This window comes from Dietzia sp. NPDC055343 (assembly GCF_053645265.1).
The window spans coordinates 56,028-111,570 of sequence record NZ_JBSHMJ010000006.1; the positions used below are offsets into that span (position 1 = coordinate 56,028).

General features: G+C 71.0%; 51 protein-coding genes and 2 pseudogenes (1 of these 53 running past the window's edge). 27 read left to right on the forward strand and 26 right to left on the reverse strand.

All coding sequences use genetic code 11. The features are described from left to right. Positions 1-126: 126 nt before the first annotated feature. The 5 genes from ACWIE7_RS04685 (at position 127) to rlmB (ending at position 4,378) form a co-directional block, all read left to right on the forward strand. Positions 127-627 carry a CarD family transcriptional regulator gene (locus ACWIE7_RS04685; protein ID WP_452099653.1) on the forward strand — a complete coding sequence of 167 codons (501 nt, stop codon included), beginning with the start codon at positions 127-129 and terminating at the stop codon, positions 625-627. Positions 628-643: 16 nt separating this feature from the next. Next, on the forward strand, positions 644-1,405 hold the full coding sequence (ispD, locus tag ACWIE7_RS04690; protein ID WP_454068676.1) for a 2-C-methyl-D-erythritol 4-phosphate cytidylyltransferase: 762 nt from the start codon (positions 644-646) through the stop codon (positions 1,403-1,405). 8 nt (positions 1,406-1,413) lie between these two features. Then, positions 1,414-1,896, forward strand: a complete 483-nt coding sequence (gene ispF, locus ACWIE7_RS04695) for a 2-C-methyl-D-erythritol 2,4-cyclodiphosphate synthase (protein WP_454056990.1) — start codon at positions 1,414-1,416, stop codon at positions 1,894-1,896. Positions 1,897-1,959: 63 nt separating this feature from the next. Beyond that, a complete protein-coding gene (cysS, locus tag ACWIE7_RS04700) occupies positions 1,960-3,408 on the forward strand; it encodes a cysteine--tRNA ligase (RefSeq protein ID WP_454068677.1) in 1,449 nt (482 codons plus the stop codon). 1 nt (position 3,409) lies between these two features. After that, positions 3,410-4,378 (forward strand): 23S rRNA (guanosine(2251)-2'-O)-methyltransferase RlmB, encoded by a 969-nt coding sequence (gene rlmB / locus ACWIE7_RS04705; protein WP_452099649.1) that lies wholly within the window; start codon positions 3,410-3,412, stop codon positions 4,376-4,378. 128 nt (positions 4,379-4,506) lie between these two features. On the opposite strand, the gene ACWIE7_RS04710 is transcribed toward rlmB, so the two are convergent. The 5 genes and pseudogenes from ACWIE7_RS04710 to otsB all read right to left on the reverse strand — a co-directional run bounded on the left by ACWIE7_RS04710 (position 4,507) and on the right by otsB (position 9,520). Further along, the gene (locus ACWIE7_RS04710; protein ID WP_454068678.1) at positions 4,507-5,544 is read right to left on the reverse strand and encodes an aminoglycoside phosphotransferase family protein; all 1,038 of its coding nucleotides are present in this window, start codon (positions 5,542-5,544) and stop codon (positions 4,507-4,509) included. A gap of 196 nt (positions 5,545-5,740) precedes the next feature. Beyond that, positions 5,741-6,589, reverse strand: coding sequence for a metal ABC transporter permease (locus tag ACWIE7_RS04715; protein ID WP_454068679.1), 849 nt, complete (start codon positions 6,587-6,589; stop codon positions 5,741-5,743). Beyond that, positions 6,589-7,359, reverse strand: a pseudogene (locus ACWIE7_RS04720) (metal ABC transporter ATP-binding protein); the annotation flags it as partial. The gene ACWIE7_RS04715 and the pseudogene ACWIE7_RS04720, both read right to left, overlap by 1 nt. A gap of 94 nt (positions 7,360-7,453) precedes the next feature. Continuing rightward, positions 7,454-8,497, reverse strand: coding sequence for a metal ABC transporter solute-binding protein, Zn/Mn family (locus ACWIE7_RS04725; RefSeq protein ID WP_454068680.1), 1,044 nt, complete (start codon positions 8,495-8,497; stop codon positions 7,454-7,456). Positions 8,498-8,719: 222 nt separating this feature from the next. Then, a complete protein-coding gene (gene otsB, locus ACWIE7_RS04730; protein ID WP_454068681.1) occupies positions 8,720-9,520 on the reverse strand; it encodes a trehalose-phosphatase in 801 nt (266 codons plus the stop codon). Positions 9,521-9,598: 78 nt separating this feature from the next. Between otsB and ACWIE7_RS04735 the strand changes: the two genes are divergently transcribed. From ACWIE7_RS04735 to ehuA, 6 genes are all read left to right on the forward strand, one after another. Next, positions 9,599-11,080, forward strand: coding sequence for an amidase (locus tag ACWIE7_RS04735; RefSeq protein ID WP_454068682.1), 1,482 nt, complete (start codon positions 9,599-9,601; stop codon positions 11,078-11,080). Continuing rightward, positions 11,077-11,760 carry a GntR family transcriptional regulator gene (locus ACWIE7_RS04740; RefSeq protein WP_452099644.1) on the forward strand — a complete coding sequence of 228 codons (684 nt, stop codon included), beginning with the start codon at positions 11,077-11,079 and terminating at the stop codon, positions 11,758-11,760. Before ACWIE7_RS04735 ends, ACWIE7_RS04740 begins: the two co-directional genes overlap by 4 nt. A gap of 244 nt (positions 11,761-12,004) precedes the next feature. Further along, on the forward strand, positions 12,005-12,856 hold the full coding sequence (ehuB, locus tag ACWIE7_RS04745; protein WP_295651607.1) for an ectoine/hydroxyectoine ABC transporter substrate-binding protein EhuB: 852 nt from the start codon (positions 12,005-12,007) through the stop codon (positions 12,854-12,856). A gap of 30 nt (positions 12,857-12,886) precedes the next feature. Beyond that, positions 12,887-13,618 (forward strand): ectoine/hydroxyectoine ABC transporter permease subunit EhuC, encoded by a 732-nt coding sequence (gene ehuC, locus ACWIE7_RS04750; protein ID WP_344988764.1) that lies wholly within the window; start codon positions 12,887-12,889, stop codon positions 13,616-13,618. Next, entirely contained in the window at positions 13,615-14,259 is a 645-nt protein-coding gene (gene ehuD / locus ACWIE7_RS04755) for an ectoine/hydroxyectoine ABC transporter permease subunit EhuD (protein WP_454068683.1), read from the forward strand. Before ehuC ends, ehuD begins: the two co-directional genes overlap by 4 nt. A gap of 67 nt (positions 14,260-14,326) precedes the next feature. Continuing rightward, positions 14,327-15,088 carry an ectoine/hydroxyectoine ABC transporter ATP-binding protein EhuA gene (gene ehuA, locus ACWIE7_RS04760; protein ID WP_230931369.1) on the forward strand — a complete coding sequence of 254 codons (762 nt, stop codon included), beginning with the start codon at positions 14,327-14,329 and terminating at the stop codon, positions 15,086-15,088. Between the two features lie 9 nt (positions 15,089-15,097). On the opposite strand, the gene ACWIE7_RS04765 is transcribed toward ehuA, so the two are convergent. Genes ACWIE7_RS04765 through ACWIE7_RS04780 form a run of 4 tightly spaced genes read right to left on the reverse strand, consistent with a single transcriptional unit; the run spans position 15,098 to position 19,789 of the window. Beyond that, complete coding sequence (locus ACWIE7_RS04765) at positions 15,098-16,294, reverse strand: CaiB/BaiF CoA transferase family protein (protein ID WP_452099642.1); 1,197 nt, start codon at positions 16,292-16,294, stop codon at positions 15,098-15,100. Then, complete coding sequence (locus tag ACWIE7_RS04770; protein WP_454068684.1) at positions 16,291-17,544, reverse strand: MFS transporter; 1,254 nt, start codon at positions 17,542-17,544, stop codon at positions 16,291-16,293. The genes ACWIE7_RS04765 and ACWIE7_RS04770 overlap by 4 nt, the downstream gene beginning before the upstream one ends. An 8-nt stretch (positions 17,545-17,552) precedes the next feature. Next, the gene (locus ACWIE7_RS04775) at positions 17,553-18,638 is read right to left on the reverse strand and encodes an acyl-CoA dehydrogenase family protein (protein ID WP_454068685.1); all 1,086 of its coding nucleotides are present in this window, start codon (positions 18,636-18,638) and stop codon (positions 17,553-17,555) included. Continuing rightward, positions 18,638-19,789: an acyl-CoA dehydrogenase family protein gene (locus tag ACWIE7_RS04780; protein WP_454068686.1), complete on the reverse strand. Its 1,152-nt coding sequence runs from the start codon at positions 19,787-19,789 to the stop codon at positions 18,638-18,640. The genes ACWIE7_RS04775 and ACWIE7_RS04780 overlap by 1 nt, the downstream gene beginning before the upstream one ends. 129 nt (positions 19,790-19,918) lie before the next feature. Here ACWIE7_RS04780 and ACWIE7_RS04785 point away from each other — a divergent pair, with 129 nt between their 5' ends. Beyond that, a complete protein-coding gene (locus ACWIE7_RS04785; protein ID WP_230931374.1) occupies positions 19,919-20,671 on the forward strand; it encodes an IclR family transcriptional regulator in 753 nt (250 codons plus the stop codon). Positions 20,672-20,681: 10 nt separating this feature from the next. Here the strand turns inward: ACWIE7_RS04785 and ACWIE7_RS04790 are convergent, their stop codons facing one another. The 5 genes from ACWIE7_RS04790 to ACWIE7_RS04810 all read right to left on the reverse strand — a co-directional run bounded on the left by ACWIE7_RS04790 (position 20,682) and on the right by ACWIE7_RS04810 (position 25,437). Next, positions 20,682-21,497, reverse strand: a complete 816-nt coding sequence (locus ACWIE7_RS04790) for a crotonase/enoyl-CoA hydratase family protein (RefSeq protein ID WP_230931375.1) — start codon at positions 21,495-21,497, stop codon at positions 20,682-20,684. A gap of 64 nt (positions 21,498-21,561) precedes the next feature. Beyond that, complete coding sequence (locus ACWIE7_RS04795; protein ID WP_454056998.1) at positions 21,562-22,845, reverse strand: TRAP transporter large permease; 1,284 nt, start codon at positions 22,843-22,845, stop codon at positions 21,562-21,564. 1 nt (position 22,846) lies between these two features. Next, complete coding sequence (locus ACWIE7_RS04800) at positions 22,847-23,479, reverse strand: TRAP transporter small permease (protein ID WP_454056999.1); 633 nt, start codon at positions 23,477-23,479, stop codon at positions 22,847-22,849. Next, positions 23,476-24,594: a TRAP transporter substrate-binding protein DctP gene (gene dctP, locus ACWIE7_RS04805; RefSeq protein WP_452099636.1), complete on the reverse strand. Its 1,119-nt coding sequence runs from the start codon at positions 24,592-24,594 to the stop codon at positions 23,476-23,478. Before dctP ends, ACWIE7_RS04800 begins: the two co-directional genes overlap by 4 nt. A gap of 225 nt (positions 24,595-24,819) precedes the next feature. Then, complete coding sequence (locus ACWIE7_RS04810) at positions 24,820-25,437, reverse strand: LuxR C-terminal-related transcriptional regulator (RefSeq protein ID WP_454068687.1); 618 nt, start codon at positions 25,435-25,437, stop codon at positions 24,820-24,822. A gap of 145 nt (positions 25,438-25,582) precedes the next feature. Here ACWIE7_RS04810 and ACWIE7_RS04815 point away from each other — a divergent pair, with 145 nt between their 5' ends. Further along, a complete protein-coding gene (locus ACWIE7_RS04815) occupies positions 25,583-25,861 on the forward strand; it encodes a WhiB family transcriptional regulator (protein ID WP_454068688.1) in 279 nt (92 codons plus the stop codon). A gap of 34 nt (positions 25,862-25,895) precedes the next feature. Here ACWIE7_RS04815 and ACWIE7_RS04820 read toward each other — a convergent pair whose 3' ends face one another. From ACWIE7_RS04820 to ACWIE7_RS04830, 3 genes are read right to left on the reverse strand one after another with little or no spacing between them, the layout of a single operon-like run. After that, a complete protein-coding gene (locus tag ACWIE7_RS04820; RefSeq protein ID WP_454068689.1) occupies positions 25,896-27,359 on the reverse strand; it encodes an NAD-dependent succinate-semialdehyde dehydrogenase in 1,464 nt (487 codons plus the stop codon). Continuing rightward, entirely contained in the window at positions 27,356-30,382 is a 3,027-nt protein-coding gene (locus tag ACWIE7_RS04825; protein WP_454068690.1) for an FAD-binding and (Fe-S)-binding domain-containing protein, read from the reverse strand. The genes ACWIE7_RS04820 and ACWIE7_RS04825 overlap by 4 nt, the downstream gene beginning before the upstream one ends. Continuing rightward, positions 30,379-31,665, reverse strand: coding sequence for an aspartate aminotransferase family protein (locus tag ACWIE7_RS04830; RefSeq protein ID WP_454068691.1), 1,287 nt, complete (start codon positions 31,663-31,665; stop codon positions 30,379-30,381). The genes ACWIE7_RS04825 and ACWIE7_RS04830 overlap by 4 nt, the downstream gene beginning before the upstream one ends. A 76-nt stretch (positions 31,666-31,741) precedes the next feature. Here ACWIE7_RS04830 and ACWIE7_RS04835 point away from each other — a divergent pair, with 76 nt between their 5' ends. Together ACWIE7_RS04835 and thpD are read left to right on the forward strand one after the other, a co-directional pair. Beyond that, positions 31,742-32,713 carry a D-2-hydroxyacid dehydrogenase gene (locus ACWIE7_RS04835; protein WP_452099630.1) on the forward strand — a complete coding sequence of 324 codons (972 nt, stop codon included), beginning with the start codon at positions 31,742-31,744 and terminating at the stop codon, positions 32,711-32,713. 83 nt (positions 32,714-32,796) lie between these two features. Then, on the forward strand, positions 32,797-33,660 hold the full coding sequence (gene thpD, locus ACWIE7_RS04840) for an ectoine hydroxylase (protein WP_454057007.1): 864 nt from the start codon (positions 32,797-32,799) through the stop codon (positions 33,658-33,660). Positions 33,661-33,676: 16 nt separating this feature from the next. On the opposite strand, the gene ACWIE7_RS04845 is transcribed toward thpD, so the two are convergent. Beyond that, a complete protein-coding gene (locus ACWIE7_RS04845; protein ID WP_452099627.1) occupies positions 33,677-34,588 on the reverse strand; it encodes a LysR substrate-binding domain-containing protein in 912 nt (303 codons plus the stop codon). A gap of 175 nt (positions 34,589-34,763) precedes the next feature. Here ACWIE7_RS04845 and ACWIE7_RS04850 point away from each other — a divergent pair, with 175 nt between their 5' ends. Beyond that, the gene (locus tag ACWIE7_RS04850; protein WP_454068692.1) at positions 34,764-36,011 is read left to right on the forward strand and encodes a Glu/Leu/Phe/Val dehydrogenase dimerization domain-containing protein; all 1,248 of its coding nucleotides are present in this window, start codon (positions 34,764-34,766) and stop codon (positions 36,009-36,011) included. A 19-nt stretch (positions 36,012-36,030) separates the two neighbouring features. Here the strand turns inward: ACWIE7_RS04850 and ACWIE7_RS04855 are convergent, their stop codons facing one another. The 4 genes from ACWIE7_RS04855 to kstR all read right to left on the reverse strand — a co-directional run bounded on the left by ACWIE7_RS04855 (position 36,031) and on the right by kstR (position 39,031). After that, a complete protein-coding gene (locus ACWIE7_RS04855) occupies positions 36,031-36,984 on the reverse strand; it encodes a hypothetical protein (RefSeq protein ID WP_454068693.1) in 954 nt (317 codons plus the stop codon). Further along, complete coding sequence (locus ACWIE7_RS04860) at positions 36,981-37,919, reverse strand: hypothetical protein (protein ID WP_454057011.1); 939 nt, start codon at positions 37,917-37,919, stop codon at positions 36,981-36,983. The genes ACWIE7_RS04855 and ACWIE7_RS04860 overlap by 4 nt, the downstream gene beginning before the upstream one ends. Then, positions 37,916-38,221: a hypothetical protein gene (locus ACWIE7_RS04865; RefSeq protein WP_454057012.1), complete on the reverse strand. Its 306-nt coding sequence runs from the start codon at positions 38,219-38,221 to the stop codon at positions 37,916-37,918. The genes ACWIE7_RS04860 and ACWIE7_RS04865 overlap by 4 nt, the downstream gene beginning before the upstream one ends. An 87-nt stretch (positions 38,222-38,308) precedes the next feature. After that, positions 38,309-39,031: a cholesterol catabolism transcriptional regulator KstR gene (gene kstR, locus ACWIE7_RS04870; RefSeq protein ID WP_454068694.1), complete on the reverse strand. Its 723-nt coding sequence runs from the start codon at positions 39,029-39,031 to the stop codon at positions 38,309-38,311. Positions 39,032-39,196: 165 nt separating this feature from the next. Here kstR and ACWIE7_RS04875 point away from each other — a divergent pair, with 165 nt between their 5' ends. The 6 genes and pseudogenes from ACWIE7_RS04875 (at position 39,197) to ACWIE7_RS04900 (ending at position 46,499) form a co-directional block, all read left to right on the forward strand. Beyond that, positions 39,197-41,368 (forward strand): acyl-CoA dehydrogenase family protein, encoded by a 2,172-nt coding sequence (locus tag ACWIE7_RS04875; RefSeq protein WP_454068695.1) that lies wholly within the window; start codon positions 39,197-39,199, stop codon positions 41,366-41,368. 150 nt (positions 41,369-41,518) lie between these two features. After that, a pseudogene (locus ACWIE7_RS04880) lies at positions 41,519-42,433 on the forward strand (acyl-CoA dehydrogenase family protein); the annotation flags it as partial. A gap of 108 nt (positions 42,434-42,541) precedes the next feature. After that, a complete protein-coding gene (locus ACWIE7_RS04885) occupies positions 42,542-43,759 on the forward strand; it encodes an acyl-CoA dehydrogenase family protein (RefSeq protein ID WP_454068718.1) in 1,218 nt (405 codons plus the stop codon). 24 nt (positions 43,760-43,783) lie between these two features. Beyond that, entirely contained in the window at positions 43,784-44,869 is a 1,086-nt protein-coding gene (locus ACWIE7_RS04890) for a bifunctional MaoC family dehydratase N-terminal/OB-fold nucleic acid binding domain-containing protein (RefSeq protein WP_454057015.1), read from the forward strand. Beyond that, a complete protein-coding gene (locus tag ACWIE7_RS04895) occupies positions 44,866-45,315 on the forward strand; it encodes a MaoC family dehydratase (RefSeq protein WP_452099619.1) in 450 nt (149 codons plus the stop codon). The genes ACWIE7_RS04890 and ACWIE7_RS04895 overlap by 4 nt, the downstream gene beginning before the upstream one ends. After that, positions 45,312-46,499: a lipid-transfer protein gene (locus ACWIE7_RS04900; RefSeq protein WP_452099618.1), complete on the forward strand. Its 1,188-nt coding sequence runs from the start codon at positions 45,312-45,314 to the stop codon at positions 46,497-46,499. The genes ACWIE7_RS04895 and ACWIE7_RS04900 overlap by 4 nt, the downstream gene beginning before the upstream one ends. 177 nt (positions 46,500-46,676) lie before the next feature. Here the strand turns inward: ACWIE7_RS04900 and ACWIE7_RS04905 are convergent, their stop codons facing one another. Next, positions 46,677-47,756, reverse strand: a complete 1,080-nt coding sequence (locus ACWIE7_RS04905; protein WP_454068696.1) for an alpha/beta hydrolase — start codon at positions 47,754-47,756, stop codon at positions 46,677-46,679. Between the two features lie 191 nt (positions 47,757-47,947). Between ACWIE7_RS04905 and ACWIE7_RS04910 the strand changes: the two genes are divergently transcribed. The 4 genes from ACWIE7_RS04910 (at position 47,948) to ACWIE7_RS04925 (ending at position 51,428) form a co-directional block, all read left to right on the forward strand. Next, positions 47,948-49,594 (forward strand): AMP-binding protein, encoded by a 1,647-nt coding sequence (locus ACWIE7_RS04910; RefSeq protein WP_452099616.1) that lies wholly within the window; start codon positions 47,948-47,950, stop codon positions 49,592-49,594. A gap of 91 nt (positions 49,595-49,685) precedes the next feature. After that, complete coding sequence (locus ACWIE7_RS04915) at positions 49,686-49,976, forward strand: hypothetical protein (RefSeq protein WP_452099615.1); 291 nt, start codon at positions 49,686-49,688, stop codon at positions 49,974-49,976. Next, positions 49,973-50,374, forward strand: coding sequence for a hypothetical protein (locus tag ACWIE7_RS04920; RefSeq protein WP_452099614.1), 402 nt, complete (start codon positions 49,973-49,975; stop codon positions 50,372-50,374). The genes ACWIE7_RS04915 and ACWIE7_RS04920 overlap by 4 nt, the downstream gene beginning before the upstream one ends. A gap of 10 nt (positions 50,375-50,384) precedes the next feature. Continuing rightward, on the forward strand, positions 50,385-51,428 hold the full coding sequence (locus ACWIE7_RS04925; RefSeq protein WP_454068697.1) for an LLM class F420-dependent oxidoreductase: 1,044 nt from the start codon (positions 50,385-50,387) through the stop codon (positions 51,426-51,428). 124 nt (positions 51,429-51,552) lie between these two features. Here the strand turns inward: ACWIE7_RS04925 and ACWIE7_RS04930 are convergent, their stop codons facing one another. Both ACWIE7_RS04930 and kstD read right to left on the reverse strand, forming a co-directional pair. Further along, positions 51,553-52,413, reverse strand: a complete 861-nt coding sequence (locus ACWIE7_RS04930; protein ID WP_452099612.1) for a MaoC/PaaZ C-terminal domain-containing protein — start codon at positions 52,411-52,413, stop codon at positions 51,553-51,555. A gap of 3 nt (positions 52,414-52,416) precedes the next feature. After that, positions 52,417-54,138, reverse strand: coding sequence for a 3-oxosteroid 1-dehydrogenase (kstD, locus tag ACWIE7_RS04935; RefSeq protein WP_452099611.1), 1,722 nt, complete (start codon positions 54,136-54,138; stop codon positions 52,417-52,419). A gap of 60 nt (positions 54,139-54,198) precedes the next feature. Here kstD and ACWIE7_RS04940 point away from each other — a divergent pair, with 60 nt between their 5' ends. Beyond that, positions 54,199-54,984: a 2-keto-4-pentenoate hydratase gene (locus tag ACWIE7_RS04940; RefSeq protein ID WP_452099610.1), complete on the forward strand. Its 786-nt coding sequence runs from the start codon at positions 54,199-54,201 to the stop codon at positions 54,982-54,984. On the opposite strand, the gene ACWIE7_RS04945 is transcribed toward ACWIE7_RS04940, so the two are convergent. Next, positions 54,981-55,543, reverse strand: partial view of an IclR family transcriptional regulator gene (locus ACWIE7_RS04945; RefSeq protein ID WP_452099609.1) — the 3' portion only. It continues 217 nt past the right edge of the window; only the last 563 of its 780 coding nucleotides appear in the window; its start codon lies off the right edge, out of view — the gene reads right to left on this strand; its stop codon occupies positions 54,981-54,983. The two genes, ACWIE7_RS04940 and ACWIE7_RS04945, sit on opposite strands and share 4 nt — an antisense overlap.

Genomic DNA, 55,543 nt, shown 5'->3' on the forward strand with positions numbered 1-55,543 from the left:
CGGAGTGGCCCCCTCGGGGGCGCCGGAATGCCTGGACAGGTCCAGCACGGTGCTGACCTGCGCAAACGGAAAACGCCGAGGCTGAGGGCGTGCTAAGATAGGTCAGTCGAAAGGGGAAAGCCACTCATGGAGTTCAAGGTCGGCGACACCGTCGTCTACCCGCATCACGGCGCCGCGACCATTCAGGCGATCGAGATGCGGACGGTCAAGGGCACCGAGAAGGAATACCTCGTCCTCAAGGTTTCGCAGGGCGATCTCACGGTCAAGGTCCCGGCCGAGAACGCCGAGTACGTCGGAGTGCGCGACGTGGTGGACCAGGCGGGCCTCGACAAGGTCTTCGAGGTCCTGCGCACCGAGCACGCGGAGGAGCCCACCAACTGGTCCCGCCGCTACAAGGCGAACGGCGAGAAGCTCGCCTCGGGCGATGTGAACAAGGTCGCCGAGGTCGTACGTGACCTCTGGCGCCGCGATCTCGACCGTGGACTGTCCGCGGGCGAGAAGCGCATGCTGGCCAAGGCCCGCCAGGTGCTCGTCGGTGAGCTCGCGCTCGCCGAGCGCGCGGACGAGGATCGCGCGGACGCGCTCCTCGAAGAGGTGCTGGGCTCAGCAGCGCCCGCGTCCGCGTAATGCGGCGCACCACCAGGTGACGCACCACGGATCGACCGGCCACCCCGCCCCTTCGGGCAGGGTGGCCGCGGTCGTCCCCGCCGCCGGGGTCGGCAGCCGCCTCGGCGCCGGTATACCGAAGGCGTTCGTCGAGCTCGAGGGCCGGACCATGCTCGAACGGTCCGTGGAAGGGCTGCTCGACTCGGGCGTCGTGGACGATGTGGTGGCCGTGGTGCCGGACGATCGCGTGGAGGAGGCGGAGTCACTGCTGGCTCCGCTGCGGGTGGGCCGCCACGTCGTCGTCGTCACCACGGGCGGAGCCGAGCGCACCGACTCGGTGCGTAACGGCCTCGCGGCCCTGACCACCGCCCACGACGCGGCGACCGGCGCGGCGGTCTACGACGTCCTGCTCGTCCACGACGCGGCGCGGTGCCTCACCCCCGCCGGGTCGATCCGGCGCGTGGTCGAGGCGGTGCGCGCAGGCGAGGCCGCGGTGGTGCCCGTCCTCCCGGTCGTCGACACCGTCAAACAGGTCGACGCCGCGGGCCACGTCGTGGGCACCCCCGACCGCTCCGCGCTGCGCGCCGTCCAGACCCCGCAGGGCTTCGCGCCCGACGTGCTCCTCGCCGCCTACGACGCGGCCGGGGACGTGGCCACCGACGACGCGGGGTTGGTCGAGCGGCTCGGCCGGCGCGTCGCCACCGTCCGGGGTGCGGCGCTCGCGTTCAAGATCACCACCGCGGACGACCGCGCGCTCGCCGAATTCCACCTGCGGTCCGGGTCGACCGCACGGCCCTAGGAGGACCCGTGACCGGACCCGTCATCCCCCGCGTGGGGATCGGCACCGACGCCCACCGCGTCGAGCCGGGCAAGCCCTGCATGATGGCCTGCCTGCACTTTCCCGACGACCACGGGTGCGAGGGTCACTCCGACGGCGACGTCGTGGCGCACTCGCTCGTCGACGCGCTGCTGTCCGCGGCGGGGCTCGGAGACCTCGGCACCCTGGTCGGGACCGGGCGGCCCGAGTACGACGACGTCTCCGGGGAACAGCTCCTGCGCGAGGCCGTCCGGGAACTCGGCAGGCACGGCTGGACGATCGGCAACGGGGCCGTGCAGATGGTCGGCAACCGGCCCAAGATGGGGCCGCGGCGGGTCGAGGCCGAGGAGCGGCTGTCGGAGATCATCGGCGCGCCGGTGTCCGTCTCGGCCACCACGACCGACGGCATGGGATACACCGGCCGCGGTGAGGGCGTCTCCGCCGTGGCCACCGCGCTGGTCTACCGGGCCTGAACTACCCCACACCCCGCGCGACGAGGCGGGCGCACGGCGCGGCCACCGGTAGACTCGGCCACCGTGACACTCCATCTGTATGACACCGCCACCCGCTCCCTCCGGGAGTTCGCCCCCGTCCGGGAAGGGCACGCGTCTGTCTACCTCTGTGGAGCCACCCCGCAGTCCGCCCCACACATCGGGCACGTGCGCTCCGGCGTCGCGTTCGACATCCTCCGGCGCTGGCTGCTGGCCGCCGGCTATGACGTGGCGTTCGTGCGCAACGTCACCGACATCGACGACAAGATCCTGACCAAGGCGGCCGAGAACGGTCGCCCCTGGTGGGAATGGGCCGCCACGCACGAGCGCGAGTTCACCCGCGCCTACGACGCGCTGGGCGTGCTGCCGCCGTCGACCGAGCCGCGGGCGACCGGGCACATGACCCAGATGATCGAGTACATGGAGCGGCTCATCGAGCGCGGCTACGCGTACCCGGCCGAGGGGTCGGTCTACTTCGACGTGGCCGCCTGGTCGGCCGCGCCGGAGGGCGACTACGGGCACCTGTCCGGACACAAGCTCGACGAGGTGGACCAGGGGGAGTCCGCGGACCTGCGCGGTAAGCGCGACCCGCGCGATTTCGCCCTGTGGAAGGCGGCCAAGGACGGCGAGCCCAGCTGGCCCACCCCGTGGGGCGACGGCCGGCCCGGCTGGCACCTCGAGTGCTCGGCCATGGCCACCTGGTACCTCGGCGGCACCTTCGACATCCACGGCGGAGGCCTGGACCTGCAGTTCCCGCACCACGAGAACGAGGCCGCCCAGTCCCACGCCGCCGGCGACGGCTTCGCTCGGTACTGGCTGCACAACGGCTGGGTCACCATGGCCGGCGAGAAGATGAGCAAGTCGCTGGGCAACGTGCTCAGCGTGCCCAACATCCTCACCACGGTCCGGCCGGTCGAGCTGCGCTACTACCTGGGCAGCGCCCACTACCGCTCGATGCTCGAGTACTCGCCCGAGGCCCTGCAGGAGGCGGCGGCCGGCTACCGGCGCATCGAGGCGTTCGTAGGGCGGGTGAACGAGGCTGTCAGGGCAGACGCAGGGCCGTCCGTCGCTCCCGAGACCGCGGTGCCCGTCGGGACGTGGGCCGAGGGGTTCGCCGCCGCGATGAACGACGACCTGGGGGTGCCGGCCGCGCTGGCCGAGATCCACGGGCAGGTCCGGGCGGGCAACACCGCGCTGGCGGCCGGCGACATGGAGGCGGCGTTGGCCGCCGCCTCGTCCGTGCGGGCGATGGCAGGTGTGCTGGGCGTGGATCCACTCGACGCCCGGTGGGTTGCCGCCGGTGGGGGCGACGACGACACGGCCGTCGCGCTGGATCTTCTCGTACAGGCCGAGTTGGCCGCACGGCAGCAGGCTCGGGCGGACAAGGACTTCGCCACCTCGGACGCCATTCGTGACCGGCTGGTCGCGGCGGGCATCGACGTGGCCGACACTGCGGACGGCCAGAAGTGGTCGCTCGCCAACCGGAAGGACTGATATGGCGGGCAACTCGAGCCGGCGCGGAGCGATCCGCAAGAGCGGCACGAAGAAGGGGCAGGTCGTCGGTTCCGGCGGCCAGCGTCGTCGTGGCCTGGAGGCGCGTGGCGCCACCCCCAAGGCGGAGGACCGGACCTATCACGCGGCCCACCGCCGGGCGAAGTCTGCGGACCGCAAGGCGCAGGGCGCGCAGCAGCGTCGCCAGTACGCCCAGAAGAAGGCCGACGGGCCCGAGCTCGTGGTGGGCCGCAACCCGGTCGTGGAGTGCCTGCGGGCCGGGGTCCCGGCGACCGCGCTGTTCGTGGCCGTGGGCGCGGACAACGACGAGCGGCTCACCGAGGCCGTGCGTTTCGCCGCCGACAACGGGATCTCGATCCTGGAGGTGCCGCGCGTCGATCTGGACCGCATGACGTCCAACGGCATGCATCAGGGGATCGGGCTGCAGGTTCCGCCGTACGAGTACGCGGACCCGAACGACCTCATCCAGAGCGCCATGCACTCGTCGCAGCCGGCGCTGCTGGTGGCGCTCGACAACATCACGGACACGCGGAACCTCGGCGCCGTCATCCGCTCGGTCGCGGCGTTCGGCGGCCACGGCGTCCTGATCCCCGAGCGTCGCAGTGCCTCCATCACCGCGGTGGCGTGGCGGACCTCGGCCGGCGCGGCGGCACGCCTGCCCGTCGCCCGCGCCACCAACCTCAACCGCACGCTGCTGGACTGGGCCAAGTCCGGCGCCCAGCTCGTCGGGCTCGACGCCGGTGGCGACGTGTCGTTGGACGACTACGACGGCACCGGCCCCACGGTCATTGTGGTGGGATCCGAGGGCAAGGGCCTGTCCCGGCTGGTACGCGAGAACTGCGACTCCATCCTGTCGATCCCGATCGCCTCGAAGGTGGAGAGCCTCAACGCCTCGGTCGCGGCGGGCGTGGTGCTGTCGGAGTTCGCGCGTCAGCGGCGCGTCAAGGGCTGACGAGGGTTTCCGGCCCGCTCCACGCGTCGAGTGGTCGCAGAGCCGGGTTTTTGCTCGTGCGGTCTTGGGAGTTCGTGAGGCGGTGTGACCTATCGGCGAAGGTGGGGCGGCCGCGGTAGAGGGGTCGGTCAGGCGCGGGGTCGGCGGGGTGACCGGCAGCGATCAAAGGTCGCTCGTGCGTACTCCCACGTCTCCTCGCCGTAGTACAGGTGGCCGGCGAGCATATAGAGACCGGCCAGCCGCTGGTAGGTCCACGCCCGATCGAGGAACTCAGGATCCACGCGACCGACGTAGCGCGCCAGGACGTCCTCCACGAAGCGCGGGCCGTATTCGTACAGCTCCGCGAAGTCGATGGCCGGGTCTCCGATGCACATATCGGTGAAGTCGATCAGGCCGAGCTGGCCTGGTGAGCCGGCCTCGGCCTCGGTTCCGCCAGCACGGCCGCGCTGCCAGTACAGGTGGCGGGCGTAGATGTCGTAGTGCAAAAACACCCGGGGCAGCAGGGTGGACTGCAGCGAGGCCACCTCGTCGCAGATCTCGCGGGCCGTGCGCATCTCGTCCGGTGTGAGCACGTCGGGCATGTTGTTCTCCACGATCCCGCGCACGAAGTCCAGGTTCTCGGGCTGGTACGACGGCGCGACCAGATCCAGCGGCGGCGCCGAGGTGTCCTGGATGTGCAGCGCAGACAGCAGAGAACCCAGCTGCATGGCGATGATCGTCTGCTCGGTGAAGGGCAGGCTGTTCAATAGGTCCGAGGTGAGGCGTTCCCCGTGGACCATCGGGTAGCCGGCGAACGGGATGAGGCCCTCGTCCGGCCGCGCGCTCGCAGGCACATGCGTGTAGCGGGGGAGCGCGGCCTCAACGCGGGGCGCCAGGTGCTCGAGCACCGCGATCTCGGTGGGCAGCTGCGCGAGCGCCTGCTCGTCGGAGGGGAAGCGGAACACCAGATCGGCGTACCCGAGGGCGTCGTCGCCGGAGCAGCCGCGGCAGAGGATCACCACGTTGTCCCAGCCCTCGTCGGTGCGGCTGACCGACTCCCAGCGCAGCGATGGGTAGGCCGTGCGGATCGCGTGGAGTTCTGCCCCGGCTTCAACCCCGGCCTCGGCGTCGTCGGCGTCGGGTCCGGCGCCAGCGTCGGGCTCGGGCTCGGAGGCGGAGTCCATCATTCCCCAGACGTTAGTAGCGATAAGCGCGGACGCCGTGCTTCCTCTCGGCATGGCGGGCTGACCTGGCCCGACCCGGCGTCGCGAAGAGGGTTTCGCACAGTGCCTCTCGGGCGATGTGGGCGAAAGGCTCTTCGCGACGAAAGGCGGCGGCGCTGTGGAGTGCTGTGAGGCGGGCGCGGCACGGGGCCGGCCCGGCTCACCGCCTGCGCGCACCCACGACCCGACAGGCCAGGTAGATCACGAACGAGATCGTGGTGACGAACACCGACACCGGCACGCCGGGTGCCAGCGAGAGCAGCATCCCGCCCACGGCCGCGACCTCGGCGAACAGAATCGTCAGCCCGATCGCGCGCGCCGGGCTCGAGGTCACGGCGGCCGCGGCGGCGGCCGGGGTGATGAGCAGCGACAGCACCAGCAGCGCGCCCACGACCTGCACGGCCTGCGCGGCGGCGAGCCCCACGAGCACGGCGAAGACCATGTTGATAGCCCGCACCGGCACGCCGCGGGCCTCGGCGACCTCGGGGTCGGCGGAGGAGAACACGAGCGGCCGGTACAGGGCGATGAGCGCGGCGCAGATGATCGCGGCCACCACCGCCATCTGCACCACCCCGTGCTCGGATACCCCCACGATCTGGCCGGTGAGCAGGGCGAAGGCGGTGCCGGAACGACCAGGGTACAGGTGGATGAACAGCACGGCCAGGCCGAGGCCGAACGCCAGCACCACGCCGATCGACGAGTCGCGCTGGGAGGCCCGCGAGCCCATGATCCCGAACATCAGGGCCGCGATCACCGACCCGACGATCGCGCCGAACCCCAGGTTGAGGCCGAACAGCAACGCGGCGGCGGCGCCGGTCAACGCCAACTCGCTGGCACCGTGCACGGAGAACGACATCTGCCGCATCACGACGAACGGCCCGATCGCCCCGGCGAGCAACCCGAGCAGCGCGATGGCGGCGAGGCCGAGCAGGACGAAATCCTGCTGCAGCAGGTAGGCGGTGACCTCGGTGTCGGCGATGGACCCGAAGATCTCGAGCAAGCGGTCCATCAGTGCGCTCCGTGTCCGTGGTCGTCGTCGTCATGATGGTGGTGCCCGGTCGACCAGGGCTCGGCCACCAGGTGCTGCGTGTCGCCCACCACGACGATCTGCCCGCGCACCCGCAGCACCTCGACGGGCGAGGAGTACAGGTCGGACATGACCTCGGAGGTGAACACCTCGTCGGGCGTGCCGATGCGGTGCCGGCCGTCGACGATGTAGAGCACGCGGTCGACCATCGGCAGCACCGGGTTGATCTCGTGGGTGACGAAGACGATCGCGGTGTCGTCGTCGCGGCGCCGGTGGTCGAGCACGGAGGCGACGGTGCGTTGGCCGGTGAGGTCGAGGCTGAGCAGTGGCTCGTCGCACAGCATGACGCACGGGTCGCACGCGATCGCCTGGGCCACGCGCACGCGCTGCTGCTCACCGCCGGACATCCGGCCGAGCGGCTTGTCGGCGAGCTTTCCGGCCTCGAGCCGGGCCAGCGAGTCCTCGACGATCCGCTTTTTCACCCCGCGTCGTCCGGGCCATCCGGGGCCCCAGCGGGTGCCGTCGATCCCCAGACTGACCAGGTCGCGGCCGCGCAGGGTGATGCCGGGGTCGAACGCGCGCTGCTGCGGCACGTAGCCGAGGTGGGTGCCGCGGTCGCCGGGCGCCCGGCCGTCCACGACGACACGGCCGGCGTCGGGGGCGAGCTCGCCGAGCAGCACCTTGAGCAGGGTGGACTTGCCGGCGCCGTTGGGTCCGAGGACGGCCACGAACTCGCCGGGCTGGATCTGCAGGTCGAGGTCGCGGATGAGGGTCCGGCCGCCGCGCGAGATGGTCACGCCGTCGAGCGAGACCACCGGGCCGGGCCCGGGGATGCCGCGCTCGTGGTCAGTGCCCACCGTCGCCCTCCGGCGTGGCGTCGGAGAGTGCGCGGGTCAGGTCGTCGACGATGTCGCGCATCCAGGTGAGATAGTCCGCGCCGTCGGGGAGGGTCTCGGTGAGATCGACGACGACGACACCGGCCTCCACCGCGGCGTCACGCACCCGGGCCGTGACGGCCGTCTCGGTCTGCGAGTTGAACGCCAGGAACGCGACCTCCCGCTTGTGGAGCAGGTCGATCAGGCCGGCGAGGTCGGCGGCCGCCGGGTCCGTGTCGTCCTCGACGGAGGAGAGGAACCCGGCCGGCGTCAGGTCCACCATGTGTGCGTAGTCGAACAGATGCGCGCCGATGCGCTCGGTCTGGGCGTAGGTGAAGTGCCCGCGGTCGTGGATCTCGTCGAGCTGCGCACGGAGCGGGCTCAGCTCCCCGCCGAAGTCCCGGGCGTTGGCCCGGTACTCCTCGGCGTGCTCGGGGTCGAGTTCGGAGAGCTGCTCGGCTACCCGCTCGGCCACGGCGGCCGTGGTGGGCAGGCTGAACCAGACGTGCTCGTTGGTCTCCGAATCGTGCGAGTGGCCGTGGTCGTGACCGGCGTGACCCGCGTCGTCGCCGTGATCGTGGGAGTGCTCCGGCGCGGCCTCGCCGGTGACCCGGGAGTACTCGTCGACGGCCCGCACCACCGGGACATCCCCGGCGTTGGCCAGGGCGAGGTCCACGAACGAGTCGTAGCCGCCGCCGTTGTAGACCACGAGGTCGGCCGTGGCGACCCGGGCGGCGTCGGCGGGGCCGGCCTCGTAGGAGTGGGGGTCGGCGGCGGGGTCGGAGATCACGGACTCGACCTCCGCGTTGCCGCCGGCGACCTGCCGGGCGATGTCCGCGTAGACGGTCGTCGACGCCACCACGGACGGACCGTCGCCGTCGGCGGGCCCCGTGCCCGAGGCGCCGCCGCAGGCGGTCAGCGCGCCGGCGCCGACCAGAGCGGTGGCGAGCACGGCCAGGGTCCGGGACAGGCCGGCGCGGCGGGGCTGGCGGGAGGCCGGGCGGGAGGTCGACACGGGCACCACTCCTCGGGGTGAAGGCGAACGGTAATGGGAACCGTTGTCGGTAAGTGTACGACCGCGCCTGCGCAGGGCGACAACCCCGGGGGTGCTCCCGCCGCATGTGCCGCGCCCGCCCGCCTCCGGGTGTCCGGAATCGCCGCCCATTGGATGTCTCGCCACCCACGGGATTCGGCAGGTGGCGCGACATCCGATGGGTGGCGCTGCGGACCGGCGGGGTCAGCCGCGGAGGTCGGCCAGGGTTTCCAGCAGGCGCACGACGGCGGGGATGTCCTCCACTCGGTGGCCGGCCGCGGTCTCGCCCGGACCGACCTTGATCCCCACGTCCTGCGGGCGCAGTCGCGCGAAGCCGCGCTCGTCGGTGACGTCGTCGCCGATGAAGATCGTCACGTCGGCGCCGGCCTGCTCGGTGAGCCGCTCGAGTGCCGCCCCCTTGCTCGCCTCGCGGACCGCGATCTCCACGACGTTCTTGCCCTCGGTCACGAACACCCCGCCGGCAGCGGCGGGCCCGGCCAGCGCCCGGGCCGTCGCCTGCTCGCGTGCGGCCGGATCCTCGACCGGCCGGACATGCAGCACGGCGGCGGTCGGCTTGGATTCGACGTGCGCCCCGGGGGCTTCGGAGGCGATCTCCGTGAGTTCGGCGTGGATGCGGGCCAGGAGGGCGTTGTCGTCGTCGAGTGGGGCGTCGAACCCGCCCTCCCACTCCGAACCGTGGCTGCCCACCAGCACCACCGGGGCGCCCGCGCCGCTCACCTCGGCCAGCGCGGCGCGGTTGCGGCCCGACAGGAGGGCGACCGTCGTGCCGGGCAGTTCCGCGAGTCGCGCGAGGACGTCGAGCGCGCCGGGGGCGGCGAAGGCGCTCATGGGCTCGTCGGCGAAGGGGGCGAGGGTGCCGTCGTAGTCGCACGCCACGACGAGGGCGGATGCGGTGGCGGCGCGGCGCAGTGCCTCGGCCAGGGCCGGGGTGAGGTCCGGCTCGGTGGGCTCTGGGGTGGAGGCGGTGTGGTCGGCGGCGCTCATGGCTCCAGCGTAGAAGATGTCCTTGACGGGGCGCGGACCGAATGTACGATTGTCGACAATCCGACGAAAGGTGGCCTGATGACCGCGTCTCTCACCGCACTGCAGCTCGCCGAGAAGTTCCGACGCGGCGAGCTGTCGCCCGTCGACGCGGCGCGCGACGCGCTGGCCGCGATCGAGCGGGTCGACGGCCGGCTGAACGCGATCTGCCACACCGACCCCGAGGAGACGCTCCGGCAGGCACGCGCGGCGGAGCGGCGCTACCGCGACGGCGCCGCGATCGGCCCCATCGACGGCGTCCCCACCACCATCAAGGACATCTTCTACACCCGTGGAGTGCCGACGCTGCGCGGCTCCCACCTGCTGGCCGACAAGCCCGGCGCGGACGACCCCGCCTCCTGGCCCGACGACGCCCCCGTCACCGCCGCGACCCACGAGGCCGGCTGCGTGGTGATCGGCAAGACCACCACACCCGAGTTCGCGTGGAAGGGCGTCACCGACAACACCCTGACCGGCATCACCCGCAACCCCTACGACCCGGCGCTCACCCCGGGCGGCTCGAGCGGCGGCGCCTCGGCCGCGGTCGCCGCGGGGCTCGGGCAGCTCGCGCTGGGGACCGACGGCGGCGGATCGGTGCGGATACCGGCCGCGTTCTGCGGCATCGTCGCCCTCAAGCCCACCTACGGCGTCATCCCCATGTTCCCGTCGAGCCCGTTCGGCACGCTGGCCCACGCCGGGCCGATGACGCGCACCGTCGCGGACACGGCCGCGTTCATGGACGCGCTCCTGCGCCCCGATCCACGCGACTGGTCCGCGGTGCCCGCCCGCGCCACCACGCCCACCACCGGTGGATACCTCGCCGCCGCCACCGACGGCGCCCGCGGCGACCGGCCGCTCGAGGGGCTGCGCGTCGCCTACAGCGCGACCCTGGGATTCGGGAGGAACGACGACGACGTCGAGCGTGAGGTCGCGCGGGCCGTGGGCGTACTCGAGGCGCTCGGCGCGCGCGTCGACACGGTGGATCCCGGGATCACCGACCCCGTCGACGCGTTCCACGTCCTGTGGTTCGCCGGGCTCGCGGCGGTGCTCGCGCCGCACGGCCCGGGGGCGGTCGAGCGAGTGGACCCGTCGATGCGGGAGGCGCTCGGCCGCTACCACGACTTCTCGGCCACCGACTACCTCGACGCGGTCGCGATCCGGATGGCGTTGGGCGCCCGGCTGGCCGACTTCCACCAGAACTACGACCTGCTGGTCACGCCCACCACGCCGATCCCCGCGTTCGCCGCGGGCTCGGACGTCCCGCCGGGCTGGCACAGCCCCGACTGGACCTCGTGGACGCCCTACACCTACCCCTTCAACATGACCCAGCAGCCGGCGCTGTCCGTGCCGTGCGGGCTCACCGATTCCGGGCTGCCGGTCGGGGTGCAGCTGATCGGGGCCCGGTTCGACGACCTGCTCGTGATCCGCGCCGGGGCGGCGCTCGAGGCCGCGCTCGGTCAGGTGGTCCCGGCACCGCCCGTCCACGCCGACGCGCAGCTGGGGCCTGGGGGCGCCACGGCATGAACGAACCGGATCATCTCGCCGGGCTCGACCCGGTGGTGCAGGAGTCGACCCCCGCGATCATCGCGCGGGGGCTGCGCCGAGCGATCTCCGACGGCAGCTTCGCCCCCGGCGACCAGCTGGGGGAGGCCGCGCTGGCGCGCACCCTCGGGGTGAGCCGGGGCCCGCTGCGGGAAGCGATGCAGCGGCTCACCCAGGAGGGACTGCTGGTCTCGCACCGCAACCGCGGGCTGTTCGTCGCCGACCTCACCCCCGAGGCCGTGGCCGACATGTACCTGCTCCGCACGACCATCGAGACGGCGGCGCTCCAGCGCGTCCTCGAATCGGGGGCGGGTGCCCGGACCGCCGACGAGCTGGACTCCGCCGTGGACGCGATGGCGGCGCTGGCAGAAGAGCCCCGCTCGGCCGCGATGGTGGCCGCGGATCTCGACTTCCATCACGCGTTGGTCGAGGCCGCGCGCAGCCCGCGATTGTCCCGGGTCCACGAGACGGTGCTGGTGGAGACGAGCATGTGTCTGCACGCCATGAGCGCCACGTATTCGGACGCCGATTCGCGGTTATCGGAGCATCGCGCGATCGCGGAGGCGGTCCGGGCGGGGGATGCCGCGCGTGCCACATCGCTGCTGGTGGAGCACATGCACGACGGACTCGCCCGGGTCCGGGCGGCCGGCCCGGCGACCTGACCCCGGCGGGTCGGCCGAAGATCGGAGATGGTGAGGCTGAGGCGGTTGGGGTTTACGGTTGTGTCGGGAGCCACAAGTGACCCGTGATAAGTTCGGAATCAGCTAAGAGAGCATCGGGCGTGAGCCCACGTTCCGGTGAGACGTGAAGGTCGGACCGCGGGAGGGCCCGCGGTGCGATCGCGACCGGAAGGCTGGCAAGACAATGGCACCCTCGATGTTGAGAAGTCCCGCACGAACCCGTGCGATGGGCGCGATCGCCGCGACCGCGGCGGCCGTCATGGCGCTGTCCGGCTGTACCTCCACCTCTACGGATGAGGACGGCAGTCTCCTCGAGCAACTGCAGGACAAGGGCACGGTGACGGTCGGCTTCGCCGGTGAGGCCCCGTACTCCTTCGAGGAGAACGGCGAGCTGACCGGTGCCACCGTGGCGCTGCACCGCGAGATCTTCGGCAACCTGGGGATCGACACCGTCGAGGGTCAGAACGCCGACTTCGGCGCCCTCATCCCCGGCCTGCAGGCCAACCGCTTCGACGTGGTGAGTGCGGGCATGTCGATCCTGCCCGAGCGCTGTGAGCAGGCCGCGTTCTCCGAGCCCGAGTTCAACTACACCACCGCGCTGATGGTGCCCGAGGGTAACCCGATGGGGCTGACGGACCTGCAGTCCGTGCTCGACAGCGGCGCTCGCCTGAGCACCATGACCGGCGCGATCGAGTCGGACTACGCAGCCCAGATGGGTATCGACAACACACAGGTCGCCACCCCGCAGGACGGCATGGACGCCGTCACCTCCGGCCGCGCCGACGTGTTCGCGCTGACCGCCATCTCGCTGAACTGGATGGCCAACAACAACCCCGACGCCCCGGTCGAGGTGACCGAGTCGTTCGTCGCCGAGATCGACGGCGTGCCGCAGGTCGGGGCCGGTGGCACGGTGTTCCGCACCGACGACCAGGAGCTGCTCGACGCCTACAACGAGGAGCTCGCCAAGATCACCTCGGACCCCGAGAAGTACCTGGAGATCGTGGGCGAGTACGGGTTCACGGCCGAGGAGTTGCCGGACCCTGAGCTGACGACCGCGGACCTCTGCGCAGGGGCGTGATCCCGATTCCGAGAACCGAGGTGAGCGGCAGTGGACCGTAACCTCGACGCCTTCCTGGATTCCTGGCCCGGTTTCCAGGAGGGCATTCTCATCACCATCTACCTGACCCTGGGCGGGGCGGCGCTGGCGTTCGTCATGGCGCTGGTGCTCGGCGTTGCCGCGGGGTCGCGGTTCATCGTGTTGCGCGGGATCGCCCGGACGATCATCGAGTTCTTCCGAGGAACCTCTCTGCTGGTGCAGCTCTTCTGGCTGTTCTTCGTGTTGCCCCTGCTGGGGTACGAACTCGACCCGCTGTTCTGCGGGATCCTGGCCCTGGGCCTGAACTACGGCGCGTATGCCGCCGAGGTCGTCCGCGGAGCTCTGGCGGCCGTGCCGGCCGCGCAGACCGAGGCCGCGATCGCGCTCAACCTCTCGACGTGGCAGCGGCTGTACAAGGTGACGTTCCCGCAGGCCTGGGTACAAATGATCCCGCCGCTGAACAACCTGCTGATCCAGCTCCTCAAGGGCAGTGCGCTGGCCAGCTTCATCCTGCTGCACGACCTGACCTTCCAGATCGGCGAACTGCGCAAGACCACGGGCGACACCCTCTTCGCGTTCGGAATCGGCCTGATCCTGTACTTCGTGATCGCCTACGTACTGACCCTCTTCATGAACCTGCTCGAATTCCTCGCCAAGGCCCGTCTCGGGACCGGGCCGACGCTGGGGGGTCTGCTGAGTCTGCGGCCCGAACGCGTCGACGACGCGGTGGGGGTGGACCGATGAGCGTGAACTGGAGTTGGGAACGCGCGGTCGAGAGCATCCCGTTCCTGCTGGAGGGCTTCAAGATCACCCTGCTGGCCACGGTGGCGGGTTTTGTCATCGCCGCGATCCTCGGCCTGGCGGTCGCGGTGCTACGGCGCTCCGGCCCGAAGGTCGTGACGGTGCCGCTGCGGATGGTCACCGAGTTCATCCGGCTGACGCCCCTGGTGGTGCAGCTGCTGTTCGCCTACTTCCTGCTGCCACAGTTCTCCGCGTTGCAGATCGGTATCACCGTGCTCGGCATCCACTACGCCACCTACATGGCCGAGGTGTACCGGGCCGGCATCGACGCGGTGCCCCGCGGGCAGTGGGAGGCCGCGCGTGCGCTGTCGCTGCCCCCGGGACGGACCTGGCGCGCGGTGGTGCTGCCGCAGGCCATCCGGAACACCGTGCCCGCGCTCGGCAACTACGCGATCTCACTGTTCAAGGACACCCCGTTCCTCTTCGCGATCACCGTGGTCGAGATGGTCACGGCCGCGCAGCAGTACGGCGCCCGGAACTTCCAATACCTCGAGCCGATCACGATCGCCGGCGTGATCTTCCTGCTCGCGAGCTACCCGACGTCGATCCTGATCCGGAGACTGGAGAAGACCCTTGTCTACTGACGGAAACCCCCCGACCGGACCCGCCCGGCCGGCGGACCCAGCGGGCGCGGGCTATGACGGCTCGCACATGGTGGTGTTCGACAAGGTGCTCAAGCAGTTCGGCAGCAACGTCGTGCTGGACCACCTGGACTTCACCGTGCGACGGGGCGAGCGTGTGGCCCTGATCGGCCCCAGTGGCTCGGGTAAGACCACCATCCTGCGTCTGCTCATGACGCTCGAAGAGGTCAACGACGGAGTGATCTGGGTGGAGGGCCAGCCCCTGACCCACCAGCGCAAGGGCGACAAACTGGTCAAGGCGTCCCAAAAGCACCTCCGGCAGGTCCGGTCGAAGATCGGGATGGTGTTCCAGCAGTTCAACCTGTTCCCCAACATGACGGTGATGGAGAACATCACCGAGGCCCAGATCCATGTCCTTAATCGCTCCAAGGCCGAGGCCGTGGACCGGGCCCGCGAGCTCCTGGCCACGGTCGGGCTGTCGGACAAGGAGAACGCCCACCCCACCACGCTCTCGGGCGGTCAGCAGCAGCGGGTCGCGATCGCTCGCGCGCTGGCCATGGACCCGGACATCCTGCTGCTCGACGAGGTGACATCCGCCCTCGACCCCGAGCTCGTCGCCGACGTCCTCGGTGTGCTGAGGACGATCGCCGAGACCACTGACATCACCATGCTGCTGGTCACCCACGAGATGGGATTCGCCCGCGACGTGGCCGACCGGGTTCTCGTGTTCGACAAGGGCAAGATCGTCGAGGAGGGCACGCCCGAGGCAATCTTCACCAACCCGCAGAAGGAGCGGACGCGGACGTTCCTCAAGGCCGTCCTCGACCGCTGACCGGGGGCGTCAGGCGGGCAGGACGCCGGCTGCCCGTAGTCCCTCTGCCTGCTCCTCGGTGATCCCGAGCTCGGAGAGCACCTCGGCGGTGTCCGCGCCGCGGTCGCGCGGGCCGAAGCGGACGGCGCCCGGGGTGTGCTCGAGCTTCACCGGGATGCCCACGCTGCGGTACCCGTCCCGCTCGACCACCATCTCGCGGTGGAGGACCTGGGGCAGCGACATCGCTTCCCCGACCGTGTTGACCGCCCCCGCCGGCACCCCGGCTGAGCGACACAGATCCGACAGCTCGGCGCGGCCCCACTCGCCGACGATCGCGCCGAGCGTCCCGCGCAGCTCCGCCGAATGGGCGAGCCGCTCGGCATTGGTGACGTAGCGCGGGTCCTCTGCGAGCTGGCCGACGCCGAGCGCGGAGGTGAGAGACCGGAACTGCGAGTCGTTTCCCACGCCGATGAAGAACGGGCCGTCCGCGCACTGGAACGTCTCGTACGGGCAGATCGTCGGGTGTGCCACGCCGGTGCGCGGCGGGGTCTCGCCCGTGGCGAACCACTTGCCGGCGTGCGGGTGGAGAATCGATACGGCGTTGTCGAGCAGCGCGAGGTCGACCAACTGGCCCCGGCCGGTCGTCTCCCGGGCGTGCACGGCCATGAGGATCCCTGCCATCGCGTTGAGGCTGGTGATGATGTCGACCAGGGGGATGCCGACGCGCATCTCGGGACCGTCGGCCTCACCGTTGATGCTCATCAGGCCGGACAGTGCCTGGAGGACGGCATCGTATCCGGGCGCGCCGCCGAGCGGACCGTCGACGCCGTACCCGGTGATCCGGCAGTGGATGAGCCGTGGGAACTCCACGGCGAGCACCTCGTCGGACAGGCCCCAACGATCGAGTGTGCCGGCCTTAAAGTTCTCGATCACCACGTCCGCCTCGGCCAGCAGTCGGCGAAGGAGGGACTGCCCCTCGTCGGTGCGCAGGTCCACGCTGATGTTGCGCTTGTTGCGGTTGAGCCCGTCGAAATAGGCGCTGTGGCCCGGTTTGACGAAGGGCGGGCCCCACCACCGGGTGTCGTCGCCGGCGGGGGGTTCGACCTTGATCACGTCCGCGCCGTGGTCGGCGAGCATCTGCCCGCAGAGCGGCCCGGCCAGGACGCGGGAGAGATCGACGACCCGCAGGTCGGTGAGCGCGCCGGTGCGGTCGGTGGTGTCGGTCATCTGTCACTCCTGGTGTTCGGTGTGGTCTGGTCGCGGGGGTCGGGTGCGCGACGGGTCGGCAGGGCACCAACCCGGCCGAGCTCGTCAAAGGGATGCCGGCGGAGCGAGACGCTCGTGGTGGCCGCCGAGGCGGCGGTGAGTGCGCCGGAGAGGAGGAATACGCTGCCCGGGCCGGCTATCCCGGCGATCGCGCCGGCGCCGAGGGGGACGAGGACCTGGGCGGCCCGGTTGCCGGTCAGTCGCAGCGACAGTGCTGCGGCGCGCTCCCCGGCCGGCGCGGCCGCGGTCACCCAGTTCATGGTCACGGGTTGGTTCATGCCCCAGAAGAACCCGATTACGGCGAGGCAGGCGAACATCGTCCCGGCGTCGCCGGCGAGGCCGAGTACGACCACCGCCGGGGTGGTTACGACGGGGGAGGCGATGAGGATCGCGCGCTGGGACCACCGCCGCAACGCCCACGGTGTGGCCGCGCGGGAGATCATGGAGAACACCGAGCGCGTCGCGACGAGCAGGGTCACCACGAGCGGCGTCAGCCCCACGGACTCGCCCAGCACGGGCATGTACGCGGTGATGAGGTCGAAACCCGTCACCACGATGAGCGCGGCGAAGATCGACGGCGGCATGCCCTTCCGGCGCAGGAGCGCGGTCATCGACTCGGCCCGGGGCTGACCTGCGCTTCGCGCGGGGGCCGTCGACCGGGGCAGGGCGAGCGCGAACGGCAGCGAGATGACGATCGCGCTCGCCATTACCCACAGCGCCGGGCCGGTGTCCACGTGCTCACCGGTGCGGCCGGCCTGGAGCAGGACGCCCATGACCGGCGTACCCACCGCCTGGCCGACCGAGACGGCGAGCGTGAACAGCGCGAAGCCGTTCACGTGCCGGTCGCGGGTGGTGAGCTCCATGACGAATCCCTGGGCGGCGATGAGCGTCATGACCTGACCCAGGCCGACCATCGCGTTGGCGGCGGCCAGGACGGGGATGGAGGGCGCCACCGCGGTCAGGGCGACCGCTGACGCGGACACCGCGGTACCGACGGCGAGGACGCCCCAGCTGCCGCGCCGGTCGACGAGCCGCCCGAACTGCAGGGCGACGAGCATCGGCAGCGCCGCGAACGTGGCGGCGACCAGCCCCACCTGGGCGGCGTCACCGCCGAGCGCGAGTACCCGGTACGAGACCGCCACCCGCACGGCGTCGTACGCGCCGTTGACCAGCACGACGGCGACGAACAGTCGGGCGAGCGGAGCGGTCACGGATCGGCCTAGGCGCCGGTCACGGCGTCGAGCCACGCCGAGGGGATCCCGTCGACGGGGGCGCCCTCGACGATCATCGGCCAGGCCCCGTCCATCCCGCCGGTGACGGCGGCGCGGCTGAGGAAGCCCTCCCAGAAGGCGGCCGAGCCGAACTCCGACCGCCACTGCAGCGCGGGGAGGGTGAGCCGGTGCAGCGTGTGCTCATGCGTCGTGCCGATCGCGCCGTGGATCTGGTGTGTGTTGCGCACGGCGACGGCCAGCGCCTGCGAGACGACGCTCCGGGCCACGGCCACGCGGAATTCCGACAGGCCCCCGGCGAGGTCGTCGGTCAGGGCGTCGACGAGCGCGGTGTCCACGGCGGCGCGGGACAGTACCGATTCGGCGGCGATGTCCACGACCAGGTTCTGCACCGACTGGAACTTCGCCAGGGCCCGGCCGAACTGGTTCCGCTCGGTGGTGTGTGCGATCGACGAGGCGAGCATCCCGTCCATCGCCCCGACGCACTGGAGGGCGCGGGCGAGGGCGCCGCGCAGGACGTGGGCCTGCACCGCCGAGGCGGGGACCGGCGCCCACGGGTGGTCGCCGTCGGCGGTCACGGAGCCGGTGGGGACGGCGGAGATGCCCTCGGACTCGACGACGACGAGGTGGTCGGTCGCCACGTCGGCGACCTCGTAGCCACCTGATGCCCGCCGGACGCACAGGACTGTCGCGGTGGCGCCGGCCCAGGGCACGCGGTGCGCGGTGCCGTCGGACCCGAGGACCGCCACTGTTGCGGTCTGCCCGGACGAGTCGTCCAGGCCGGCAGCGCGGCGGAGGGGGCCGGCGAGCAGATCGGTCTCGGCGAACGGCACGGCCACACCGGCGGCCGCGAGCGTCCGCAGGAGGGCCGCGGCCTCGGTCCAGCCCGCGCCGCTACCGCCGGACTCCTCCGGCGCGGTGAGTCGGGCGAGGCCGACCTCGGTCAGGGTGGCCCACACCGCATCCGGGTCGGGCTCGACGTCGGGTCCGGAGAACCCGGAGACGAGGTCGTCCATGAGGTTCTGCAGGTCGGGATCGACACCGAGGTCGATCTCGGTGGTGTTCGAGGTGGTCATCAGCGCATCCCCAGTCCCCGCGCGATCACGCCGCGCAGGATCTCGTTGGTTCCGCCTCGGAGCGTGAAGCCCGGGCGTTGGTGTAGCCCTGCACGCAGGAGGGCGTCGATCTCTCCGGGGGCGGCGGGTGTCTCGTCGCCGAGCCCGGTGGAGACCACGTCGACGAGGTCGCCCTCGGTCGTGGTTCCGAGCAGTTTGACCAGCGCGGCCGCGGTGTCGGCCTTCTCTCCCCGTTGCAGGGCGCCCGCGATGTTCTGGCTCAGGGCGTGGAGACCGGCCATCCGGGCGACGGATCGGCCGAGGTCGGTCCGCTCGGGGAGCCTGCCCGCGGTGATCTCACCGATCTCGGCTGCGAGCAGGCGGAAGGAGGACAGGAAGCGTTCGGGCCCGCTGCGTTCGAAGGCGAGCTCGGCGTTGACCTGCTCCCAGCCGTTGCCCGGGGTGCCGAACACGCGGGAATCGGGGACGAACACCTCGTCGAGGACGACCTCGTTGAAGTGATGGTCCCCGGATAGCGAGACGATGGGGCCGATGGTGACGCCCTCGGCGCGGAGGTCGACGATGAACTGACTCAGGCCGGCGTGCCGGTGATTCGTGTCGAGTGGCTCGGTGCGGGCCAGGGCGATGAACGCCTCGGCGTGCTGGGCGCCGGAGGTCCACACCTTGGTCCCGGTGATCGTCCACCCGCCGTCGACGCGCACGCCCCGGGTGCGCACGCTCGCGAGGTCGGACCCCGAGTCGGGCTCGCTCATGCCGATGCCGAAGCAGCAGTCGCCGGCCGCGATCCGCGGCAGGAACTCCTGCTTCTGCTCCTCGGTGCCGTAGCGCAGCAGCGAGGGCGCGATCTGCCGGTCGGCCACCCACTGCGCGGCGACCGGGGCGCCCACCGCGAGGAGTTCCTCGGTGATGACGAAGCGCTCGAGGTGTGTGCGACCGCGGCCGCCGTACTCCTCGGGGATCGTCATGCCGACCCAGCCGCGATCGGCCAGGCGCCGGGTGAACGCCTCGTCCCAGCGGGTGAGCCACGTGTCGATCCACGGGGTGAATGCGCCTGCGGCGATCTCGGCGGCGAGGAACTCCCGCACCTGACCGCGGAGCTCCCGCATCTGCGGGGTCTCCACGGTCGTGGGCGGGGCGAAGGTGGTACTCATCGGTTCTCCTGCTGGTGAGGGCTGTCGGGCCGCGTGATGTCACTATGACACCGTTCGGCTGTTTACGCAATAGAGCAACGGGTTACGGATTTAAGTAGGCATGGGCTGCGGCTTGGTAGGCTCGTGCTCATGACCACCACTGCCGAGCTCGATGCCCAGATCCCGGAACGGCCCAGGCATCGGATGGTGGACAGGGTGGCGTCGATCCTCGAGGCGGTGGCCCGGTCCGGATCGGGGATGACGCTCACGGCGATCGCCAAGGCGCTCGGCGCACCGGTCAGTTCGACGCAGGGACTAGTCAACGGCCTGGTGGCCACCGGGTATCTGGACGAGCGGGACCGGGTCTACACCCTCGGGATGGCGCCGTACCTGCTCAACGTGATCGCGGGTCGCCCTCCCGTGACGCAGGTCCCCCACGACGCGCTCGAGGCGATCAACGAGGAGACCGGGATGGTCACCGTTCTCTCCGCCGCGGTGGGCGACGACCTGTTCTACGTCGATCACGTCTCGTCCGACCCCGCCTATGCGTACCTCGCCGAGAACCGTCTGCGGCGCTCGTTGCTCCGGACGTCGGCCGGGTGGGTCCTGCTCGCGGCGCGGGAGAACCGGGACCTCTGGGCCTACCTCAATGCCCGCCCCGAGGCGGATTCCGGCCGGGTCGAGGCCTTCCTCGAGGCGCTCGCGCAGATCCGCGAGACCGGGATCTGCGCGGCGCCCCACGCCGCCGAGAAAGGCGCTGATGGCGTGTCGGTCGCGGTGACCGAGCGGGGCGGCACGATCGCCGCGGTGGGCGTCATCGGTTCCCGTGCCGAGATCGATGAGCGACGTGACGACCTCGTGGAGATCCTCGGCCGTCACGTCGCCACCTGGCAGCTCGACTGACCGCGCCCGGTCAGCGACCCTCGTAGTTCCCCGGTCGCTTCTCGCCGAACGCGGCGAGCGCCTCGCGGTGGTCCGCGGTGTGGTGCGCGAGTGCCTGCATGGCCGCGGAGAGCTCGAGCACCGACTCCAGGGACTGGTGCTGGGATTCGCGGAGGAGTTTCTTGGCCATCCGGACCGAGTGCGGCGGGTTCTTGGCCACTCGCGCGGCCAGCTCACGGGCCGCGCCCATCAGCTCCTCGGGCTCGACCACCCGGGAGACCAACCCCCAGTCGAGCGCGGTCGCGGCGTCCACGCGGTCGCCGGTCAGCGCCATCTCGGCCGCGCGGGCCGGGCCCACGGCCTTGGTCAGCAGCCACGCGCCGCCGTCGCCGGGGATGATGCCCAGTTGGACGAAGCTCTCGGCGAACCACGCCCTGCTCGACGCCACCCGGAGATCACACATGAGGGTGAGATCGCAGCCCGCTCCGACGGCCGGGCCGTTCACGGCCGCGATCACGGGCACCTCGCAGTGGTAGAGCGCGCGCGGGATCCGCTGGATGCCGTCGCGGTAGCCGCCGCGCACCTCGTAGGGGCTTCCCCCGAACATTCCGCTGCGGTCGACCATGTGCTTGACGTTTCCGCCCGCGGAGAACGCGGAACCGGCGCCGGTGAGGATGACGGCACGCACGTCGGGGTCGGCGTTGACGACGGACACCCGGTGGACGAGCGCCTCGATCACACGGTCGTCGGAGATGGGGTTGCGAGCGTCCGGCAGGTTGATGGTCCAGGTCTCGATGTGATCGGCGCGGTCGATCAGCAGCGCGTCGTCGGAGGTGTTCTCTGTCATCGTCATTCCTTTGCGGGGGAGGGTTGGAGTGGGTGTCGGAGTGGGTCGGTCGGGTCGGCTCAGGTCACATTGTCTCCGGGATCCAGAGCACGATGCCGGGGAATATGAGGAACAGCAGGGCAACGGCCAGCATGGCGATCACGTACGGGAAGGCACCGCGGAAGACCTCCTCGACCCGGCGGCCGGCGGAGCGGGCCACCACGAACACGTTGAGGCCCATGGGCGGGGTGACGAGGCCGACCTCGGCCAGGAGCACCATGAACACCCCGAACCAGATGGGGTCGTACCCGAGCTCGACGACCAGCGGGAGGACGACCGGGACGGTGAGCGCGATGATCGCGATCTGGTCCATGAAGAAGCCGAGCACCACGTAGACGATGCCGATGCACAGCATGATGACGAACGCGGGGAGCGTGAGGTCGCCGATCCACGCGACGAGCGTCGGCGTGACCTTGGTCTCGGTGAGGAAGTGGCCGAAGACGTGCGCCCCGATGATGATGGCGAAGATCATGGCCGTGGACTTGGTGGTCTCCACCAGGGTGTGTCCCACGCCGGCGAGGCTGAACCGCCCGCGCGCGATCACGAGAATCATCGCCGCGACGCTTCCCAGTGCCGCCGCCTCGGTAGGAGTGGCCCACCCGAGGTAGATGGAGCCGACCACGGCGAGGAAGACCAGTGCCAGCGGGGCGGCCGTGCCCAGCGCGCGTCCCTTCTCGGCCCACGTGGAGGGCTGCCCGGACGGTACGGCATCGGGATCGCGCAGCATTGTCACGTAGAGCATCACCACGAGAGCGCACGCGATGATCACGCCGGGCAGGGCGCCGGCGATGAGCACGTCGCCCACGCTCACCTCGGCGGTGATCGCGTAGAAGACCAGGATGATCGACGGCGGGATCATGGCGGCGAGGGTGCCGACCACCGCGACGAGGCCGCTCGCGGTCTTGGGACTGTAGCCCTCGTCGATCATCTTGAGCGTCGAGGTCTGGGCGAGCGTGGCGGCCGCCGCGGTGGAGGAGCCGGACACCGACGCGAACGCGGTGCCCGCGCCGATGGAGGCGACGGCCGTGCCTCCCCGGATGCGGCCGACGATGGCCCGCGCCGCGTCGAAGAGCGAATCGAGCAGTCCGGACAGCATCAGGAGGTGCGCCATGAGGATGAACAGCGGCACGGCGGACAGCGAATAGCTCATCACCGAGGTCGCGGGCACGGTCTGCATGACCCCGTCGACCACGCCGAAGCCGCCCACGGCGAACAGTCCGATGATGCCGGCACCGAGGATCGCGAACGACACCGGGACCCGGATGAGGATGAGGACGAGCAGGAGCACGACTATGGCGAGTGCGAGCATGTCAGATCTCCTCTGCGTGGATGCCGGGCTCGTAGTCGGTGGCGACACGATTGAACGGGGCGGTGAGTTCGCGATAGAGGTCGATGGCCACCACGACGAAACCGAGGCCGGAGGCCACCGGGATGATCGACTTCCACCACCAGCTCGGAAGTGACAGTTCAGCCATCCCGGGTGGGGGGATCTCCGAGGTGACGAACGAGAACTGCATGGCGCGCGTTCCCGAGTACACCAGGAGCACGAGCCCGGCGAGGATGATGAGGTACGTGATCAGCAGCAGTACCTTGCGCACCGGCTCGGGGGTCTTCTCGAAAATGGTGACCACGGCGACGTGCGCGCCGGCGCGGTAGGCCGTGACCGTGCCGAAGAAGGCGAGGGTCATCATCAGGTACTGCTCGACCAGGCCGACGTTCCAGCCCAGCGGTGCGTCGAAGGCGGTCCGGGTGAACACCTCGAGCGCGGTGAGGGCGACGATGACGACGATCGCGACGCTGGCGATCACCGCGCAGAACGCGGAGATCCCGTTCTGGATGCGGTCGAGCCTCGGGTGGGTGTCGGTGAGGTAGCCGAACGGCGTCCGACGGGCGGGTGTGGACCCCTGGCGGGGGACGATGACCTCGGGTACCTGGTCGCTCATGATCGCTCGCTTCCGTGCTCGGACTCCGCACGGGCGAGTGCGGCGGTGAAGTCGTCGAGGACCCGGCGGGCGGGCAGACCGATGCTCTCCAGGTCCTTGACCCAGGACTCCCGGACGGGCGCGGCCAGCGCCTCCCAGTGGGGACGCTCGGCGTCCGTGACCTCGATCATCTGTACGCCCGCGTCGCGCATTGCCTGCTTAGACTCGTCCATCGACCGGTTGATCTCGCGGCACACGGAGTCCTGTGCGACCTCGGATGCTTCGGCGAGGACGGCCTGCTGCTCCGGGGTCATCTCGTTCCAGACCGTGTCGGAGACGGAGTAGGTGACCGTGAACGAGCCGAGGTTGGCACCGTCGGTGGAGTACTGGATGACCTCCTCGAGGCTGTACGGCGTGATGCTCAGTGGGCTCGCGAGGGTGCCTTCGACGGTGCCGCGGGAGATCGCCTCGTACATGTCACCCAGCGGCATCGAGACGCCGGCCGCGCCGGCTGCGTCCACCACGCGGTCGGCCGCGCCTCCGGTCGATCGCATGATCTTGCCGTGGAGAGCGTCGACGGAGTCGACGGGGAACGCGCCCGACATGGCTTCGTAGCCGGGGATATAGGCGACCCAGAGCGGGTGCACGTCCTGCGGCGCGAGCTCGGTCTCGAACAGCGTGGTCCCCGGCTGCATGATCTCGAGCATCGCGTCACCGCCGACGCACGAGTCCTGGGTGAAGCCGGGAAGGTCTCCCACGTTCGCCAGGGGGAGTTGCGTTCCCACGTACGCGGGGGAGACGGCTGCGATCTGGGCGATGCCGGTCCGCAGCACGGCGGGCATGTCCCGCTGCTTTCCGAGCTGGCCGGAGTCGAAGTACACGATCTCCATCCCGGCGGACGGCGCCGTGTCCCGGAGGATCTCCATGAAGTCGGTCGTGCCGCTGCGCCCGATGGGGTGGGTGGCGGCGAAACTGTCCGCGACCCTGATCTCCAGAGGCTCGGACGGGTTGTCGGGCTCGCCGGAACATGCCGTCGCGGCGATCGCCACGGATAGGCCGGCCGCGAGCGTCGACGCCGCGCGACGGGCTGTGGTCCGCCGGGCTGCACCGCGGATCGGACGAGGGGGGCGTCTCATGAGAATCCTTAACTAGGGAACTCACTACGCATATACGTAGCAACGGGACGCGGCTAGGATATGTCGTGACGTGAGTCACTGTCAATCCCGCTGGGCGGATGGCTCGATACGACGACGTGGGCACCACGCGCGAGGAGCGCGTTCGCCACCGGAGGAATTTCGACAGGCCAATGCCCCGGCTCGGGGCGTGCGGGCGGGGACTGCCAGCCGGGCTCCTGTCCGGGGTCAGTGCGCGGGCTCGAGCCCGTTCCGCATCCCCCACGCCACGGCCTGCGCCCGCGTGGTGACCCCGATTTTCCGGTAGGCCTCACGGATGTACGACTTCACGGTGTTGGGCGAGAGGTAGCGCGACCGGGCGATCTCCTCGTTGGAGTAGCCGCGCACGATCAGCGAGAGCATCTCGGCCTCGCGGGGGCTCAGGCCCACGCCTTCGGCGGGCCAGTGATCGCCGGCGACGCCGCCGTCCCACGCGCCGAGGTCCACCACGCGATGCCCGCCGGCGATCGACTCGATCCCCTCGACGAGTTCCTCGGCGGGGAGTGACTTGGCCAGGAAACCGCCGGCGCCCGCGGCGAGTGAGTCCGCCACGGCCCGCGGGTCGGTCATGAACGAGTAGACGGCCACGGCGCCCACGCGCGGGTCGGTCGCCAGCTCAGCCAGCTGCACCTGCCAGTCGAGCGGTGCGGCGAACGTGTCGAACAACGCCACGTCCACGACGAGGTCAGGATTTGTCCGGAGTTGGGTTTCCACGACCAGCACCCGGTCGGCGAACGGGGACAGCAGCGCGCGCACGCCGGCCACCACGATGTCGAAGTCGTCGATAACGCACACGCTGACCGGCATGGAGCAAAGGTAGCAGCGGGTGGCACACGAATTTGTCGGGGCCTGCAGTTTTCTCCCCGCCCGGCGGTGATCACACCCCTGGGGGTGTGCCGCGGGTCAGCGCCTCTGGCAGAAGGTTGATCTCGTAATGGAGGAGATGACCTGGATGACACTGCCGACGGGGATCCGCCGGATCGACGAACGATGGGAATGGGCAGATCACGGGCATTGTCAGGAGTTGCCGGATCTGTTCTACAACTCCGAGGACGAGCCCAAGCGGGTGCGCCGCCGGAAGGAGACCGCCGCCAAGAAGATCTGTGCCGGCTGCCCTGTCTTGGCCGAGTGTCGCGAGCATGCCGTGGCCAACGGTGAATTGTATGGCGTCTGGGGCGGCCTGACCGAGATCGAACGTCACCGCCTGGCTGGCCGGGCCCGCACCGGCTGAACCCGCAGCCGACGCGGCGGGCGCCGGCCCCGCGTCAGCGCACCGGGATCGCGACGAGCTTGGTCTCGAGGAACTCCTCGATTCCGGTCGTCCCGCCCTCGCGGCCCAGCCCCGACTGCTTGATGCCGCCGAACGGTGCCGCCGGGTTGGAGACCACGCCGACGTTGACGCCGACCATCCCCGCCTGTAGCCGCTCGGACATCGTCAACGCGCGGTCGAGGTTCTCGGTCATGACGTACGAGACCAGTCCGAACTCGGTGTCGTTGGCCAGTTCCACGGCCTCATCGTCGGTGTCGAAGGGGATCAATGCGGCGACGGGGCCGAAGATCTCGGTCGTCATCAGTTCGGACTCGGGCGAGACCCCGGTGATCACGGTGGGCGGGTAGAAGAACCCCGGCCCGTCTCCGCGATTACCGCCGGTTAGGACCTCGGCGCCCCGCGAGACGGCGTCGTCGACCAGCCCCTCGACCTTGGCGACGGCCTTCTCCTCGACCAGCGGGCCCACGTCCACGCCGTCCTCGACACCGTTGCCGACGGTGAGCGCGCCCATCTTCTCGGTGAGGCGCCGCCCGAACTCGTCGATCACCGAGCGGTGCACGAGGATCCGGTTGGCGGACGTGCACGCCTCGCCCATGTTGCGCATCTTGGCGGCCATGGCGGCGGTGACAGCGGTGTCCATGTCCGCGTCCTCGCACACGACGAACGGCGCGTTCCCGCCCAGCTCCATGGACGTGCGCAGCACCCCGCGTGCGCACTGTTCGAGCAGTGACCTGCCGACGGGGGTGGAGCCGGTGAAGGAGAGCTTGCGGGCGATGCCGGAGTCGATCCACGGCTCCACCACGTCGCCGGGGGAGGTCGTGCACACGACGTTGAGCACGCCGTCGGGCAGCCCGGCCTCACGCAGCAGATCGACCACGTACAGCGAGGTCAGGGGTGTGAGGTTGGCGGGCTTGAACACCATGGTGCAGCCGGCGGCGATCGCCGGCCCGATCTTGCGGGTGGCCATGGCCAGCGGGAAGTTCCACGGGGTGATGAGGATGCACGGCCCCACTGGCTCGGCGGTGACCACCAGCCGGGTGTTGCCGTCGGGGGAGCGGCGGGCGTCGCCGGGGATGCGGCAGGCCTCCTCGGAGAACCAGCGGAAGAACTCGGCGCCGTAGGTCACCTCGCCGCGCGCCTCGGCCAGCGGTTTTCCCATCTCGGTGGTCATGATCAGTGCGAGCTCGTCGGCGTGCTCGATGAGTAGTTCGTAGGCACGCCGGAGGATCTCGGCCCTCTCGCGCGCGGGCACGGCCGCCCAGCTCGCCTGGGTGCGACCGGCGGCCTGGATCGCCGCCGCGGCGTCGTCGGCACCGCCGTCGGCGAGGGTCGCCACGGGTTCGCCGGTGGCCGGGTTGTGCACCTCGAACGTGGCGCCGGTGGCGGCGTCGCGCCACTGGCCGTCCACGTGGATGCCGGTGCCGAGGGTGGCGATGAGATCGGCGACGGAGCGGGTCATGGCTGCCTCCTGGGGGTCGGGTCGGTCGGGTCGGGGTCGAGGAGTTCGAACAGGTGACGGCCGGTCCGGCGGCCGACGCGCGGGTCGCGCGCCGCGAGGTGGGCGACCTGGGTGGCGCACGAGAACCCGTCGGCCAGGACGGGGGCCTCGGGATCGGCACGAAGGGTGGGGGCCAGGGTCTGCTGCGCCACCGCGTCGGCGACGAACTCGTGCCCGGCGGTGAACCCAAAGTCCCCGGCGAGGCCGCAGCAGCCGGTGGCCTCGCGTACCGAGCCCACGCCGAGGGCGGTGAGGGTGGCGCGCTGGACCCGGTTGCCGAAGGTGGCGTACTCGTGGCAGTGGGTCTGCACCGTGACGCGGTCGGGCGGGGCGCCGCCGGGCCAGGCGGGGGCGCGGCCGGAGGCGGCCAGTACGCCCAGGTGCTCGGCGGCGGAGCGCACGCGCGCGGCCACGCGGCGGGCGAGCTCGGCGTCAGAGGTCTCCGCGAGGAGCCTGGGAAGGTCGCCGCGCAGGGCGGCGGCGCAGGAGGGTTCGACGACGACGACGGGGACCTCCTCCCCGTCCGGGCCGCGGATCCCGTCGAGGTGCCGCACGGTCTCGCTCAGGGTGCGGCGGGCGGCGTCCAGCCGTCCGGTGGTGATGTGGGTCAGCCCGCAGCAGTGGCCGGAGCTGCACGCGACGGACGTGTGCGAACCGCCGAGGACGCGGGCGGCCGCGCCGGCGACCGCGGGGCGCAGTCCCCGGGTGAAGGAGTCGAGGAAGAGCACCACCTCGGCCGAGGTGCGCGTGGCAGCGGCGGAGGCCGGCGTGGCGGCCCCGCGCCTGACTGCCCAGACGCTGTCGGGGGCCCGGGCCAGTTCGGTTCGCAGTTCGGCGGCGGAGGCGAAGCGGGGCAGCTCACGGTCGGCGGCGACCCCGCCCACCCGGGCGGCGGCGCGCCCGAGCCGCGTGGACATGACGGCGTTGAGCGGCCCGGCGATCCGGCCGGTCGCGCGCAGCCACACCGGCAGCAGGCCGAGGGAGTAGTGCACCCGGGGCCGGGGTCGCCCCCGGTAGCGGCGGTGCAGGGCCTCGGACTTGAAGGCTGCCATGTCCACACCGGTGGGGCAGTCCGACGAGCACGCCTTGCAGGCCAGGCACAACTCGAGTGATTCCTCGACCGCCGGGTCGTCGACGGGCAGGGTGCCGCGCACGACCTCCTGCAGGACGCGGGCGCGGCCCCGGGTGGAGTCCTTCTCATCGCCGGTGGCGCGGAACGACGGGCACATCACGCCGCCGGTGGAGGTGCGGCAGCGGCCCACCCCGATGCAGGCCTGGACCGGGTGGGCGCCCCCTGCGGAGGTGAGCAGGCCCAGGTCGCGCGGGGGGCGCCGGTCGGGGATGCCGTCCAGGGCCAGATCGACATCCAGTGGTCGGGTGGCGGTGAGCCCGCCCGGAGCGAGCAGCCCCGCGGGGTCCCACAGGCGCGCGAAGCGGTCGAACGCGCCGAGCATCTCGGGCGAGTACATGACCGGCAGCAGTTCGGAGCGGGCCCGGCCGTCGCCGTGCTCCCCGGAGAGCGAGCCGCCGTGGCGCACGGCGAGGCGGGCGGCGTCGGTGCAGAAGGCGCGGAAGACGGCCCGACCGGCGTCGCTCCTCAGATCGAAGGTGATGCGGATGTGCATGCAGCCGGCGCCGAAGTGTCCGTACATCACGCCGGTGAGTCCGTGCTGGTCCAGCAGTTCGCGGAACTCGGCGAGGTAGTCGGCCAGGCGCTCGGGCGGGACGGCCGAGTCCTCCCAGCCGGGCCACGACTCGATGGTCCGGCCGGTGACCGGGTCGGTGAGCCGCGAGCTGAGCCCGGCGCCGTCCTCGCGGACCCGCCACAGGTCGGCGCGGGCCACGGGGTCGGTCACGACGAGCGCCCGGATGGCGTGACCGGTCCGGACGAGTTGGTCGGCGAGTGCGGCCATCCGGGCCTCGAGCCCGCTGGCGGTGTCGGTGCCCGGGGTGGCAGCCTCGTCGTCGTCCAACTCGATGAACAGCCACGCGCGTCCGTCGGGGAGCTCGGCGACGGAGTCCGCGCCGCGCCGGGAGCGCATCGTCGCGACGATCACCTCGTCCACGCCCTCTACGGCTGTAGGGCGGTGCGGCAGGATGGCCGTCACGTCGCGCGCGGCGTCCACGACATCGGCGTATCCCACCACGAGCAGGCCGGTACGGGCGGCGCGCGGCACGATCCGCATACGCGCGGCGGTGACGATCGCGCAGGTGCCCTCCGACCCCACGAGCGCCCGGGCCACGTCGAAGCCCTCCTCGGGCAGGAGGTGCCGCAGGTGATAGCCAGACACCTGGCGGGGGATCCGGCCGAGCTCGGTGCGGATCGCGGCGAGGTGATCGGTGGCCAGGTCCCGGAGTTCGGTGGTGAGGTGTTCGGCGCGCGCGGTGGCGGCGGCATCGCGCGGGTCGGTGGCCTCGATGCCGCGCCGGGTGGCGGTCAGTCGCAGGCCGTCGGCGGTGACCAGGCGCAGCGCCTCCACGTGGTCGGCGGTCCGGCCGTGACGCACCGAGTGGTTCCCACACGCGTCGTTGCCGATCGCCCCGCCCAGGCAGGCCCGCGACTGGCTGGACGGGTCGGGGGCGAAGGTCAGGCGGCTGTCGGTGGCGGCGTGGACGGCGGCGCGCAGCTCGGTCAGGACGACGCCGGCCTCGGCGGTGACCACCCTGGCTGCCTCGTCCACCTCGCGCACGCGGTTCAGGTGCCGCGACAGGTCCAGCACGAGGCCGCTGCCGATCGCGTTGCCGGCCATCGACGTGCCGCCGCCCCGAGCGGTGGCCGGCACGCCGAACCGGTGACATGCCGCCAGCGCGGCGGCCACCTCCTCCTCGGTGCGGGGGAACACCACGGCCGCGGGGGCGACCCGGTAGTTGGAGGCGTCGTAGGAGTATTCGGCGATGCGGCGGGGGTCGGACTCGGGCGACAGGCCGGCGGCGGTGAGCGCCTCGATCAGCGCGTCGCGGCGGGCCCCCACCGTCGCGGTCACGACCGGCCCACGACCCGGTGGACGGCGCGGGTCAGGCGCTCGACGCCCGCGTCGACCTCGTCGGCGGTCACGACCAGGGCCGGGATGACGCGCACGATCGAGCCGGTCGGGCCGCAGGTCAGGGTGAGCAGGTCCTCGTCGATGCAGGCCTGCTGCACGGCGCCGGCCAGGCGGGCGCCCTCGAGCGCGCCGGGGCTGCCTGCGGGCGCGGCTGCGTCACCGAACTCGACGGCCAGCATGAGTCCGGTACCGCGGATGTCGCAGATCTCGCTCACGTCGCCGAGATTACGCCGAAGCCCGTCGAGAAGTTGCGTTCCGCGCTCGGCGGCACCCGCCACCAGTCCCTCGCGCTCGATGACGCCCAACGTCGCGACGGCCGCCGCGGCCGCGACCGCGTTGCCGCCGTAGGTGCCGCCCTGCGACCCGGGCCAGGCCTTGGCCATGATCTCCTCCGGCGCGGCGATGGCCGAGATGGGAAAACCCGAGGCGATGCCCTTGGCGGTGATGAGGACGTCCGGCACCAGTCCCTCGGTGTGCTGGTGGCCCCAGAACCGGCCCGTGCGCCCGACGCCGGCCTGCACCTCGTCGAGCACGAGCAGCGCGCCGTGCGCGGTGGCGCGCTCGCGCAGCCCCTGCAGGTAGCGCTGCGGGACGGCCATGTAGCCGCCGTCGCCGAGCACCGGCTCGATCACGATCCCCGCCAGCTCGCGCGGGTCGATGCGGGTGGCGAGCAGGAAGTCGAACTCGGCCAGCGCGTAGTCCACGGCCTCGTCCTCGCTCATCTTCAGTCGCAGCGCATCGGGGTAGGGGGTCTGCGCGACGCCGGCCATGAGCGGGCCGAACCCGGCGGAGAACTTGGTGCCGGCGGTGGTCAGGCTCGCGGCGGCGACGGTGCGCCCGTGGAAGCCGCGCTGCACGGTGACGATGTACTGCCGGCCGGTGGCCATGCGCGCCAGGCGCACGGCGGCCTCGACCGCTTCCGAGCCGGAGTTGGCGTAGAACACCGAGTCGATACCCGATGGCAGGTGCTCACCCAGCTTCTCTGTGAGCTCGAGAAGCGGCTGGTGCATGACGGTCGTGTACTGCGCGTGGATGATCTTCGCGCACTGCGCCTGCGCGGCCGCCACCACGTCGGGGTGGCAGTGGCCGGTCGAGGTCACGCCGATGCCGGTCGTGAAGTCGAGGTAGTCGCGGCCGTCGGTGCCGTGGATCCACGAGCCCAGGGCTTGGTCCACCACGACGGGCGTGGCCTGCTTGAGGACGGGGGACAGGTGCGCGGTCATGCGGTCAGTGTGTGACCGGTCGGGGCGATTGTCAACAATCCGACAACGCCGGATTCCGGCGGGTTACGGTGGTGGCATGACGCAGGAGAAGCCGACCGTCGTACTGCTCACCGCCGACGGCGTCCCCGAGCCCGCCGACCTCGCCACGGTGCGCGATCTCGCCGACGTCCGGGTCTGCACCGCCGGCACTCTCGCCGAGGCCCTGCCGGGCGCCGAGATCCTTCTCGTCTGGGACATCTTCTCCGGCGCGCTGGCCGACGCCTGGCACGCCGCCGACTCGCTGCGCTGGATCCACGTGGCCGCCGCGGGTGTCGACGCCCTGCTCTTCGACGAGCTCCGCGAGTCGGACGTGCTGGTCACCAACGCGAGCGGGGTGTTCGACGGCCCCATCGCCGAGTACGTGCTGGCGTGCGTGCTGGCCCACGACAAGCGCCTGCACGAGACCGAGGCCTTCCAGCGCGCCGGGAGGTGGCGTCACCGCGAGACCCTCCGGGTGGCCGGCCGCCGCGCCCTGGTCGTGGGGACCGGCGGGATCGGGCGGGCCACCGCGCGCCTGCTCCGCGCGGTCGGGCTCGAGGTCCACGGCGCGGGACGACGACGACGGGACAGCGACGAGGACTTCGGCCACGTCGTGGATTCCGCGGACCTGGCCGCGCACCTGCGCGAGGTCGACCATCTCGTCATGGTCGCGCCGCTGACGGAGGCCACCCGGGGGATGCTCGGTGCGCAGGAGCTGGCGGCCCTGCCCGACGGCGCCCACGTGATCAACGTCGGACGCGGAGAACTCGTCGATCAGGATGCGCTGACCGCCGAGCTCGCGACGGGCCGACTGTCGGCGCACCTGGACGTCGTCGTCGTCGAACCTCTTCCAGGTGGTGACCCACTCTGGGCCCTCGGGGGCGCGCACATCAGCCCCCACATGTCCGGCGACGTGGAGGGCTGGCGCGACACACTCTCCGCGCAATTCGTCGACCACCTGCGGACATGGCTGGGCGGTGACGAACCGGCGCCAGCGGTCGACAAAGGTCGAGGATACGTCAGCAGCTGAGTGGTTGTCCAAGGTCACAGGGTCTTCTACGGTCGGGCTCATAGGCGCGTGAACCATCCGTGCCCCCGACCGAGAGGAGAACAATGACCCTGGCCGTCGATGACTACATCACCCGAGTGAGCGGTGCCCCGGTGATCGTCGACCGACCGGACCCGGTGGTGTGGTCCGACCTGGACGATCCCGAGATCCGGGACTTCGCCGACCGCGGGTACATCCAGCGCGAGGGCGCGATCGACGATGCCCGGATCGACGCCTGCCTCGAGGAACTGCAGCGGATCGGCCACCATCCGGACATGGCCGACGACCCGCGGATCATCCGCGAGGCCGGCAGCGAGGCCGTCCGCTCGATCTTCGATGTGCACCTGCTCAGCGACGTCGTGTGGGAGGCCGTCGAGAGCTCCGGCGCGATCGAGCTGGCACGCGAGATCCTAGGCTCGGACGTGTACGTGCACCAGAGCCGACTCAACTACAAGCCCGGTTTCGCCGGCGGCGCGTTCTACTGGCACTCGGACTTCGAGACCTGGCACGCCGAGGACGGCATGCCGCGGCCGCGCGCCTGCAGCGCCTCGATCGCGCTCACGCCCAACCGCACCTACAACGGGCCGCTCATGATCATGCCCGGCACCCAGAAGTACTTCGTGCAGTGCGCGGGCGAGACGCCGGACGACTACTTCAAGGAGTCCCTGGTCTCGACGGCGCCGAAGGTCGGGGTGCCCTCGGAGGAGCACATCTCCGAGCTGTACCGGCGGCACGGCCTCGACGTGCTCACCGGCGACGCGGGGTCGATGACCGTGTTCGACTGCAACGCGCTGCACGCCTCCGGCGGGAACATCACGCCCATGCCGCGGGCCAACGTGTTCATCGTGTTCAACAGCGTCGACAACGCGCTGGCCGAGCCGTACGCGGGCACCCCGCGGCGCCCGGACTTCCTCGCACGCCGACCCTGACCGGGCGACCGACCGGTCACGCGGCGGACAGGCCCATAAGGTCTGCCGCCTCGGCGAACGCGTCGACGAACGCCCGCAGCTGGCGCCGCCTCGTATCGCGTTCCCGGAAGGTGACCGACACCGTGCGGGTGGGGGATTCGACGAGCGGCAGCACGTCCACGCCCTCGGGTGTGGTGACCAGTCCCAGGTCGGAGGCGATCGTCACGCCGAGGCCGGCGGCGACCAACGCGAGGGCGGTGGACTGCTCGCCGGCCTCGTGGCGGACCTCCGGATCGAAGCCGGCCTCGCGGCAGGCTATCCGGACCGCCCGGCCGAAATGCGATCGCGGGTGCGCGATCACCCAGGGCGCGCCCGCGAGGTCGGTCAGCGACACCTCGCCGGCCGGGATCGACCCCCGCGGCACCACCGCGCGCAGGGACTCGACCGCGACGGGCAGGCGGGCCAGGTCGGGAACCCGCGCCATCGGATAACTCGAGTAGTCGAGGACGAAGGACAGGTCGAGCGAGCCGTCCCGGACCGCGCCGGTGGTGTCCTCGGGTGCCAGCTCGCGGGTGCGGACGCTGATCTGCGGGTGGTCGCGGCCGAGGACCCGCAGGCCCGCGGGCAGCAGTGCCGTGGCCACCGACGCCCACACCCCGGCCGTCAGCGTGGTGGCACCGCCCTCGCGGGCCGACTCCATGGCGTGGCCCGCGTCCTCGACGGCCGCCAGGATCGTGCGGGCGTGCCCGGCCAGGACCAGCCCGGCCTCGGTCAGCACCAGCCCCCGGCCCCGCCGCTCGAACAACGGCGTGCCCGCCTCCCGTTCCAGCAACGAGAGTTGCTGGGACACCGCCGAGACCGTGTAGTCCAGCGCGGACGCGACGGCCGTGACGGTGCCGCGCCGCTCCAGCTCGTGGAGCAACCGCAGGCGGTGCAGGGACGGCTCCATGGGCCAGAGCGTAGGAGGGGGAGCGACATCGTGCAGGAAAAGTGAACGGTGGACTCCATGAATCCTCGCTGGACCGGTCGGTAGAGGGCTCTCATGCTGGGGGTACGCCACCGGATAGGCCGGTCGGCGCGGTCGCCGCCCACGGGGCGGACACCACAGCGAGGAGGCGAGCATCATGACGTCGATCGAGATTCCCGGCAGGGCAGGCATTCCGGCGGCGGCACCGGGCGCCTCCGGCACTCCCACCTCGCCCTCGCAGGCGCCCGGTCGGGCGACCCGCGAGCCGTACCTGCGCCTGCACTGGGAGGACGACCTCACCGACGCGCGCGGCTACCTCGTGGTGGACACGCTCGTCGGGGGACTGGCGACCGGCGGAACCCGCATGCGGGCCGGCTGCACCATGGGGGAGGTGGAGGACCTCGCCCGCGGCATGACCCGAAAGACCGCGGCGTTCGATCTGCCCGTGGGCGGCGCGAAGGGCGGGATCGACTTCGACCCCAAGGACCCCCGCGCCGTGGAGGTGCTGGCGCGCTTCTGCGAGGCCATGCACCCGTTCCTCGACCGGCATTGGGTGACCGCCGAGGACCTGGGCGTGACCCAGCAGCTCATCGACGAGGTCTTCGCCCGACTCGGCATGCGCCAGTCGTACCACGCGGCCATCGAGCGTTCGTCGAACTGCGCGGACACCACCGAGCGCATCTACCGCGGCCTCAACGCTCAGGTGCCGGGCGGCCTGCTCGGCGACGTGATCGGCGGGTACGGGGTCGCGCAGGCATGCCTGGCCGCCGCGAGCGTGCGCGGCTGGGACATCGAGCGCACCTCGGTGGCGGTCCAGGGCGTGGGCACCATGGGCGGCGCCGCCGCCTGGTACCTGCACGAGGCCGGGATGAGGGTGGTGGCACTCGCCGACGCCGGTGGCACCCTTTACGACCCGGCGGGGCTCGATGTCCACGCGTTGCTGGCCACCCGCGATCGCTACGGCGAGATCGACCGCGACGCCGTCCCCGCCCGCGTGCAGCGACTGGACCGCGACGCGATCCTCGGCATGGACGTCGACGTCCTGGTCCCCGCCGCCGTCTCGTACGCGATCACGGCCGAGAACTGCGCCCGGGTGACGGCCCCGGTGATCGTCGAGGCCGCCAATGCCGCCACGACGGCGGATGCCGAGCTCGACCTCACCGCCCGCGGGATCGCGGTGGTGCCCGACTTCGTGGCCAACGCGGGCGCCGTGGCGTGGGCGTGGTGGCTCATCCTCGGCGAGGTCGACGAGCGGGCCGAGACCTCGTTCCTGCGACTGGGGCGGGCCATGACGACGAAGGTCGCCGACCTCATGAGCGACTGGACCCCGTCCGACGGTCCGTTGCGGTGGGCGGCCGACGTCTCCGACAGGGTGCGGGACGTCCCCGCGGTGGTGGTGCCCTGACGCCCGCGAGGGCGCCGCGTCAGTCCCGGGCGGGCTCGCGAGCCCCGTAGCCGAGCGCCTCGTTGATGCGCCGCTCCCACGGTAGCCAGACGTGAGAGCGGCGCATCCCCTCGCGGATTTCCGGGGGCGGCCCCTCGAACAGGAACGCGCCCTCCTCGCGGCCGAGGAGCTGCCGGACCTCGGGATGCGCATGGGCCGCGCGGATGACGTTGAGCAACGTGTCCTCGTCCACGTCGAAGTTGAGCAGACTGATGGGATTCGCCCGTTCCCCGACGCGAAACGGGCCCTCGGGGATCGTGGCCTCGTCGGTGGTGGTGAAGACGATCTCGGCGCGCTTTCCGATCCCGAACGGCCGCATCGCGCTCGGGCCGCGGTGGACGTTCACCTCGAGGATCGAGCCCCAGGGGATCAGTGCGACCAACGAGTCGTTCTGGCCGGCGAGCCCGCGCGGCGAGAACTCCAGGCGTCGCCCCAGCGGCACCTTCGCCAGCATCCAGAAGGTGTAGACGATCAGAAAGATGTTGAGGGCCACAAAGGCGGGGTACTGCCGGTGGTGCGAGATGTGTATGGCGCCCACCCTGTCGGCTGTGATGGCCCCGATGCCGAGCATCACGAACCCGAGAACGGCCATGCCGCCAGCGGTCCACGGCGTCCAGTCCCCGCGGGCGCTGACGTGTGTGATGCCGTCCGTGACGCTCACGCGCCCCCGTCGGACAGGGATCGCACCGGAGCGGCCGACATAGGCGAGGGCACCGCCGCAGAACAGAATGAACACGCCGGCCAGGGCGACGATGACGCTCGGGTGCGTGGAGGACCAACTGATGTTGAAGACCGTCCAGGCGAGCGTGGCGGCTGCCCCTACCCCGGCGAGCACAGCGGCGACCAGTGCGGCCGGGTCGGTGCGGTCGTAGAAGTGTCGGCGCCACTCCAGTGGCGCGGCATCGTTCTCCTGCCGAGGCTCGGGTGTGCTCACCATCCGAAGCCCTCCTTTCCGTCAGCACGTTCTCGTTCGATGTGGTTCCGCAGGGCGGCGGTGGCCGCGGGGCCGGCCAGCAGCCTGACGCCGGCCCCGAGCGCGAATCCGAGCGCGGTACCGGGGCCGGGCAGGACGCTTCCGGCGGCCGCCCCGGCCAGCGCGGACGCCGCCACCCCGGCGCTCTCGATGGCGAGCGCCTCCCCGAGGGACTCGTGCTCCGGTCTCGTGGCGAGCCCGATCGCCAGTCCCAGGCCGGTGCCGAGCACCGGGAGGCTTCGGGTGACCGCGCTCGCGGCGTCCATCACCTCGGCTGTCGAGTCCAGGGCGTCTAGGCTTCCGGAGATGGCCGCGCCGGCGGCCACGGTCCGGGGGTCTATCTCGATCAGCTCGGGCTCATAGGGGTAGGAGACGTACGACTCGGTCATGGACAAGAGGTTCAGCGCGTTGGCCGCCGCGAGGTCGAGGTCCTCCAACGCGCGCAGGAGCGGCAGGATCCGGCTCTCGATCGCCGAGGCGTCGGCCTCACCGCGCTGGTGCGCACGGGCCACCTCCGGGTCGGAGGGATCCCCGATGAGCAGCGGACCCCGCACCGTGCCGTCGTCCGCCACCCGGCACTGCGCTGCGGCGGCCTCGTCGACGGCGTCCAGCAGTCGACTCCGCAGGCCCGGGGCCCGGGCGCAGAAATCGGAGAGGGCCCGGACCGCGTTCTCGGCTTTCCTGGCGACGATGGTGATGTCCCGCGTGATTTCGGCGCAGCTCCCGGCGGAGGCGGAGACGGTATCGCCCGCGGAACCGTCGAGGTGCGCGTCCGCGGCCGAGCGCACGGCCATCGCCGAATCGAGGAACGATTCCGCGTCGGAGCGCAGGTCGTCGACCCGGGCGGACACCGTGTCGAGATCCCAGGACATGACGTCCGGCACCGTCAGGCTCATCGCGGCGGCCCCACGAGTCCGAGGGCCGCGGTGGTGGCCCATTCCTGGTCCTCGAGGACGCCCGCCGCGGTGACGAGCGCGTCGATCTCGGTATCGAACCGCGTGGCGATGTTCTCCTGGAACTCCAGGATGTCGAGGGAAACCGCACCGTGGCACTCGGCGATGAGCGAACCGCGCAGGGCCGCCCCGATGGTGGTGAGCGCACCGGCCGGGGTCAATCCGCCGGTGCGTTGTTCCTCGTCGCCGAGGATTCGCGACAGGTGACGCAGACGCGCGGGATCGACGTCGATGATGTCAGCCATGGGCCCTCCGGGGTGATGAATGTTCGTCACCAGGTCTGACGGGCCGGGCCGCCCATCTGGTTCCTCCGGAAGGAAAGATCGCCGGAGCTAGGCCTCCGCGGCGCCGCCGTTCGCGCTCTCGCCGCCGCCGTTGCCGTTGCCAATCGCCGAATGCAGACTCACCCGTCGCGGGGAGTCGTCGGTACCCAGCAGCAGGTCGATGGTCAGCCCGAGGCGGTTACTTACGTCCGCGGCCGTCGACCGGCGGGTCAGCCACGCGACCAGGTTCGACATCCACACGTCGGAGATCACGCGCGCGATCGACAGTTGCACCTCGTCGGGCGTGCCCTCGGCGATGGCGCGGGCGATGATCCGGTCCATGAGGAAGCCCACCTCCTCGACCTCGTTGGCCACGGAGGCGTCGGCGAACATGAATGCCCGGGTCATGGCCTCGGTGAGGTTGGGATCGCGCTGCATGGCCTTGGTGATCCCGCCCACCACGACCTTCATCCGCTCCTGCGCGGTGTCGCCGGGCGGGGAGGTGCGCTCGGTGCGCTGGTCGAGGCGGCGGAACTCGCGGGCCAGCGCCGAGACGAGCAGGTGCACCTTGGAGGGGAAGTAGCGGTAGAGGGTGCCCACCGCGACCTCGGCCTTCTCCGCGACCGCACGCATCTGCACGGCCTCGTAGCCGCCCTTCGCCGCCAGGGCCAGGGTCGCGTCGAGGATCCGCCGCCGGCGTTCGCGCTGGGACGAGGTGCTGGGCTCATCGGACCGGACGGCGGTGTCGGAGGCGCTACTGCCGGAACCGGTCCCGGTCGAGATCTTGGTCATGGGGCGAACCTTCTGCGCTGGGCGGATCTGGGACCCGGTTGTGCGGATCGTGGCGTGCTGATGCATTCTAGAACACGTTTCCTAGAACAGGTTCTATTATGTCGGGAGGGCGCGATCCGTGATGGTTGTGCCGCCACCGAATACAGTCGCGCCGAGGAGTCATACGTGAGCATCGCCACCACCCCGGATCAGACCGAGATCCAGAACTCGATCAAGGCCTGGGCGAAGTCCGCCGATCCCGTGACCACCGTACGCGCCCAGGAAACCGATCCCGACGCGTGGAAGGCCCTGTGGCCGCATCTCGCCGAGCTCGGCCTGTTCGGCGTGGCCGTGGCCGAGGAACACGGCGGAGCGGGGGCGGAGATCGTCGACCTGGCCTGCATGCTCGAGGCCGCGAGCTCACGCATGGCCCCCGGCCCGATCCTGACCACGGCTCTGGCCGGCGTCCTCGTCTCGAAGGCGGGCGGCGACGTGGCCGCCGCGCTGGGCGAGACGATCGCCGAGGGCGGGCTGCCGGTCGGCATCTGCCTGGGCTTCGGGACCGAGACCCTCGACGCCTCCGGCGCGGTGACCGGGGATGCCGGCATCGCCTACGGCGGAACCGTCGACGGCGGACTGCTGCTGCCCGTCGTGGTCGACAGCCTCACCCGCTGGGTCCTTCTGGAGCCCGGCGCCAAGGGCGTGACCATCACCCCGTCGACCCCGTACGACATCTCCGCGTCCATCGCGCGGGTGTCGCTGGAGGACGTGGCGATCCCGGCCGACCGGATCCTCGACGGCATCACGACCGCCCAGGTCCACCAGCTGTTCGTCACCCTCGCCGCGGCCGAGGCCGCCGGGGTCGCGGACTACACGCTGAACACGGCCGTCGAGTACGCCAAGATCCGCGAGCAGTTCGGCCGCACCATCGGCTCGTTCCAGTCCATCAAGCACCTGGCCGCCGACATGCTGTGCCGCACCGAGCAGGTCCGAGCCCTGGCCTGGGACGCCGCCGTGGCGGCAGAGGACCTCACGAGCGCGGACTCCGAGCTCCCCGTGGCCGCCTCGGTCGCCGGCGCGCTCGCGTTCGACAACGCGGTGGCCAACGCGCAGGACTGCATCCAGATCCTCGGCGGCATCGGCTTCACCTTCGAGCACGACGCGCACTTCTACATGCGTCGAGCCGGCGCCCTGCGCCAGGCTATCGGCGGTGCCGCCCGCTGGCGTCGGTCGCTCGCCGACCTCACTCTGGCCGGCAAGCGCCGCCACCTGGACATCGACCTGTCCGAGATCGTCGGGATCGACGCCAAGCGCGAGGAGATCAAGGCGCTGGTCGCCGAGGTCGCCGCGGTGGAGGGTGCCGAGCGCAAGCAGGCCCTCGCCGACACCGGCCTGTTCATGCCGCACCTGTCCGAGCCGTGGGGCCTGGGCGCCTCGCCGGCCGAGCAGCTCATGATCGACGAGGAGCTCGAGGCCGCGGGAGTGTCCCGCCACGACATCACCATCGGCGGCTGGGCCGTGCCCACCATCCTGCAGGCCGCGCCCGAGCACGCCGACCTGCTGGTCCGTGACACCATGGCCGGCAAGATCAAGTGGTGCCAGCTGTTCTCCGAACCCGGCGCCGGCTCCGACCTGGCCGCCCTGCGCGCCACCGCGGAGAAGGTCGACGGCGGTTGGAAGCTCAACGGTCAGAAGGTGTGGACGTCGCTCGCCCGCGAGGCCGACTGGGCCATGTGCCTGGCCCGCACCGACAAGGACGCCCCCAAGCACAAGGGCATCACCTACTTCCTGGTCGACATGAGGTCGGCGGGCATCCGCACCTCGCCGCTGCGCGAGATCACCGGCGAGGCCCTGTTCAACGAGGTCTTCCTCGAGGACCTGTTCGTGCCCGACGAGTTCCAGATCGGCACGGTCAACGACGGTTGGAAGATCGCCCGCACCACCCTCGCCAATGAGCGCGTGGCCATGGGTGGCGGCTCCTCGCTCGGTGACGCCGCCGAGGAGATCATCGGCCTCATCGAGGCGGCCGGCGTCTCGGACGACGCCCTCGTCCTGGACGAGCTGGGCAAGCACGTCGCGGACGGCGTCGTGGGCAGCCTGCTCGACCTGCGCACCGCGCTGCGGAGCCTGGCGGGCTCCGGCCCGGGCGCCGAGTCGAGCGTCCGCAAGATCGTCGGCGTGCGCCACCGCCAGGACATCGCCGAGTTCGGCCTCGAGCTCACCGGCACCAGCGGTGTCGAGTTCACCGAGCAGGGCCGCAAGTTCCTCATGGTCCGCTGTCTGTCGATCGCCGGCGGCACCGAGCAGGTCCTCCTCAACGTGGTGGGCGAGCGCATCCTCGGCCTGCCCCGCGACTGAATCACCTCCCCTCCCACTCCCGAACAGGACTGATCCCCCGTGGACTTCACCCGTACCGAGACCCAGGCAGCCGTCGCCGAGGCGGTGGCCGGCGCCCTGACCACCGCAGCACCCGCCGAGGAACTGCTCACCGCGTTGCCCAGCCGCAGCGTGGAGGACGCGGGCTACGACGAGCGCCTGTGGGCGTCGTTCGCGGAGTCCGGACTGCTCTCCCTCGGCCTCCCCGAGGACCTGGGCGGCGACGGCCTGACCGTCGCCGACGTGGCCGTGGTGCTCGAGGAGGTCGGCCGCGCGGGCGTGGTGATCCCCGCCCTGGAGACCCTCGGCTTCGGCGTTCTGCCGATCGTCGCGCTCGGCACGCCGGCGCAGCAGAAGAGGCTGCTCGAGGGGATCGAGGACGGCCGGATCCTCACCGCCGCCGTCGCGGAGCCCGGGCGTCCGCTGCCCGCCGTGCCCTCCGTGCGTCTGAACGGCGGGACGATCACCGGCACCGTCACCTCGGTGCGTTACGCGGCCCAGGCGCGATCCGTGCTGGTCCCGGTGTCGACCCCCGAGGGTGCGGCCGTCGTCGTCGTCGCCCCCGACGCCCCGGGGGTCACCCTCACCCCCACCCTCGGCTCCCTGGGGGTGCCCGAGTACGCGATGCGGTTCGAGGCCACGCCGGTCGACGACGACGACGTGGTCCGCGGCGGCGGCGACGAGCCCCTTCTCGAGGTGCTCCACCGGCTCATCCTCGCGGCGTGCATCGCGCACGGCGACGGCCTCATCGCGGGTGCGCTGGACATGACCGCGGGTTACCTGAAGGAGCGGGAGCAGTTCGGGAAGCCGCTCGGCTCGTTCCAGGCGGTGCAGCAGGAGCTCGCCGACGTCTACATCGTGTCGCGGACACTGCACGTGATCGCGCAGTCGGTGGCGTGGCGGATCTCCTCGGGACTCACCGGCTCGTCCGACCGTTACGAGACCGACCCGACCATCGGCGCCTACTGGCTCGCCGCCGAGGGGCCGCGAGCGGTGCAGGTCCTGCACCACCTGCACGGCGGCGTCGGCGTGGACGTCACCTACCCGATGTTCCGGTACTCCTCGGCGGTCAAGGACCTGGCCCGCTTCGTGGGCGGCCCGCGCCTGCAGCTCACCGAGCTCGGCGAGGCCGTGGCGGCGGACCCGGTCGACGCGGTGTCGGTCGGGTCGTCGAGCGACGACGCGGTAGCCGACGATGGCGAGGCGTTCATCGACCTCACCCCCGCCCAGCGCGCCCTCCAGTCCGAGCTGCGCGAGTACTTCTCCACCCTCATCTCCGCCGACGAGGCCGCCGACATCGGCACCACCCGGCACGGGAAGACCTACGAGGAGATCATCAAGCGGATGGGCCGCGACGGCTGGCTGGGTGTCGGCTGGCCCGCCGAGTACGGCGGCAAGGGATTCGGCCACCTCGAGCAGCAGATCTTCACCAACGAGGCCACGCGTGCCGACGTGCCGCTGCCCTCGGTGACGCTGCAGACGGTGGGCCCGACCCTGCAGAAGTACGGCACGGACATCCAGAAGAAGAAGTTCCTGCCCGGCATCCTCGAGGGGACCGTGCACTTCGCGATCGGCTACTCCGAGCCCGACGCCGGCACCGACCTCGCGTCGCTGCGCACCACCGCCAAGCGCGACGAGGCCACCGGCGACTGGATCATCAACGGACAGAAGATGTGGACCACCGGCGGCCATCACGCCGACTACATCTGGCTGGCCGCCCGCACCGGCACCCCGGACTCCCGCCACCGTGGTCTGACGATCTTCATCGTCGACACCTCCGATCCGGGCTTCTCGTTCACGCCGATCATCACCTGCGACGGCGCGCACCACGTCAACGCCACCTACTACTCGGACGTGCGCGTGCCCGCCGACATGGTGGTCGGCGAGGTCGACGGCGGCTGGAAGATGCTCACCACCCAGCTCAACCACGAGCGCGTCATGCTCGCCCCCTCCGGGCGGCCCGGCGGCTACTACGACGAGCTGGCCGAGTGGGCGCGCGGCACCGGGCCCGACGGTGTCCGACACCTGGACCGGCCCGAGGTCCGCGACGGACTGGCCGAGATCTTCGCGATCGTCCGCCTCAACGAGCTGCTCAACTGGCAGGTCTCCGCGATGGGCGACAACCCGTCGATGGGCGACTCCGCCGCCTCGAAGGTGTTCTCCACCGAGAAGATCCAGCACGTCGGCCGCATCGCCGAGGAGCTGCTCGGGCGCTTCGGCGACCCCACCGACGCCGGCACGGCCAAGCTGCAGCGCTGGTTCGACATGGTGAACAAACGCAACGTCGTGATCACGTTCGGCGGCGGCGTCAACGAGGTCATGCGCGAGCTGACCTGCATGGGCGGCCTCGGCATGCCCCGCACCGCCCGCTGATCCGACCCCGTACGAAAGGCACCCATGAGTGACGACACGGCTACCGCCGCCCAGGCCGGCCGGATCCTCGCCGCATCCGAGGAGATCCGGGCCGCCGGCGGCAGCGCCCCCCGCGCGGGCCGCGATCCCATCAACACCCCGATGATCCGCAACTGGACAGAGGCGATCGGCGACGCCAACCCGATCTACGAGTCCGAGGAGGCGGCCGTCGCGGCCGGCCACGGCGGACTCGTCGCCCCGCCCGCGATGGCCCAGGTCTGGACCATGCGCGGCCTCGGGAAGACCCGCGAGTCCGACGACCCGCTCGGCAACATGACCGATCTGCTCGACGCCGAGGGCTTCACCTCCGTCGTGGCCACCAACTGCGACTCCACCTATCACCGCTATACCCGCCCCGGCGAGGAGGTGACCATCTCCTCGGTCCTGACCGACGTGGTGGGCCCCAAGAAGACGGGCCTGGGCGAGGGCTGGTTCTTCACCACCCGCAACTACTGGCGGGTCGGCGACGAGGTCGTGGCCGAGATGGACTTCCGGATCCTCAAGTTCCGGCCGCCGGTCAAGACTGCCGAGCCGGCCGCCTCCGATCAGATCGTCGCGAGCTCCGGCTCGGCCACCGACGATCTGGTCGTGGGCAAGGTCCTGCGGCCCTCGGTCTCGCAGGACACCCGCTTCTTCTGGGACGGCGTCGCCGCCCACGAGCTGCGCATCCAGAAGCGCGAGGACGGCTCGCTGCAGCACCCGCCCGTGCCGGCGCTGTGGAAGGACAAGACCGAGCAGACCGACTACGTGGTCTCCTCCGGCCGCGGCACGGTCTACAGCTTCGTCAACCACCACGCCCCGCGCGTGCCGGGGCGCACCCGGTTCCCGTTCGTGATCGCGTTGGTGGAGCTGGAGGAGGGCGTACGCATGCTCGGCGAGCTGCGCGACGTCGACCCGGCCGACGTCGAGATCGGCATGGACGTCGAGGTGGAGTTCCTCGACATGCCCGGTGATTCCAGCGAGGACGCGGCGTTCGGCACCGAGCCGTGGACGCTGTACGCGTGGCGGCCCGCCGGTGCCGCTCCTGTCGAACGCCAGATGTCCGAAGTCACGGAAGGTGGCGCGAAGTGAGCGAGAACAGTGCAGTGACCGGCGCGGTCTGCCCCGCCGAGCCGCCCGCCGCGCGAGTGGGGGACACCCTGCCCGAGCTGGCCATCGAGGGGACGCCGACGTTCATCGTGGCCTCGGCCCTGGCGACGCGCGACTTCCAGGATGTCCACCACGACCGGGACCTGGCCCACCAGAAGGGCTCGAAGGACATCTTCGTCAACATCCTCACCGACACCGGCCTCGTGCAGCGGTTCGTCACCGACTGGGCCGGACAGAAGGCGCGGATCACCTCCATCAAGTTGCGTCTCGGTGTGCCCTGGTACGCCTACGACACGCTGACCCTGACCGGTGAGGTCACGGAGATCGCGACCGACGGTCTGGTCACGCTGAAGATCGTCGGCAACGACTCTCTGGGCGCGCACGTCACCTCGACCGCGACCCTCTACATGAACGGAGACCCGCAGTGAGCACGCTGGCTTCTGAGTCACTCGCCAACCGGGCGGCGATCGTCGGGATCGGCGCCACCGACTTCTCCAAGGACTCCGGCCGCTCCGAGCTCCGACTGGCGGCAGAGGCCGTGCAGGCCGCCGTGGCGGACGCGGGACTGCAGCCGTCTGACGTCGACGGCCTGGTGTCCTTCACCATGGACACCAACACCGAGATCGCCGTGGCCCGCGCGGCCGGCATCGGCCACCTGAACTTCTTCTCGCGGATCCACTACGGCGGCGGCGCGGCGTGCGCGACCGTCCAGCAGGCCGCGATGGCCGTCGCGACGGGTGTCGCCGAGGTGGTGGTCTGCTACCGCGCCTTCAACGAGCGCTCGGGCATGCGGTTCGGGCAGGTCAACTCGGCGCTGGTGCAACAGGTCAACTCCTCCGGCACCGACAACGCGTTTTCCTACCCGCACGGGCTGTCCACGCCGGCCGGGTTCGTCGCCATGGTCGCGCAGCGCTACATGCACGAGTACGGCGCCACCAGCGAGGACCTCGGCCGGGTGGCCGTGGTCGACCGCAAGCACGCCGCCGTGAACCCGGCCGCGTTCTTCTACGGCAAGCCCATCACGCTCGAAGAGCACCAGAACTCGCGCTACATCGCCGAACCGCTGCACCTGCTGGACTGCTGCCAGGAGTCGGACGGCGGGCAGGCGATCGTGGTGACCACGCCCGAGCGCGCGAAGGACCTGCCGCACAAGCCGGTCTCCATCGCGGCCGCGGCGTCGGGCTCCGGACCGGACCAGTACATCATGACCTCGTACTACCGTCCCGAGCTCGCGGGACTGCCCGAGATGGGGATCGTGGGCGACCAGCTCTGGAACCAATCCGGGCTGCGCCCCGACGACATGGACATGGCCGTGCTCTACGACCACTTCACCCCGTACGTCCTCATGCAGCTCGAGGAGCTGGGTTTCTGTGGCCGCGGCGAGGCCAAGGACTTCGTCCGGGAGCCGGGCGCCCTCGAGGTGGGCGGCCGCCTGCCGCTGAATACTCACGGCGGCCAGCTGGGCGAGGCGTACATCCACGGTATGAACGGCATCGCCGAGGGCGTGCGCCAGCTGCGGGGCGATTCGGTGAACCAGGTCGCGGGGGCGGAGAAGCTCGTCGTCACCGCCGGTACCGGCGTCCCCACCTCGGGGCTCGTCCTCACCGTCTGAGCCGACAGGCTCCCGTCCCTCCACGTCGTCAAGAGTGTTTCGCACACGCTTCCCGAGAAGGGGGTGTGCGAAACGCTCTTGTCGTTGATGGAGGTGGGCGGAGACCGGGCGTGTGCGGAGTGGTGCCCGGGGCCTCTCGTCGTCCGGTGGTGCGGTGGCGGGTGCGCGTCGACGACCCTAGCCGCGCAGGCAGCCGCGCACGAACGAGCCGATGTCGCGGACCGCGGCCCTGGCCTCGGGGACCAGCGGGTGGAACGCCTGGAACACGTGGAACTGGTGCGGCCAGAGTTGGAACTCGTGCGTCACGCCGTGCTCGGCGAACTTCTCGGCCAGCCTTGCGATCCCGCCCGCGAAGTTCTCCGCGCCGCCGCACTGGATGAGGAAGGGCGGCCAGTCGGGGGAGGGGCGGTAGTTGATCGGCGAGATCGCGGGGTCGTCGGCGTCGGTGCCCGGCGCGTACTGGGCGCGGCACAGTTCAGCCATCCCCAGGGCCAGGAACGGGTCCTTCTTCGCCCTGTCGCGGGCGGACATGTCGGAGAAATCCAGGTCGACCCAGGGGGACATGAGGACGACGCCGGCGGGCATGGGCTCGCCCGCCTTCTCCAGGTGCGCGACCAGTTGCAGCGCGAGGTTGCCGCCCGCCGAGTCGCCGGCCACCACGATGTTCTCGGCGGGAAAGCCCATGTCGAGCAGCCACTGGAAGCCGGCGATCGTGTCCTCGGTGGCGGCCGGATGCGGATGTTCGGGGGCCAGGCGGTAGTCGGGCAGGAACACCGGTGTGCCGGTCTCGGCGGCCATCCGCGAGGCCAGGGCCTTGTGCGACCAGGGCGAACCGAAGGTGAACCCGCCGCCGTGGACGTGGTAGATCACCTTGTCCGAGTCGAAGAACCTCTTCCGGCCGACCCACAGGCCCGGCACCGGACCGTCCGACGACCAGTCGGCGGTGGTTTCCAGGGCGGCCGCGCGGCCCGCCCCGGAGGTGAGGGCACGAAGCCGGTTGAGCGAGGCCTCGGTGGGCGGCATGCGATCCAGCGCGGGGCGGACGAACATGCGCAGGCCCCCGGCCAGGCCGCGGGCGCGCAGGGTGCCCTGCACGCCGGGGCCGGCCAGGAGCGGTGCGCGCTGGGAGGGCCGCTCCGCTTCGACGTCGGCGGAGCGCTGACCGTCCGCCGGGACGTCCCCGGACCCTGTCGCCTGGGGCAGTCGGAGTCCACCGTCGTACGGGGCGCCCGTCCGCCGGGGCCGCGATCCACTCATGTGCGCAATGTAGATGTCGGAGCGAGGTGACGGGTGTCGAATCGCCGCTGCTACCATAAATCCCAGCTAGAACTCGTTCTCGTTCTCCGGGGATGGCGCAGGCCACGGGCCGGTCTGGACACGAGAACAAGTTCAGGTCACAATGTGACAGTAGCCACATCTGCCCTCAGTTAGAAGGAATTATTCCCGCGATGACCGACGCAGCAGCCGATCACACGTCCGACCCCCTCGCCGGGACCAATCCCGAGATGAACCAGGCATTGGTGTTCGAGGCGATCGTCGACAAGATTCCTGACAACCTGCTCCTCACCATGGACGGCGAGGACTTCACGTACCGGCAGATCGATGATCTGGCCAACCAGATGGGGCACGTGCTCCGGGCCCACGGCACCGAGCCGGGCGATCATGTCGCGCTGTACATGAAGAACAGCACGCCGCACATGGCCGCGATCATCGCGACCATGAAGATCCGGGTCGCCGGCATCAACGTCAACTACCGCTACACCCCGGCCGAGCTGGTCTACCTGTTCAACGACTCGCAGTCGACCGGAGTCCTGGTGGACGCCGAGTTCGCCGAGACGATGGCGGCCGCGGCGCCCAAGCTCGAGACCGTCAAGACGATCTTCTCCGTGGGCGGCGTGCCCGAGGTCCTGGCCACCGCGTGCGCCGAGAACGGCATCGCGGTCGTCGACCTGGACTCCGAGATGGCCACCCAGTCCACCGCGCGGGATTTCGAGCCCGCGCGAGGCGACGACAAGTGGATCGTCTACACCGGCGGCACCACCGGCTTCCCCAAGGGCGTGCAGTGGAACCACTCGGACTACTACTACGCGTGCCTGTCCGGCGGTAACCCGTACGGCGACAAGCGACACAGCCCGGCCGAGGTCGCCGAGCACATCAACCCGGACGGCGGGTTCCGCGTGGTCATCTCGGCGCCGCTCATGCACGGCGCCGGGCTGTTCACCCTGCTGACCTTCGTCAACCTCGGCGGACACCTGCTGATGTTCCGCGACTTCGACCCGCAGGCCATCGTCGAGACGGTCGCCGAGCGCCAGGGCCAGATGCTGGTGTTCGTGGGCGACGGCATGGCCGTGCCGATCACCGACGCGATCGTGGCCAACAAGGACAAGCTGGACTTCAGCTCGCTGTTCATGGTCGCCTCCGGCGGCGGAATCTGGTCCAAGGCCACGCGTGACCGCCTCCTCGAGGTCCTGCCGAACATCATGACGCGCGACAACTTCGGTGCCTCCGAGTCGGGCAACGACGGAGAGCTGGCCATTTCCGAGAAGGCGGAACTGACCCTGCCGTCGAGCGCGCGCATCGGCCTGATCAACGAGTCCAACCAGCCGATCAACCCGGGCTCGGACGAGATCGGGTACATCGTGCGCCGCGGCCACGTCCCGGTGGGCTACTGGAACGACCCGGAGAAGACCGCCAAGACCTTCCCCGAGGTCGGCGGGCGGCGTGTCTCGGTGCTCGGTGACATGGGCCAGATCCGTGAGGACGGCACCATCGTCTTCCTCGGTCGCGGCTCGGGCTGCATCAACACCGGCGGCGAGAAGGTGTTCCCGGAGGAGGTCGAGCAGGCGATCAAGGCCCACCCGGCCGTCCACGACGCGCTGGTCGCCGGCGCCCCCGACGAGCGGTTCGGCCAGAAGGTCGCCGCGGTGGTGTCCTTCCGCGAGGGCCAGTCGGCCACGAACGAGGAGCTGACCACGTTCCTGCGTGAGTCGCTGGCCAACTACAAGGTGCCCAAGACGATCGTCGACGTCCCCGAGATCCGTCGTTCACCCGCCGGCAAGGCCGACTACAAGTGGGCCAAGGACCAGGTGTCCTGACGGACCGGTAAGCACGACTGACCCACTGCGAAGGCCGGGTCCGCCACCAGGGCGGGCCCGGCCTTCGAACTTGCCCCGTAGTATCGGCGGCATGCGCAGATTCGATCCGACGCCGCGGATCCGCGGCCTGGTGCGGTCGTATCGCGGTCGGCACGGCCGTCGCGCCGGTGTGCTCGCGGTGCTGTTGGAGGGCGACGACGACAACGCCGCCGCCGAGCTGACCGTCCACCCGTCACAGGTGCGGCTGCCCCGGACCGTGATCTATGCGGCCGCCCGCAGCAGGGGGCTGGAGCCCGTCGGTGGTGCGGCAGCGCTCGCGCAGCGCGGACCGTGGATCGACCCGATGCGGTTCGTCCGGCCGTCGGAGGGGAGTGCCGGATGAGCGCGGGGTGGCTCCTCGTCGCGCTGGCGCTCCTGCCGCCGGCCCTGTGGCTCCTGGCGATCGCGGTGGTCGCGGCGCGCGGGAGGCTGCGCCGCAGAGGGGATGAGAGGACGCGCCGGCTGCGACTGGCCCGCATGTTCGGGCGCGGTCTCGGTGGTGATGTCGTCGTCGTCCCCACCGCGGATGTCGATCTGCCCGAGCACGCCGTCCTGGAGGTGGCCGCGGGGGCGGGGTTCCGGATCATCGGGTATGAGCGCGCCGACACGCCGCTGCGCAGGCGGGTGGGCGTGTTCGTCCGCGTCGGAGGGCCGGTCGACGCGGTGATCAGGGGCCCGCTGGGGTCGGGCGAGCGGGCGAAGTCGGCGGTGCACGCGGGGAGGGCCCCGGCGCCCCGGTAATGTCGCGCGCATGCGCATCGGAATGGCCCTGAACTACAGCGGCGGGTTCGCCGAGACCGCGGCGGAGGCCGCGGACCTCGAGCGGGCCGGACTGGACATCGCCTTCGTGCCGGAGGCCTACTCCTTCGACGCCGTGAGCCAGCTCGGCTACCTCGCGGCCCGCACGTCCACTATGGAACTCGCGTCCGGGATCCTGCAGATCTACACCCGCACGCCCACGCTCACCGCCATGACCGCCGCCGGCCTGGACTTCGTGTCCGAGGGCCGCTTCACGCTCGGACTGGGCGCCTCGGGCCCGCAGGTCGTCGAGGGCTTCCACGGCGTGAAGTACGACGCGCCGCTGGCCCGCACCCGCGAGATCATCGAGATCTGCCGCCAGGTGTGGCGGCGCGAGAAGGTCGTCCACGACGGCGCCAAGTACCAGATCCCGCTGCCCGCCGACCAGGGGACCGGGTTGGGCAAGCCGCTCAAGCTCATCAACCACCCGGTGCGAGAGAAGATCCCCATCGTGCTGGCCGCGCTCGGGCCCAAGAACGTGGAGCTGGCCGCCGAGGTCGCCGACGGCTGGCAGCCGCTGTTCTTCCACCCCGAGAAGGCACACCTGGCGTGGGCCGACCCGCTGGCCAAGGGGCGCGCCAAGCGTGACCCGTCGCTCGGTGAGCTGGACGTGTACGCAGGCCCGCCGCTGGCGATCTGCGACGAGAGCGAGGTCCCGGGCTATCTGGACTTCGTGCGCCCGCACCTCGCGCTGTACATCGGCGGCATGGGTGCGCGCGGCAAGAACTTCTACAACGAGCTCGCCTGCCGCTACGGCTACGAGGCCGAGGCCGAAAAGATCCAGGACCTGTACCTGGACGGCAAGAAGGACGAGGCGGCCGCGGCCGTGCCGGACGAGCTCGTGCGGTCCGTCTCGCTGATCGGGCCCGCCTCCTACGTCGCCGAGCGGGTCGAGGCGTTCCGCGAGGCCGGCGCCACCACGCTCACCGTCGTCCCGATGGCCATGGACGCGCCGGGCCGCATCAGGCTCGTGGAGCAGTTCCGCGACCTCTGCTGAGCAGCGCGGGACCCGCGCCGGCATCCGCTCCCGCGCCCCGGTCGGTTCCCGCGAAATGACCACACCCCGCGGCACGGGGCCGCGGGGTGTGCAGGTGAGCCGTACGGCCCGATCGGATCAGCGATCAGGCGAGGTCGACCACCACGTTCTTGAGGACGGGGGCGTCCTCGCGCTCGACGACAGTGGCCGCCACGAGCAGCTGCGTTCCCTCCTCCCACACGCGGATGCGCATGGTCTCGCCGGGGAAGAAGATGCCGCCGAAGGTCACGCCGTAGCCGCGGACCTTCTCGACGTCGCCGCCCAGCACCTCGTCGACGACCGCGCGCAGCACCAGGCCGTACGAGCACAGGCCGTGCAGGATCGGGCGCGGGAAGCCGGCCGCCTCGGCGAAGGCCGGGTCGGAGTGCAGCGGGTTGCGGTCGCCACACAGGCGGTAGATCAGGGCCTGCTGCGGCAGGGTCGCGACCTCGATGGTGTGGTCGGCCTCGCGCTCGGGGTACTCCACCTTCTCGGAGGTGCCCCGCTCGCCGCCGAAGCCGCCCTCGCCACGGGCGAAGATGCCGGACCGGGCGGTCCACAACTTCTCCCCGTCGGCGGAGACCGTCTCGGACTCCTGGATGATCACCGCGGCCGAACCCTTGTCCTGGATCTCGGCGATCTTCGTCGTCGTCGTCGCGGTCCCGTCGGCCGGGATCGCACGGTGCAGGCGCACGGACTGGCTGCCGTGCACGACCTTGGCCAGGTCGATCTCCACGCCGGGGAACGACACCCGCGGCGCCTCGGTCACGTTCATCGTGGCCGCGACGGTCGCGAACGACGGCAGCACCTTCGGCGCGGTGTCGTGGATGTACTCCAACCCGGTGGTGTCCATCGGGTCGCCCGCGGCGCCCACCCCCAGCGCGTAGAGCGCCACGTCGGAGGCGGTCCAGGAGAACTCCTGCGAGGGCAGTTCCGCCCCGAGGGCGGTGTTCAGATCGATCGGCACTTCTCAGACTCCGGTCTTCTCGGTGGTCGGGGCGGTGGCGAGCATGTTCTCGATCGCGAGGTAGCCGAAGACCAGCGCAGGTCCGATGGTGGCGCCCGGGCCGGCGTAGGTGTGGCCCATGACCGGCGACGAGGCGTTACCGGCGGCGTAGAGGCCCTCGATCACGGAGCCGTCCTCGCGCAGGACACGGCCGTGGACGTCGGTGTTCGCGCCGCCCTTGGTGCCGAGGTCGCCCGGGACCATCTTGACCGCGTAGAACGGCGCCTTGGCGACCGGGCCGAGGCTCGGATTGGGCTTGTTCGTGGGGTCGCCGTAGTAGTGGTCGTACCCGGAGGCGCCGCGGTTGAAGTCCTCGTCGCGGCCGTTGGCGGCGAAGCCGTTGAACCGGTCGGCGGTCTTCTGCAGCGCCTCGGCCGGCACGTCGATGAGCTCGGCGAGCTCGGCGAGGGTGTCTGCCTTGTGGAAGTTCTCCGTCGCGAGCCACTTCTTGGGCAGCGGCTGCTTGGCCTGCAGGCCGGCGAAGAGGTAGCGGTTCTTGTACTCCTGGTCGAAGACGATCCAGGCCGGGACGTTCTCGCCCGGGGCGTCCTTCTGCCCCTCGGGAGCCTGGCCGAACTCGCCGCCGTACATCATGTGCCCGGCCTCGACGTAGGGCAGGGACTCGTTCATGAAGCGCTCGCCGCGCGAGTTGACCATGAACGAGCACGGCAGCGACCGCTCGGCCAGCGCGAACCACGGGCCGCGCGGCATGAGGATCGTCGGACCCCACCAGGCGTCCTCCATGAAGGACAGGGCGGCGCCCGTCTTCTCCATGTACTCGATGCCCTCGCCGGTGTTGGCGGCGGCGCCGACGGTCCACGAGGTGGGGATGGGCTGACGCTGGTACTTGTCGCGCATCTCCTGGTTGTGCTCGAAGCCGCCCGAGCCCATGACCACGCCGCGGCGGGCACGGAGGGTGACCTCTTCGCCGTTCCGGGTGACGGTGATGCCGACGACGCGCTCGTCATTCCCGGACCCCTCGGTGACCAGTCCGGTCATGGGGGTCTCGAGCCACACCGGCACGCCGGCGTCGAGCAGGCCCTTGCGCATGGCGGCGATGAGCGCGCGGCCCATACCGACGGAGTTCTGCTTGCGGGCCTTGGCGAGGAACATGCGCGCGGCGACCCGGATCGAGCGCCGGATACCCTTGGTGTGCGGGCGCTGGAGGAGGTTGAGCCAGCGGTAGTCGGACTGCATCACGACCATGTTGGCCGGGGCCTTGGCGTAGCCCGGCTCCAGCTTGTCGGCTTCGGGGCCGAGCTGGTTCAGGTCGAAGGGGCGGGGCTCGACCGAGCGGCCGCCTAGGCGGCCTCCGGGGGCCTCTGGGTAGTAGTCGGAGTAGTCCTTGACCCACTCGAGCTGCAGCGGGCTGTTGGCGAGGATGAAGTCGAGCACCTCGGGGCCGCGGTCGATGTAGGTGTCGATGCGCTCGGGGGCCACGACGTCACCGATGATGGACCGCAGGTAGGTCCTGGCGGCCTCCGGGGTGTCCAGCACACCGTCGCGCTGGAGCACGGAGTTGCCCGGGATCCACACGCCGCCGCCGGAGCGGGCGGTGGAGCCTCCGTAGTGTGGGGCCTTCTCAACGAGGACCACGCTGAGGCCCTTCTTTGCTGCCGCGAGGGCGGCCGTCATGCCTGCTCCACCGCTGCCGACGACGACGACGTCGAATTCCTGGTCTGCCATGTAGAACACGTTATAGAACTGATGGCAATCGCGCCAGACGCCCCAGGTAGCATCCCCCTCATGCTCAACGAGGAGACCCGTGCCACTCTCGCGCAGCGACTCTGGGACGCCGAGGCCGGCGTGACCCCGATCGCCCCGCTCACCGACGACCACCCGGACCTGACCCCGGACGACGCGTTCGAGATCCAGCTCGTCAACATCCGGCGCAAGCTGGACGCGGGCGCCGTGGTCACGGGCCACAAGGTGGGCCTGGCCTCCAAGGCCATGCAGGAGATGATGGGCGTCGACGAGCCCGACTACGGCCATCTCCTCGACACCATGGAGTACCCCGAGGGCACGCCGATCGAGGCGGCGAGGTTCTGCTTCCCCCGCGTCGAGGTCGAGGTGGGCTTCATCCTCGGCGCCGACATCCCGCCGGAGGGCTGCTCCCAGGAGGAGGCCGCCGCCGCGATCGAGTGGGTCGTGCCGTCCATCGAGTTGATCGACTCGCGGATCAAGGACTGGAAGATCACCCTCGGCGACACGATCGCCGACAACGCCTCCTCGTGCGGCTACGTGGTGGGCTCCGGCCGCGTGCGCCTGGCCGACATCGATGTGGCGGCCATCGAGGCCACGCTCTACAAGAACGGCGAGTTCCTCGCCTCCGGCCGCTCCGATGCGGTGCTGGGCAACCCGCTCAACTCGGTCGGTTGGCTGGCCTCGACCGTCGCCAAGTTCGGCGTGCGCCTGCGCAAGGGCGACGTGATCCTGCCGGGCACCGCCATCCGCGCCATGGACGCAACCCCGGGCGACGCCTTCCGCGCCGACTTCGCCGGGCTGGGCTCGGTCTCGATGGAGTTCCGCTAGCGGTCTGCGTTGAGCGCACGCCCCGCCGCCACGGCCACCCGGGTGACCAGCGGCTCCAGTCGGGCCAGCGCGCTCTCGTCCGCCGCGCTGGCCGACAACGCCGCAACCGCCCGAGTTCCCCCGGGGGCCGGTCCGGAGTCGACGGCGGCGTCGTCGTCAAAAACCGGGGCGGCCACGCAGTACAGGCCGGGCGTGAGTTCGGCATGGTCCAACGATCGCCTCCTGCGCCGGATCTCGGCGAGCTCGACCGCCAGCGCGTCCGCCGAGGTGACGGTGGTGTCGGTCCACGCCACCATCGGCCCCCGGGCCACCCGCGCGGCGGCCTCGTCGTCGAACGCCAGCATCGCCTTGCCGACCCCCGTGCAATACGCGGGCAGCCCGCCCCCGATCCGTGACGGCGACGGGATCGGCCGCGGCCCGTGCAGCTTGTTGAGGTAGACCACCTCGTCGCGGTGCAGTGTCGCCAGGTGGACGGTCGCGCGCGTGGCCTCGAAGAGGTGCGCGAGAAAGGGCGTGAGGACCCGGCGGATCCGCTCGTACTCCGGCGACACCGGGATCG

What these genes read in the sequence shown, in the direction of transcription:
- ACWIE7_RS04940 (WP_452099610.1), top strand. Translation starts at nt 54,199, where the DNA reads ATGCTCAACGAGGAGACCCGTGCCACTCTCGCGCAGCGACTCTGGGAC.
- ehuD (WP_454068683.1), top strand. Translation starts at nt 13,615, where the DNA reads ATGAGCGTGAACTGGAGTTGGGAACGCGCGGTCGAGAGCATCCCGTTC.
- thpD (WP_454057007.1), top strand. Translation starts at nt 32,797, where the DNA reads ATGACCCTGGCCGTCGATGACTACATCACCCGAGTGAGCGGTGCCCCG.
- ACWIE7_RS04810 (WP_454068687.1), bottom strand. Translation starts at nt 25,437, where the DNA reads ATGCCGGTCAGCGTGTGCGTTATCGACGACTTCGACATCGTGGTGGCC.
- ACWIE7_RS04735 (WP_454068682.1), top strand. Translation starts at nt 9,599, where the DNA reads ATGACCGCGTCTCTCACCGCACTGCAGCTCGCCGAGAAGTTCCGACGC.
- ACWIE7_RS04910 (WP_452099616.1), top strand. Translation starts at nt 47,948, where the DNA reads ATGACCGACGCAGCAGCCGATCACACGTCCGACCCCCTCGCCGGGACC.
- dctP (WP_452099636.1), bottom strand. Translation starts at nt 24,594, where the DNA reads ATGAGACGCCCCCCTCGTCCGATCCGCGGTGCAGCCCGGCGGACCACA.
- ACWIE7_RS04740 (WP_452099644.1), top strand. Translation starts at nt 11,077, where the DNA reads ATGAACGAACCGGATCATCTCGCCGGGCTCGACCCGGTGGTGCAGGAG.
- ACWIE7_RS04775 (WP_454068685.1), bottom strand. Translation starts at nt 18,638, where the DNA reads ATGACCACCTCGAACACCACCGAGATCGACCTCGGTGTCGATCCCGAC.
- ACWIE7_RS04925 (WP_454068697.1), top strand. Translation starts at nt 50,385, where the DNA reads ATGCGCATCGGAATGGCCCTGAACTACAGCGGCGGGTTCGCCGAGACC.
- kstR (WP_454068694.1), bottom strand. Translation starts at nt 39,031, where the DNA reads ATGACCAAGATCTCGACCGGGACCGGTTCCGGCAGTAGCGCCTCCGAC.
- ACWIE7_RS04860 (WP_454057011.1), bottom strand. Translation starts at nt 37,919, where the DNA reads ATGAGCCTGACGGTGCCGGACGTCATGTCCTGGGATCTCGACACGGTG.
- ACWIE7_RS04710 (WP_454068678.1), bottom strand. Translation starts at nt 5,544, where the DNA reads ATGATGGACTCCGCCTCCGAGCCCGAGCCCGACGCTGGCGCCGGACCC.
- ACWIE7_RS04835 (WP_452099630.1), top strand. Translation starts at nt 31,742, where the DNA reads ATGACGCAGGAGAAGCCGACCGTCGTACTGCTCACCGCCGACGGCGTC.
- otsB (WP_454068681.1), bottom strand. Translation starts at nt 9,520, where the DNA reads ATGAGCGCCGCCGACCACACCGCCTCCACCCCAGAGCCCACCGAGCCG.
- ACWIE7_RS04685 (WP_452099653.1), top strand. Translation starts at nt 127, where the DNA reads ATGGAGTTCAAGGTCGGCGACACCGTCGTCTACCCGCATCACGGCGCC.
- ACWIE7_RS04715 (WP_454068679.1), bottom strand. Translation starts at nt 6,589, where the DNA reads ATGGACCGCTTGCTCGAGATCTTCGGGTCCATCGCCGACACCGAGGTC.
- ACWIE7_RS04795 (WP_454056998.1), bottom strand. Translation starts at nt 22,845, where the DNA reads ATGCTCGCACTCGCCATAGTCGTGCTCCTGCTCGTCCTCATCCTCATC.
- ACWIE7_RS04850 (WP_454068692.1), top strand. Translation starts at nt 34,764, where the DNA reads ATGACGTCGATCGAGATTCCCGGCAGGGCAGGCATTCCGGCGGCGGCA.
- ACWIE7_RS04905 (WP_454068696.1), bottom strand. Translation starts at nt 47,756, where the DNA reads ATGAGTGGATCGCGGCCCCGGCGGACGGGCGCCCCGTACGACGGTGGA.
- ACWIE7_RS04765 (WP_452099642.1), bottom strand. Translation starts at nt 16,294, where the DNA reads ATGACCGACACCACCGACCGCACCGGCGCGCTCACCGACCTGCGGGTC.
- ACWIE7_RS04780 (WP_454068686.1), bottom strand. Translation starts at nt 19,789, where the DNA reads ATGAGTACCACCTTCGCCCCGCCCACGACCGTGGAGACCCCGCAGATG.
- rlmB (WP_452099649.1), top strand. Translation starts at nt 3,410, where the DNA reads ATGGCGGGCAACTCGAGCCGGCGCGGAGCGATCCGCAAGAGCGGCACG.
- ACWIE7_RS04820 (WP_454068689.1), bottom strand. Translation starts at nt 27,359, where the DNA reads ATGACCCGCTCCGTCGCCGATCTCATCGCCACCCTCGGCACCGGCATC.
- ACWIE7_RS04865 (WP_454057012.1), bottom strand. Translation starts at nt 38,221, where the DNA reads ATGGCTGACATCATCGACGTCGATCCCGCGCGTCTGCGTCACCTGTCG.
- ACWIE7_RS04830 (WP_454068691.1), bottom strand. Translation starts at nt 31,665, where the DNA reads ATGACCGCGCACCTGTCCCCCGTCCTCAAGCAGGCCACGCCCGTCGTG.
- ACWIE7_RS04915 (WP_452099615.1), top strand. Translation starts at nt 49,686, where the DNA reads ATGCGCAGATTCGATCCGACGCCGCGGATCCGCGGCCTGGTGCGGTCG.
- ehuA (WP_230931369.1), top strand. Translation starts at nt 14,327, where the DNA reads ATGGTGGTGTTCGACAAGGTGCTCAAGCAGTTCGGCAGCAACGTCGTG.
- ACWIE7_RS04785 (WP_230931374.1), top strand. Translation starts at nt 19,919, where the DNA reads ATGACCACCACTGCCGAGCTCGATGCCCAGATCCCGGAACGGCCCAGG.
- ACWIE7_RS04790 (WP_230931375.1), bottom strand. Translation starts at nt 21,497, where the DNA reads ATGACAGAGAACACCTCCGACGACGCGCTGCTGATCGACCGCGCCGAT.
- ACWIE7_RS04845 (WP_452099627.1), bottom strand. Translation starts at nt 34,588, where the DNA reads ATGGAGCCGTCCCTGCACCGCCTGCGGTTGCTCCACGAGCTGGAGCGG.
- ACWIE7_RS04800 (WP_454056999.1), bottom strand. Translation starts at nt 23,479, where the DNA reads ATGAGCGACCAGGTACCCGAGGTCATCGTCCCCCGCCAGGGGTCCACA.
- ACWIE7_RS04920 (WP_452099614.1), top strand. Translation starts at nt 49,973, where the DNA reads ATGAGCGCGGGGTGGCTCCTCGTCGCGCTGGCGCTCCTGCCGCCGGCC.
- ACWIE7_RS04815 (WP_454068688.1), top strand. Translation starts at nt 25,583, where the DNA reads ATGACACTGCCGACGGGGATCCGCCGGATCGACGAACGATGGGAATGG.
- kstD (WP_452099611.1), bottom strand. Translation starts at nt 54,138, where the DNA reads ATGGCAGACCAGGAATTCGACGTCGTCGTCGTCGGCAGCGGTGGAGCA.
- ACWIE7_RS04890 (WP_454057015.1), top strand. Translation starts at nt 43,784, where the DNA reads ATGAGTGACGACACGGCTACCGCCGCCCAGGCCGGCCGGATCCTCGCC.
- ehuB (WP_295651607.1), top strand. Translation starts at nt 12,005, where the DNA reads ATGGGCGCGATCGCCGCGACCGCGGCGGCCGTCATGGCGCTGTCCGGC.